This is a genomic window from Arthrobacter sp. B0316-1-20 (genome assembly GCF_059091865.1).
The window spans coordinates 1-56,345 of record NZ_JBNHHC010000027.1 but is presented as its reverse complement, the minus strand read 5'-3'; the positions used below and the strand labels follow the sequence as shown (position 1 = coordinate 56,345).

52 protein-coding genes and 1 riboswitch (1 of these 53 running past the window's edge) are annotated in these 56,345 nt (G+C 66.1%); of the genes, 23 read left to right on the top strand and 29 right to left on the bottom strand.

The annotated features are described in order from the left end of the window. From AC5RW2_RS30195 to AC5RW2_RS30170, 6 genes are all read right to left on the bottom strand, one after another. On the bottom strand, positions 1–472 hold the 5' portion of the coding sequence (locus AC5RW2_RS30195; protein WP_493963765.1) for an SDR family NAD(P)-dependent oxidoreductase. It extends 287 nt beyond the left edge of the window; the window shows 472 of its 759 coding nt (coding positions 1–472); it begins with the start codon at positions 470–472; the stop codon falls past the left edge of the window. 87 nt (positions 473–559) lie between these two features. Beyond that, positions 560–1,108, bottom strand: a complete 549-nt coding sequence (locus AC5RW2_RS30190) for a nuclear transport factor 2 family protein (RefSeq protein WP_493963764.1) — start codon at positions 1,106–1,108, stop codon at positions 560–562. After that, complete coding sequence (locus AC5RW2_RS30185) at positions 1,105–1,833, bottom strand: ABC transporter ATP-binding protein (RefSeq protein ID WP_493963763.1); 729 nt, start codon at positions 1,831–1,833, stop codon at positions 1,105–1,107. The genes AC5RW2_RS30190 and AC5RW2_RS30185 overlap by 4 nt, the downstream gene beginning before the upstream one ends. Then, positions 1,830–4,559 (bottom strand): ABC transporter permease subunit, encoded by a 2,730-nt coding sequence (locus AC5RW2_RS30180; protein ID WP_493963762.1) that lies wholly within the window; start codon positions 4,557–4,559, stop codon positions 1,830–1,832. The genes AC5RW2_RS30185 and AC5RW2_RS30180 overlap by 4 nt, the downstream gene beginning before the upstream one ends. Before the next feature lie 2 nt (positions 4,560–4,561). Next, positions 4,562–5,749: an ABC transporter substrate-binding protein gene (locus tag AC5RW2_RS30175; protein WP_493963761.1), complete on the bottom strand. Its 1,188-nt coding sequence runs from the start codon at positions 5,747–5,749 to the stop codon at positions 4,562–4,564. 250 nt (positions 5,750–5,999) lie between these two features. After that, positions 6,000–7,346, bottom strand: coding sequence for an LLM class flavin-dependent oxidoreductase (locus AC5RW2_RS30170; protein WP_493963760.1), 1,347 nt, complete (start codon positions 7,344–7,346; stop codon positions 6,000–6,002). Positions 7,347–7,708: 362 nt separating this feature from the next. Here AC5RW2_RS30170 and AC5RW2_RS30165 point away from each other — a divergent pair, with 362 nt between their 5' ends. Genes AC5RW2_RS30165 through AC5RW2_RS30155 form a run of 3 tightly spaced genes read left to right on the top strand, consistent with a single transcriptional unit; the run spans position 7,709 to position 11,984 of the window. Then, positions 7,709–8,017 (top strand): hypothetical protein, encoded by a 309-nt coding sequence (locus AC5RW2_RS30165; protein WP_493963759.1) that lies wholly within the window; start codon positions 7,709–7,711, stop codon positions 8,015–8,017. Beyond that, positions 8,017–10,065 (top strand): hydantoinase/oxoprolinase family protein, encoded by a 2,049-nt coding sequence (locus tag AC5RW2_RS30160; protein ID WP_493963758.1) that lies wholly within the window; start codon positions 8,017–8,019, stop codon positions 10,063–10,065. The genes AC5RW2_RS30165 and AC5RW2_RS30160 overlap by 1 nt, the downstream gene beginning before the upstream one ends. Continuing rightward, a complete protein-coding gene (locus tag AC5RW2_RS30155; protein ID WP_493963757.1) occupies positions 10,062–11,984 on the top strand; it encodes a hydantoinase B/oxoprolinase family protein in 1,923 nt (640 codons plus the stop codon). Before AC5RW2_RS30160 ends, AC5RW2_RS30155 begins: the two co-directional genes overlap by 4 nt. Before the next feature lie 77 nt (positions 11,985–12,061). On the opposite strand, the gene AC5RW2_RS30150 is transcribed toward AC5RW2_RS30155, so the two are convergent. From AC5RW2_RS30150 to AC5RW2_RS30110, 9 genes are all read right to left on the bottom strand, one after another. Next, complete coding sequence (locus tag AC5RW2_RS30150) at positions 12,062–12,589, bottom strand: MarR family winged helix-turn-helix transcriptional regulator (RefSeq protein WP_493963756.1); 528 nt, start codon at positions 12,587–12,589, stop codon at positions 12,062–12,064. Positions 12,590–12,782: 193 nt separating this feature from the next. Further along, on the bottom strand, positions 12,783–13,775 hold the full coding sequence (locus AC5RW2_RS30145; protein WP_493963755.1) for an aldo/keto reductase: 993 nt from the start codon (positions 13,773–13,775) through the stop codon (positions 12,783–12,785). A gap of 29 nt (positions 13,776–13,804) precedes the next feature. Beyond that, positions 13,805–15,241 (bottom strand): aldehyde dehydrogenase family protein, encoded by a 1,437-nt coding sequence (locus AC5RW2_RS30140; RefSeq protein ID WP_493963754.1) that lies wholly within the window; start codon positions 15,239–15,241, stop codon positions 13,805–13,807. 91 nt (positions 15,242–15,332) lie between these two features. Next, positions 15,333–16,271: an ABC transporter ATP-binding protein gene (locus AC5RW2_RS30135; protein ID WP_493963753.1), complete on the bottom strand. Its 939-nt coding sequence runs from the start codon at positions 16,269–16,271 to the stop codon at positions 15,333–15,335. After that, positions 16,268–17,119, bottom strand: coding sequence for an ABC transporter permease (locus AC5RW2_RS30130; RefSeq protein WP_493963752.1), 852 nt, complete (start codon positions 17,117–17,119; stop codon positions 16,268–16,270). Before AC5RW2_RS30130 ends, AC5RW2_RS30135 begins: the two co-directional genes overlap by 4 nt. A 2-nt stretch (positions 17,120–17,121) precedes the next feature. Continuing rightward, on the bottom strand, positions 17,122–17,967 hold the full coding sequence (locus AC5RW2_RS30125) for an ABC transporter permease (protein WP_493963815.1): 846 nt from the start codon (positions 17,965–17,967) through the stop codon (positions 17,122–17,124). Positions 17,968–18,008: 41 nt separating this feature from the next. After that, positions 18,009–19,016, bottom strand: coding sequence for an ABC transporter substrate-binding protein (locus tag AC5RW2_RS30120; RefSeq protein WP_494074817.1), 1,008 nt, complete (start codon positions 19,014–19,016; stop codon positions 18,009–18,011). A 79-nt stretch (positions 19,017–19,095) separates the two neighbouring features. Beyond that, positions 19,096–19,431, bottom strand: a complete 336-nt coding sequence (locus tag AC5RW2_RS30115) for a DUF4387 domain-containing protein (RefSeq protein WP_493963750.1) — start codon at positions 19,429–19,431, stop codon at positions 19,096–19,098. Positions 19,432–19,433: 2 nt separating this feature from the next. Further along, the gene (locus AC5RW2_RS30110) at positions 19,434–20,801 is read right to left on the bottom strand and encodes an acyclic terpene utilization AtuA family protein (protein ID WP_493963749.1); all 1,368 of its coding nucleotides are present in this window, start codon (positions 20,799–20,801) and stop codon (positions 19,434–19,436) included. A 193-nt stretch (positions 20,802–20,994) separates the two neighbouring features. Between AC5RW2_RS30110 and AC5RW2_RS30105 the strand changes: the two genes are divergently transcribed. Next, on the top strand, positions 20,995–22,158 hold the full coding sequence (locus AC5RW2_RS30105) for a flavin reductase (RefSeq protein WP_493963748.1): 1,164 nt from the start codon (positions 20,995–20,997) through the stop codon (positions 22,156–22,158). 137 nt (positions 22,159–22,295) lie between these two features. Here the strand turns inward: AC5RW2_RS30105 and AC5RW2_RS30100 are convergent, their stop codons facing one another. After that, entirely contained in the window at positions 22,296–23,558 is a 1,263-nt protein-coding gene (locus AC5RW2_RS30100; protein WP_493963747.1) for an MFS transporter, read from the bottom strand. A gap of 95 nt (positions 23,559–23,653) precedes the next feature. On the opposite strand from AC5RW2_RS30100, the gene AC5RW2_RS30095 reads away from it, so the two are divergent. The 3 genes from AC5RW2_RS30095 to AC5RW2_RS30085 all read left to right on the top strand — a co-directional run bounded on the left by AC5RW2_RS30095 (position 23,654) and on the right by AC5RW2_RS30085 (position 25,358). Further along, positions 23,654–24,751 carry a WD40/YVTN/BNR-like repeat-containing protein gene (locus AC5RW2_RS30095; protein WP_493963814.1) on the top strand — a complete coding sequence of 366 codons (1,098 nt, stop codon included), beginning with the start codon at positions 23,654–23,656 and terminating at the stop codon, positions 24,749–24,751. 15 nt (positions 24,752–24,766) lie between these two features. After that, positions 24,767–25,069, top strand: coding sequence for a MoaD/ThiS family protein (locus AC5RW2_RS30090; RefSeq protein WP_493963746.1), 303 nt, complete (start codon positions 24,767–24,769; stop codon positions 25,067–25,069). 67 nt (positions 25,070–25,136) lie between these two features. Further along, positions 25,137–25,358, top strand: coding sequence for a hypothetical protein (locus tag AC5RW2_RS30085; protein ID WP_493963745.1), 222 nt, complete (start codon positions 25,137–25,139; stop codon positions 25,356–25,358). Positions 25,359–25,405: 47 nt separating this feature from the next. Here AC5RW2_RS30085 and AC5RW2_RS30080 read toward each other — a convergent pair whose 3' ends face one another. After that, a complete protein-coding gene (locus AC5RW2_RS30080) occupies positions 25,406–26,074 on the bottom strand; it encodes a TetR/AcrR family transcriptional regulator C-terminal domain-containing protein (protein ID WP_493963744.1) in 669 nt (222 codons plus the stop codon). A gap of 133 nt (positions 26,075–26,207) precedes the next feature. Here AC5RW2_RS30080 and AC5RW2_RS30075 point away from each other — a divergent pair, with 133 nt between their 5' ends. Both AC5RW2_RS30075 and AC5RW2_RS30070 read left to right on the top strand, forming a co-directional pair. After that, entirely contained in the window at positions 26,208–26,975 is a 768-nt protein-coding gene (locus AC5RW2_RS30075; protein WP_493963743.1) for an ABC transporter ATP-binding protein, read from the top strand. Positions 26,976–26,977: 2 nt separating this feature from the next. Further along, positions 26,978–29,506 (top strand): ABC transporter permease, encoded by a 2,529-nt coding sequence (locus AC5RW2_RS30070; RefSeq protein ID WP_493963742.1) that lies wholly within the window; start codon positions 26,978–26,980, stop codon positions 29,504–29,506. A gap of 56 nt (positions 29,507–29,562) precedes the next feature. Here AC5RW2_RS30070 and AC5RW2_RS30065 read toward each other — a convergent pair whose 3' ends face one another. Further along, the gene (locus tag AC5RW2_RS30065; protein ID WP_493963741.1) at positions 29,563–30,102 is read right to left on the bottom strand and encodes a DinB family protein; all 540 of its coding nucleotides are present in this window, start codon (positions 30,100–30,102) and stop codon (positions 29,563–29,565) included. Between the two features lie 36 nt (positions 30,103–30,138). On the opposite strand from AC5RW2_RS30065, the gene AC5RW2_RS30060 reads away from it, so the two are divergent. Beyond that, positions 30,139–30,723: an LOG family protein gene (locus tag AC5RW2_RS30060; protein WP_493963740.1), complete on the top strand. Its 585-nt coding sequence runs from the start codon at positions 30,139–30,141 to the stop codon at positions 30,721–30,723. Between the two features lie 182 nt (positions 30,724–30,905). On the opposite strand, the gene AC5RW2_RS30055 is transcribed toward AC5RW2_RS30060, so the two are convergent. Continuing rightward, on the bottom strand, positions 30,906–31,892 hold the full coding sequence (locus AC5RW2_RS30055; protein ID WP_493963739.1) for an ABC transporter substrate-binding protein: 987 nt from the start codon (positions 31,890–31,892) through the stop codon (positions 30,906–30,908). Between the two features lie 259 nt (positions 31,893–32,151). Further along, on the bottom strand, positions 32,152–32,868 hold the full coding sequence (locus tag AC5RW2_RS30050) for a transglycosylase family protein (protein ID WP_493963738.1): 717 nt from the start codon (positions 32,866–32,868) through the stop codon (positions 32,152–32,154). A 547-nt stretch (positions 32,869–33,415) separates the two neighbouring features. On the opposite strand from AC5RW2_RS30050, the gene AC5RW2_RS30045 reads away from it, so the two are divergent. After that, positions 33,416–33,832, top strand: coding sequence for an OsmC family protein (locus tag AC5RW2_RS30045; protein ID WP_493963737.1), 417 nt, complete (start codon positions 33,416–33,418; stop codon positions 33,830–33,832). A gap of 93 nt (positions 33,833–33,925) precedes the next feature. Next, the gene (locus AC5RW2_RS30040; RefSeq protein ID WP_493963736.1) at positions 33,926–34,120 is read left to right on the top strand and encodes a DUF2795 domain-containing protein; all 195 of its coding nucleotides are present in this window, start codon (positions 33,926–33,928) and stop codon (positions 34,118–34,120) included. Here the strand turns inward: AC5RW2_RS30040 and AC5RW2_RS30035 are convergent. Next, complete coding sequence (locus tag AC5RW2_RS30035) at positions 34,117–34,629, bottom strand: metallophosphoesterase family protein (RefSeq protein ID WP_493963735.1); 513 nt, start codon at positions 34,627–34,629, stop codon at positions 34,117–34,119. The two genes, AC5RW2_RS30040 and AC5RW2_RS30035, sit on opposite strands and share 4 nt — an antisense overlap. Positions 34,630–34,651: 22 nt before the next feature. Further along, positions 34,652–35,272, bottom strand: a complete 621-nt coding sequence (locus AC5RW2_RS30030; RefSeq protein WP_493963734.1) for a LysE/ArgO family amino acid transporter — start codon at positions 35,270–35,272, stop codon at positions 34,652–34,654. 70 nt (positions 35,273–35,342) lie between these two features. Between AC5RW2_RS30030 and AC5RW2_RS30025 the strand changes: the two genes are divergently transcribed. The 7 genes from AC5RW2_RS30025 (at position 35,343) to AC5RW2_RS29995 (ending at position 43,281) form a co-directional block, all read left to right on the top strand. Continuing rightward, positions 35,343–36,242 carry a LysR family transcriptional regulator ArgP gene (locus tag AC5RW2_RS30025; RefSeq protein ID WP_493963733.1) on the top strand — a complete coding sequence of 300 codons (900 nt, stop codon included), beginning with the start codon at positions 35,343–35,345 and terminating at the stop codon, positions 36,240–36,242. 108 nt (positions 36,243–36,350) lie between these two features. Beyond that, positions 36,351–37,862 carry a succinyl-CoA:acetate CoA-transferase ScpC gene (gene scpC / locus AC5RW2_RS30020; RefSeq protein WP_493963813.1) on the top strand — a complete coding sequence of 504 codons (1,512 nt, stop codon included), beginning with the start codon at positions 36,351–36,353 and terminating at the stop codon, positions 37,860–37,862. Between the two features lie 111 nt (positions 37,863–37,973). Next, a riboswitch (TPP riboswitch) is annotated at positions 37,974–38,083 on the top strand. Positions 38,084–38,113: 30 nt separating this feature from the next. Continuing rightward, a complete protein-coding gene (locus AC5RW2_RS30015) occupies positions 38,114–38,785 on the top strand; it encodes a YkoF family thiamine/hydroxymethylpyrimidine-binding protein (protein WP_493963732.1) in 672 nt (223 codons plus the stop codon). Positions 38,786–38,807: 22 nt separating this feature from the next. Then, on the top strand, positions 38,808–39,425 hold the full coding sequence (locus AC5RW2_RS30010) for an ECF transporter S component (protein WP_493963731.1): 618 nt from the start codon (positions 38,808–38,810) through the stop codon (positions 39,423–39,425). Beyond that, positions 39,415–41,136, top strand: a complete 1,722-nt coding sequence (locus tag AC5RW2_RS30005) for an ABC transporter ATP-binding protein (protein ID WP_493963730.1) — start codon at positions 39,415–39,417, stop codon at positions 41,134–41,136. Before AC5RW2_RS30010 ends, AC5RW2_RS30005 begins: the two co-directional genes overlap by 11 nt. Then, a complete protein-coding gene (locus AC5RW2_RS30000; protein WP_493963729.1) occupies positions 41,133–41,948 on the top strand; it encodes an energy-coupling factor transporter transmembrane component T family protein in 816 nt (271 codons plus the stop codon). The genes AC5RW2_RS30005 and AC5RW2_RS30000 overlap by 4 nt, the downstream gene beginning before the upstream one ends. Then, complete coding sequence (locus AC5RW2_RS29995; RefSeq protein ID WP_493963728.1) at positions 41,932–43,281, top strand: NtaA/DmoA family FMN-dependent monooxygenase; 1,350 nt, start codon at positions 41,932–41,934, stop codon at positions 43,279–43,281. The genes AC5RW2_RS30000 and AC5RW2_RS29995 overlap by 17 nt, the downstream gene beginning before the upstream one ends. Positions 43,282–43,396: 115 nt before the next feature. Here AC5RW2_RS29995 and AC5RW2_RS29990 read toward each other — a convergent pair whose 3' ends face one another. Both AC5RW2_RS29990 and AC5RW2_RS29985 read right to left on the bottom strand, forming a co-directional pair. Continuing rightward, a complete protein-coding gene (locus AC5RW2_RS29990) occupies positions 43,397–44,224 on the bottom strand; it encodes an oxidoreductase (protein ID WP_493963727.1) in 828 nt (275 codons plus the stop codon). Between the two features lie 7 nt (positions 44,225–44,231). Beyond that, positions 44,232–45,335, bottom strand: coding sequence for a hypothetical protein (locus tag AC5RW2_RS29985; RefSeq protein WP_493963726.1), 1,104 nt, complete (start codon positions 45,333–45,335; stop codon positions 44,232–44,234). A gap of 358 nt (positions 45,336–45,693) precedes the next feature. Here AC5RW2_RS29985 and AC5RW2_RS29980 point away from each other — a divergent pair, with 358 nt between their 5' ends. Further along, on the top strand, positions 45,694–47,532 hold the full coding sequence (locus AC5RW2_RS29980) for an FAD-dependent oxidoreductase (protein WP_493963725.1): 1,839 nt from the start codon (positions 45,694–45,696) through the stop codon (positions 47,530–47,532). 118 nt (positions 47,533–47,650) lie between these two features. Here the strand turns inward: AC5RW2_RS29980 and AC5RW2_RS29975 are convergent, their stop codons facing one another. Beyond that, complete coding sequence (locus AC5RW2_RS29975) at positions 47,651–50,113, bottom strand: hypothetical protein (RefSeq protein WP_493963724.1); 2,463 nt, start codon at positions 50,111–50,113, stop codon at positions 47,651–47,653. A 7-nt stretch (positions 50,114–50,120) separates the two neighbouring features. After that, positions 50,121–50,870, bottom strand: coding sequence for a peptidoglycan-binding protein (locus AC5RW2_RS29970; RefSeq protein WP_493963723.1), 750 nt, complete (start codon positions 50,868–50,870; stop codon positions 50,121–50,123). Positions 50,871–51,004: 134 nt separating this feature from the next. Between AC5RW2_RS29970 and AC5RW2_RS29965 the strand changes: the two genes are divergently transcribed. Then, the gene (locus tag AC5RW2_RS29965) at positions 51,005–51,733 is read left to right on the top strand and encodes a hypothetical protein (protein ID WP_494074816.1); all 729 of its coding nucleotides are present in this window, start codon (positions 51,005–51,007) and stop codon (positions 51,731–51,733) included. Positions 51,734–51,743: 10 nt separating this feature from the next. On the opposite strand, the gene dnaB is transcribed toward AC5RW2_RS29965, so the two are convergent. Then, a complete protein-coding gene (gene dnaB, locus AC5RW2_RS29960) occupies positions 51,744–53,111 on the bottom strand; it encodes a replicative DNA helicase (protein ID WP_493963721.1) in 1,368 nt (455 codons plus the stop codon). Between the two features lie 490 nt (positions 53,112–53,601). Between dnaB and AC5RW2_RS29955 the strand changes: the two genes are divergently transcribed. Then, complete coding sequence (locus AC5RW2_RS29955) at positions 53,602–54,309, top strand: hypothetical protein (RefSeq protein ID WP_493963720.1); 708 nt, start codon at positions 53,602–53,604, stop codon at positions 54,307–54,309. Positions 54,310–54,431: 122 nt separating this feature from the next. Continuing rightward, positions 54,432–54,863, top strand: coding sequence for a DUF1801 domain-containing protein (locus tag AC5RW2_RS29950; RefSeq protein ID WP_493963719.1), 432 nt, complete (start codon positions 54,432–54,434; stop codon positions 54,861–54,863). A gap of 72 nt (positions 54,864–54,935) precedes the next feature. Here the strand turns inward: AC5RW2_RS29950 and AC5RW2_RS29945 are convergent, their stop codons facing one another. Both AC5RW2_RS29945 and rplI read right to left on the bottom strand, forming a co-directional pair. Then, entirely contained in the window at positions 54,936–55,775 is an 840-nt protein-coding gene (locus AC5RW2_RS29945) for a PhzF family phenazine biosynthesis protein (protein ID WP_493963718.1), read from the bottom strand. Between the two features lie 76 nt (positions 55,776–55,851). Further along, positions 55,852–56,301: a 50S ribosomal protein L9 gene (rplI, locus tag AC5RW2_RS29940; protein ID WP_493951687.1), complete on the bottom strand. Its 450-nt coding sequence runs from the start codon at positions 56,299–56,301 to the stop codon at positions 55,852–55,854. Positions 56,302–56,345 lie beyond the last annotated feature (44 nt).

The window sequence follows — 56,345 nt, the reverse complement described above, 5'->3', positions numbered from 1 at the left end:
TCGGGCTGATCGCCGCCAGCGAGGTCACGTTCAGCACCGCGCCGCCGCGCTGCGCCTCCATCCGCGGGATCACGAGTTTCATGGCGTGGAAGTAGGAGCGGGCGTCGAGGTCGACGAAGGCGTCGAAGTCCTCCAGTGTCGTCGCCTCCAGCGGCTCGGCGATCATCGTCCCGGCGGTGTTGACCAGGATGTCGATCCGCCCGTAAGCCGCGACCGCCTGATCGACCAGCGACACGACGTCGTCGTCCACTGTGACGTCGGCGGGCACGAACACCGCGTCTCCGCCGGCGGCCTGAATCCGGTCGACGACGGACTTGCCGCGCTCCAGATTCCGCCCGGTCACCACGACCTGCGCGCCCTCCCGGGCGAACAGCCGGGCGATCGCCGCTCCGATGCCGGAGGTGCTGCCGGTCACCAGCGCGACCTTGCCGCGCAACCGGCCGCGGCTCTCGAGCTCTTCGATCTCTGCCATTGAATCGTTTCCTTCCCTCCGTGTTTCCCAGGTGCTTCTCAGGTGCTTCTGAGGTGATTTCAGCGGTGCCGACGCGGGCGGCAGCCTTCAGGAGTACGACGGCGGCTCCGCGGTCATCCCACTCGACCGCCCCGCCGCGGCGGGGCCCGCTGAGGCCTTGGAGGCTGCTGCCAGCATGCCCGGGATTCCGGCGTACTCGCGGAAACTGCCGGCGGCCCAGAAGTCCTGCCAGATCCGCTCGGTGATCCGCCACCCGTCGGCGGTTCTGGCGAGCCGGTCGGTGTAGCAGCCGTGGACTTGGAACAGCATCGCGTCGCCGTCGGGGGTGGTGAGCCCGGTGGGGTGGATGGTCTTGGATTTCACCGTCGCGGCCTCGCCGTCGTCGTCGAAATCAATGCGCAAGTTGGTGCACACGTGGAACACGTACTGGAACAGCTTCCCGGTGAGAAATTCGCCGTGCTTGGCCGCCTGCCAGTGCGTGCGCTCGCCGCCGGAAGCGGTCCAATCGAACACCGTCTCCGGCAGGAAGATCCGCTCCAGCGGTTCGAAGTCCCGGTCGTCGACCGCATGCACGTAGCGGGCGTACAGGTCCTGGATCTCCAGCCGAGCGGAGATTTCGCCCAAACTAAGGGTCATGAGGCTACTCCTGCTTCGGCTTCGGCGGATGGTCCGCTGAGGTATAGGTCGCTGACGCGCTCCGGGTTCTCGCGCAGTTCCGCGGCGGGGGCCTCAAGCGCGATGCGGCCACGGACCAGCACAGACGCCCGGTCCGCGTGGGCGAGGGCCAGCGGGACGTGCTGCTCCACCAACAGCACCGCGGCGCCGTCGTCGGCCGCCGCCCGCAGCGCCACCAACAGGCGCTTGACCACCAGCGGCGCCAGGCCCAAGGACAGCTCATCGGCCAGGATCACCTTCGGCTTCGCGGCCAGGATGCGTCCCAGCGAGAGCATCTGCTGCTGACCACCTGAGAGCAAGCCGGTGACCCGGTCCAGATGCTCCTCCAGTTCGGGGAAAATCTTGATGGCGTCCCCGACCGTGCCCTGCCCCAGTCGGAGGTTGTCGCGAGCGGTCAGCGCGGGGAACACCGCGCGGTCGTCAGTCAGCAGGGCCAGCCCTTGCCGGGCCGCCTTGAACAGCGACTTCGGATGCGGGCCGCCCAGCAGCGACACCGAGCCGCCCAGCGGGGGGATCTCGCCGGCCAAGGTGAGCAGCGTGGTCGTCTTTCCTGCCCCATTGGCGCCGAAGAGCCCGAGCATCTCGCCGGCATGCACGGCCAGATCGATGTCGTTAATGATGGGGTTGCCGTGGTAGCCGGCGGACAGACCGACAGCCTCGATCAGCGGTTCGCCTGCGCGCATCATGCCCGCACCTCTTCCCTGTTGTCCCGGACGTCGCCGTTCTGCGAATCGTCGGTGTCGCCGGTGCCCAGATAGGCGGCTACGACGTCGGCGTCATGCCGGATCTCCTCTGGGCTGCCGTGGGCGATGGTGCGGCCGAAGTCCAGCGCCAGCACGCTGTCAGAGACACCCAGCACCAGCTCGACGTCGTGCTCGATAATCAGCACGCCGATGTTCCATTTCTCCGCGATGTCGCGGATCAGCCGGCCCAGTTCGCGGCGCTCCGCGGCGCCCAGCCCAGCGGCCGGCTCGTCCAGCAGGAGGATCTTGGGCCGGCTGGCCAGCGAGCGGGCGATGGCCAGCAGCCGCCGCTCACCGTAGGACAGGTCAGCCGGCATCGCGTTGATCCGGTCGTGCAGCCCCAGCGTTCGGGCAGCGGCGCTGGCCGCGTCGGTCAACTCGGCCCGGCCGGGCTTCACCCCGGCGAACAGCGAGCTGTGCCAGGGAGCGCCGGCATCGGCCGCCACCACCAGATTGTCGAACACGCTGAGGTCCTCGAACAGCTCCAGCGACTGGAACGAACGGCCCAGCCCGGCCAAGGACCGCGCCCCCGGGCCCAACCGGGTGAGGTCCCGGCCGTCCAGGGCGATGGAACCACTGGGCTGGTTGAACCCCGTGATCGCGTCCACCAGCGTGGTCTTCCCGGCGCCGTTGGGACCGATCACGCCGAGCACGGTGCCGCCGACTACATCCAGGTTTACACGGTCGAGCACCGTGTTTCCGCTGAAGGAGATGCTCAGGTCGCGCACCTCGAGCCGGCCCGTCTGCACCGGCTGCACCGCCCGCTCGTCGGCGGCAAACAGGTAGGGCTTCGGATCCTTGACCAGCTTCAGCACCCGCACCAGCCTGGCCAGCGGTACGCGAATCTGCGCCGCGACGCCGGACGGGGCCGCAATCACAGTGATCAGCAGCAGCAGCCCGCCGATCAGGTTGAACCAGGCGCCGCTGGTGATGGACCTCAGCAGGGTGTCGACGACGGCGCCGGGCACAGTGACGGTGCCGATGATGGTGCCGGAGACGAACCCCAGGCCGCCCACGGCGCTCTGCGCGATGGCGTTGAGCGAGTAGGTGGCGTCGAACTGTCCACCCGGGTTGGCCAGCGTCACGACGCTGTTGGTGAAGGCCAGCAGCACACCGCCAACGCCGGCAATCAGCGCCGAGACGATGAAGGCGTAGAGCTTGGTCCGCGGCACGCTGATGCCCAGTGAGGCGGCGGCGCGCTCGTTGCCGCGGACGGCGATCATCCGCCGTCCGGCGCCCGAGCGGCGCAGGTTCAGCACCATGATTGCCAGCGCGACAAATACGATCAGGACCATGATCGCGTACCGGCGCGGTTCGAACACATTGCTGATGTTCAGCCCGAACAGCTCGGGCTGGCCGACTTTGAGCCCGTCGATGCCGTTGCTGATTGCCGGGTTGTTCAGGATCAGCGCTTGGAAGGACACGGCCAAGCCCAGCGTCACGATGGCCAAGTTTGTGCCTCTGGTGCGCACCGCCGGAAGCCCGAAGAGGAAGCCGACCGGCACGGTCGCCACCACCCCGGCCAGCCCGGCGGCCAGGAACGGCCAGCCTGCGTTGGCCACCAGGTGGGCAGCGACCAGCGCCGCGACTCCGGCCAACGCGTAGGACGCCAGCGATAGCTGTCCGGCGTAGCCGGTGACCACCACCAAGGAGAGCAGGATGATCGCCGCGATGAGCCCGACGGCGACCGCTTGGACCCAGCGCACGGGCAGCCCCCACTGCAGCAGGAACAGCAGCACCACGCCCAAGATCACCACCGGCAGGACCGGAATCCGTCCGGTGCCGATGACCGGCAGCCGCTCCGCGTCTTCGCCGCGCTGCGGCAGCCCACGGCCGCGCGCAGCCAGCAGCACCACGATAATCAGGAACGGCACCGTTTCCTGCAACCCGGGCAGGCTGGTGAACACGCCCAGCTCCGCCTGGATGACGCCGATCGCGACGCCGCCGAGGAACGTGAGCCAGAACGAGGAGAAGTTCCCCAGCAGCGCGGCCGAGAGGATCGGCACGATCAGGCTCAGCGCAAGCACGGGCGTGAGCGAGGTCATCGGCGCCAGCATTACCCCGGCGAATGCTGCAATCCCGCCGGCGATCAGCCAGTTGACCAGGCTAACCGTCCTCGGCGAGATCGTGCCCAGCGCGGCGAGCGAGCGTTCGCTGTTGGAGGCAGCCGTCGTCGCTATCCCGAAGCGGCTTTTGGAATAGAACCAGTACATAGCGCCGGTGAGCACCAGCGCTATGCCGAAGGCAAGGATCCGGTCCAGTCCCACCGGGATGGTGCCCAGCATCAGCACGTCGGTGGGCAGCCATGAGGGGACGACGACGGCGTTATACCCGTATCGGATCATCAGCACGGCCTGCAGCACCAGCAGCACGCCGATGGTGGAGATCGTCTTCGTCAAGAAGCTGGCGTTCCGCAGCGGGCGGACCACGCACACTTCCATCAGCAGGCCCACGGCCATGCCCACGCCGATGGCCATGAGCAGCGCCAGCGGCCAGGGGGCGTGCCCGATGAAGTCCTTGTAGAAGTACGCCGCGGTGATGGCGATCGCCGCGTGGGAGAAGTTGACGACCCGCGTGGTCCGGTAGACCACGTTGACCCCCAGTCCCAGCAGGGCGATCAGCGCTCCCGACGCCGCACCGATGATCGCGAAACGGATGACGTCAATCATGGTCAGTCGAGATTCCCGGCGAGATCGAATTCCTTACCGGTGGGCTGCCAGTCGCCGCCCTTGACCTCGTATTCGATGAACTTGGTGCCGACCACGCGCGGGTTGTTCGGGATCTGTTCGGTGTCGGTGGAGAAGTTGAACGGTGCAGTGAAGCCGTTGTCGATGGTCAGGTCCGAATTCAACGCGTCGGTAACTGCCTGCCCCGTGATGTCGCCGTCGATGGTCTTGGCGGCCTCGGCGAAAGTGATCACCGAGGAGTACGCGTTCATAGTCATTTCGTCGATCACGGTGTCTGACTTGATGGCCTGGATCTCCTCGACGGCCGTGCTGACCGCTGCCTTACCGGTGGATTCGAAGAAGAGCGGCGAGTAGACCAGCGTGCCGTCGGCGGTGTCGCCGAGTTCGTCAATCGTGGAGTTCGGGAACGCGATCGTGCTCAGCGCCACGTTGGTGGTCTTGGTCCCGGTCTGCTTCAGTGCGGTGAGCGTCGCCACAGATTCGGCCGAGCCGCCGCCGAGGAGGACGCAATCGGACTTATCCACCAACTGGGCCGCGACCGAGGTGAAGTCGGTCGTGTTGGCCGGGTAGAGGACGGCCTTTGCTTCGACGCCGACCGTTTTGGCGACGGGTTCGACCAGGCCGAACGCATACTCGCTGGTGGCACTCTGCGGCGCCGCGACCACGAAGTCGGTGCAGCCACGTTCCTTAAGGCCGAGCAGCGCGGCAAAGTTCGGTGCGACGGCGGCGAGCACGGGGAAGGAATTCTCCTGGCTCAGCTCTCCCTGGTTCATCGCCTCGGACTGGATCAGCGGGATCCCCTCCGTAGTGATCTGCTCCAGCACATTGTCGGAGAACAGGCTGAAGGTGCCGACGACGGCAGCGACTCCTTCGTCCACTGCCTGCCGGCCGCAGGCGGTGGCAGCGTTGGCATTCATCTGGTCGTCGCAGCTGATCAGTTCGATCTTGGTGCCGTTGATGCCGCCGGCCTTGTTGACGTGTTCAACGGCGGCCTGGGCCCCGGTTTCGATCTGCGGCAACACGAACGGGGCCTGGCTCATGGAGCCGAAGACCATGATCTTGACGCTGTCGCCGCCTTCGGGCCCGGCCGAGGCATTTCCGCCACATGCGGTCAGCGCCAGGGTGCCGACGCACAACGCGGCCATAGCGGTGGAACGGAGTGTTGCTTTCACGAAAATCTCCTTGGATTGAACGGGTTAAAGGGCTGCGAAGAGCCCGGCATGTCGGTACGGGATTTGCTTGGCTCAAGTGATTCCTCAAGCTATCCGAGGGGCTGGCCGGCGGGCTTGTCATGGAGGGAAGTCGCTTTGACCGCCAGCGAAGTCCGGGTGTCGGTCGTCACTCCACGCACGAGATGCGTCCGCACCGCCCGGTTTAGGTGCGGAGCCGCCGCCCCGATCAGGTGCGGCGGCCCCACCCCGGTCAGGCGTGCGAGGCCAGCGACGCGGCCGTGTCCCAGGCGCCCGGGCGGTCGAGGCCGAGGTGTTCGCGCAGCGTGGTGCCCTCGTACTCCTCCCGGAAGTAGCCGCGCTCCTGGAGTTCGGGGATGAGCAGGTCGCAGATGTCGTCCAGGCCGCCGGGGATGTACGGCGAGTTCAACGAGAAGCCGTCGCAGGCTCGGGATTCAAACCATTCCACCATCCGGTCGGCAGCTTGCGACGCCGAGCCCACGATCCAGCCGTGACCGTGCCCGCGAGCGTTCTCCACAATCAACTGCCGCAGGCTGTAGCCCTGCTCGACGCTGAGCCGCCGGAAGATTTCGGTTCGCTGGCGACTGGCCCGCGAGGACTCCAGGTTGAACCGCTCTGCGGGGATGGGCTCGTCCAGATCGATGTCGTCGAGGCTCGTGTCCAGCCGCTGCTCCATCGTGCGCCGCCCGGTGTCCATGTTCACCAGCGATCCGAGCTCCGCGGCCAGTTCCTGGCCCTCCTTCTCTGTCCTGCCGATGATCGGCACGATGCCGGGCAGGATCTTGACCTGCTCCGGGTCCCTGCCGTTGTCCTTGACCTTGTCTTTGAACTCGGCGTAAAACTGCTGCGCCTTGCTCTGGTCCGGCTGCGCCGTGTAGATCGCGTCGCCTACCGCCGCCCCGAGCCGCATGCCGTCCACAGAGGATCCGGCTTGGACCATCACCGGGCGGCCTTGGGGGGAGCGGCGCATATTGATCGGGCCGGCGACCGAGTAGTGCTCGCCTTCATGGTTGATGGCCCGGATTCGCTCGGGATCGCCCCACCAGCCGCGCTCGCGGTCTACGCTGACTGCGTCATCCGCCCAGGAGTCCCAGAGTTTGGTGACCACGTCCACGAACTCCGTGGCCATCTGGTAGCGCTGCTCCGGCGAGGGCATCTCGGCCATGCCGTAGTTCTCGTTGCCCATGGACGAGGTGACGATGTTCCATCCGGCTCGCCCACCGGAGAGCGAGTCCAGGCCGGAGAACTGGCGGGCCACGTTGTAGGGGGCGTTGAAGGTCGTGGAAGCAGTGCCGATCAAGCCGATCCGCTTCGTCACGGCGGCCAGTGCCGACAGCGTGGTCAGCGGCTCATAATGGCCGGCGACCGTGGGGTCCATGCCCGGGTACTTTCCGGCGGTCACGGTGTCGCCGAAAAAGATCCCATCCAGCTTGGCCGCCTCGGCCTTCTGTGCCATATCGACGACGAGGTCGAGGTAGCCGAGTTCTTCCGCCCGGCTGCCCTTCCGACGCCAGCTGTCGTAGTGGTAGCCGCCGGTGATCATGAAGACGGTCAATGCCATGTGCTTGCGAGGTGCCATATCGGTTCTTTCTGTTCACGGACTGAGGCAGTTGCCGCTGGCTGCTCGTCCGTCCGCAGCCCAGCGGAAGAATCGGCCAGTGTGTCCCACATCCCCCGCGCTCTTCAGCAAAAGGGCTGAGGCCTCTCCCCTTTCCCCGCCGATGCTCTGTCAGGGGACGGTTCAGCCGGTGCGGCCCGACCACTGATTTCTTACTAACAGTTGTTACATTAGGTGACCGGGACCACGCTTGTCACTAACTTTCTTTACCAATCTGAGCCGACCCCAAGTCCTAAAAATTACTCGTTGCGTGATGAGGATCACTCCCCTAGGGTTAGTAACACTTGTTACTCAGAGCCACCGTGAACGCCTAGGAGTCCAGCGTGACCGCATTCAACGCCCCGTGGGACAACGTTGCTTTCCCCGAACCGCTGGCCGACGGCCTTCCCGTCCATCCGCGACCGGCGCAGCACCTGCTTGAAACCGAGAAGGTCGAGACGAAGCACGACTGCGCACAGTGTCCCGGCAGCGAGGTACGCCAGTACCGGGTGCTGAGCGAAGGCGGCTGGTGGAACGTGGCCAAGTGCCAAACCTGCCTGCGGTCCATCGCGCGGACCCCGGCCCCGCTCTTCGGCTCGTACAAGCCACTAGGGCTTGTCCCGGCCATCCGCTTCGGAAAGGAAACCATCTGATGTTCGGTGTTGATGTCGGCGGCACGTTCACGGACGTCGTCGCGGTCAAAGACGGCAAAGTGCACGTCACCAAGGTGCCTAGCAATCCGCAGGACCCGCAGTCCGCGGTGCTCGAGGGCGCCCGCCGGCTTGGCGTGGCCGACTCCGCCGTGTTCAACCATGCCAGCACCAAGGGGCTGAACGCGATCCTGACCCGTTCGCTGCCCAAGATCGGGTTCCTCACCACCCAGGGCCACCGGGACATGCTCGACGCCGGCCGCGGGTGGCGACCTTTCGAGGGCCAGCTGAACCCGCACTGGCGGCGCTCCTTCGGCGACGCTAAGGGCCGGCCACTGGTCCCGCGCTATCTGCGCCGCGGCGTCGCCGAACGGATGCTCGCAGATGGTTCGGTCCACCAGCCGCTCGATCTTCACGACGCCCGCCGCCATCTGGAGGTGCTTAAGCGCTGCGAGGTGGAAGCCGTCGCCATCTGCCTGATCAACTCCTACGTGAATCCCGCGCACGAACAGCAGCTGCGCGACCTGGCCCGGGAGGTCCTCGGCGAAATCCCGATCTCGATCTCCTCCGAGACTTCCCCGCGCTCCCGCGAGTACACCCGCGCGTCCACCACCGTCATCGACATCATGATGAAGCTGATGTACGAGGATTACGCCCACGACATCAGCAGCGGGCTGCAGGAGCAGGGCTTTACCGGGAAGCTAAACTTCGCCGACTGCACCGCTTCGCTGGTGCCGTGGCAGGAGGCCCTGCGGCACCCGTACCGGATCCTGTTCGCCGGCCCCGCCGCCGGGGCGGCATCGTGCGTGCAGCTGGGCAAGGCCCTTCAGGAACCGAACCTGATTTGCGCCGACGTCGGCGGCACCTCCACCGACGTCGCGCTCATCGAGGCCGGAGAGACGTTCACCAATGACTCGTTCGAGGTCGAATTCGATATGGTGATCAGCGCTCTGTCCACTGACATCTCCAGCGTGGGGGCAGGCGGCGGCAGCATCATCTCCATCTCTTCCACCGGCGACATCCAAGTCGGTCCGGAGAGCGCCGGGGCAAACCCGGGGCCGGCGTGCTACGGGCGCGGCGGCACCCTGCCGACCGTGACCGACGCGTGCGCGCTGATGGGGTTCCTAAACCCGAAAGATTTCGCCGAGGGCCAGATCCAGCTGGACCTCGCCGCAGCCCGGAAGGCCTTTGAGGACCTGGACACACCGCTGTCCTTCGAGCAGCGGGTCAGCTACGCGTACCGCATCGCGGTGCACAACATCGCCGAGGAAGTCACCAACGCCGCAATCCGCAAGGGCACCGATCCGCGCGAATTCTCGCTGGTGGCCTACGGCTCGGCCGGACCGATGCTGCTGCCGGCCCTGCTGGACATCCTGCAGCTGAAGAGCATCGTCATCCCGCCGAACCCAGGCCTGTTCTCCGCGCTGGGTCTGCTCAGCACGGACACCGTGTTCTCCGACAGCCGCACCAAGTACGTGGCGCTGACCCCGGGCAACGCGGCCGAGATCCAACAGATTTTCGAATCCATGGAGCAGGATTTGATCGAACGCACCGGCGCCGATCCGAACAGGGTCTTCATCAAGCGCAGCTTCGATGGCCGGCTCTTCGGCCAGTCCTGGGAGACCCCGTTCGTGGAGGTCCCGGCCGGGCCGATCACCGCGGAAAGCCTGCCGCGACTAATCGAGTCCTTCCACCAGGAGTACAAGCGGCGCAACAGCCTGAACTTCCCGGCCATCCCGGTCCAGGCAGTGACCTTCCGCGTCCAGCTGGTGGTGGAGGCGGAGCGGTTCGAATACACCGCCTCCGACGCGTTCGACGACGACGGCGGGCCCGAGCCGGCCGGGCACCGGGCGATCTCCTACTTCCGCGGCCACACCGTCAACGCCCCGGTGTACGACCGGGGCTCGCTTCGACCGGGCCAGTCCGTGCTCGGCCCAGCCATCATCGAGGAAGAACTGTGCACCACTGTGGTGCTGCGGGGCCAGCAGGCCACCGCCGGCCGCTATGGCGAACTCCGCCTCACCTCCGCGTCTGACCAGGAGCTTTCATGAACACCGCCTCTGCACCGACCCAAACCATCGAGCGGCTGCGCGATCTCGACGACGCCGCCTTCGCCGCCCGCTACGATTGCGACCGCTACACCGCCACGGTGCTCAGCAACCGGCTCGAGTACCTGCTGGACCACGTCTGCACGCAGCTGCTGCAGTGCGCCTTCTCGCCGATGCTGCGCGACCTGTATGACTTCGGCGCCACGGTCACCGGACCGCGGAGCCTGAACTACCCGACCCCCGTCGTCGGCAAGGGGCTGGCCTGCTTCACCGGAACCATGACCGAGTCCGTGAAGAACACAATCGAAGAATACGGCCATGAGAATCTCAAGCCCGGAGACGTCATCATCGCCAACGACCCCTACCGCACGGGCACTCATGTCAACGACGTGCTGTTCATCAGGCCCATCTTTTTCGACGGCGAAGTGATCAACTTCGTCACGATCAAGGCACACCAGCTGGACATCGGCGGATCCGTCCCGGGCGGCTTCTCCGCCACCAAGACCAGCATCTATGAAAACGGACTGGTGATCTCCCCGCGCACGCTGGTCCGCGAAGGCGTGCTCGACGTGCAGACCTGGTCGCTGATCATGGACAATGCCCGTTTCGGCAGCACCATCGGGGACGATATCAAGACCATCGTCTCCTGCCTGGACCTGGGCCACGAGCTGATGCTCAAGACCGTCGCCCACTACGGGGTCCCGGCGCTACAGGGCACCACCCGGTACATGGTCGACGCCGACGCCGAGCGGATGGCGGAGGCGCTGGCGGAGCTTCCCGACGGCGAATGGGTCAGCGAGGGGTTGATCGATGCCGATGGCCTGGACGCCTCCGAGCAATACCCGATCAAGGTCACGCTGCGCAAACAAGGCGACCGGCTGGAAGTTGACCTGGGCGGCAGCGCCCGGCAGACCCGGACGTCGGTTAACAGCACGTATCTGGACACCAAGACCGCCGTCGGGGTGGCACTGAAGTACCTGATGGACCCGGCGAAGGCGTTCACCTCCGGCCTCTACCGCAACGTGGACATCATCATTCCTGACGGCAGCATCGCCAACGCCCTCCCGCCGAATGGCGTCGTCTTCATGTACGGGGACGCCACAAACGTCATCATCTCCTGCATCATGAAGGCCTTCAGCCAGGTGCTGGGCGAGAGCGCCATGGGCGGTGACTACGGCTCCCCGAACATCCATACAGCCACTGGCCTGACCCCCGACGGCAACCTCTGGGTTTCCAGCGGTGTAGGCGGTGGCGAGCGCGGCCCTTGGGGCGCCACCAAAACCGGCGACGCCGACAGCTACCAGTTGTTCTTCCAGGCCAACGGGCTTGACCTGTCAGTGGAGATCAGCGAGGTGGACGCTCCGGTAGCTGTGTTGAGCCGCGAATACCAGCGTGACTCGGCCGGATCCGGGTACCACCGTGGCGGCGCAGCAGTTCTCAAAGACACCCAGTGGCTGGCCCCGGCGCAGCACAACATCACTCCGGACCGCGTCCGCGAGGTCACCGGGTTTGGCGCCCACGGCGGCACAGCCGGCGCCTCGGGCGGAGTCTGGCTCTGGGAGGAGGCAGCCCGACGTGGTGATCTAGCCGCCGCGACCAAGGTCGCCGGCGTCTTCAACCCGGAAACCGGTGAGGTGGATCTTGACGGCGAGTACGCCTACTTCGGAGCCAGCAAATCATGGCCGACGGCGGCCGGCGCCGTATTCCGCTATCTCACCAACGGCGGCGGAGGCTGGGGCGACCCGCTGCAGCGCGAGCCGGAGCGGGTGCTTCGCGATGTCCGCGACGGCTACACCTCCATCGATGCAGCTTTGGAGAAGTACGCGGTGGTGATTACCGGCGACCCCGAGTGGGACCCTGAGGGCCTACAGCTGGATCTGGCGGCGACGGCCGCGGTACGGCGGGAACGCGCCCGTAACTAAGTTCACCGCCGGCTGGAAGTGGCTTACGGCGAGGTCGCGCGCCGCCTCAATCGATATGTTCGAGGCGGCGCTCGGCTTTACTGTTCTGAGGGGACCACCGGCTGGCCGGAGCCGGACTCGTCCTCGGCCAAAATTGCCTCGGACTTGGCCAACAGTCGGTCCAGGAACTCACCGAACACGGCCTGCTCCTCGGTTGATAGCACAGAGAAGAGGCGCTCGGCCTGCTGTTCCGCGCTCGGGTAGAGCGCCTCGAAAAGCTCGGTGCCCGCCTCCGTCAGCGTCAACATCTGCCTGCGGTGGTTTTCGGCGTCGGGTTCAGAGGTCAGTCGACCGGCCTCGCGCAAAGCGTTGACGGCGCGACTGACGTTCATCGGGTGAATACCCGTGTACTGGCTGACGTCTTGGCCGGCGATTCCGGGCCTGGCGTGCAGCAAGACGATCACCCTCCACTCGTTCAGCGTCAGCGAATAATCATGCGCATAGGTCTGGAAGAAGGGACGGCTCAGCTGTCCGCCGAGCCGGGTAAGCTTCATGACGCTTTGGAATATCGGCGGGAGGGCTTCTGCGATCGATTGCTCGATGACCGCGGCCGACTCGTTTGGCATGTCTGACCTTTCGGGAATTCTGCGGGGCCACTCCGGGAACGTTGCCGTTCCAGTTTTACGTCTATCCGGAGATACAGCCATTCCGGAGGACAATACTTAGGCCAAATTCTACGTGGCAAGACCTCCGGCGCCCCCGGAACGGCCGGGAGGGAGCCTTCGACTGTGATCAGGCTCCCTCCTGAGAATGAACTGGCTATTTCTTGATCTGCGTCGGCAGCCTGGACTCGTGCTCATCCCAGCTGTCATACAGTTCGGCAATGCGTTGGAGGGTATCGACGTCGTAGTGGCCCATTTCGGCGACGCGCACGTTCTCCGCGACCTGCTCCGGGGTTTGCATGCCGACCAGGACGGTTGAGATATCCTCATTGGACAAGGCGAACCGCAGCGCGGCCTCGGCGCGGGTCTTGACCTCGCCGTCGACGAGGAACTCGAACTGACGGGCCTGGTCGAGGCGGCGCAGGTAGTCGTCCCGGTCCCACCAGCGCCGGGTGTCGTTCTCGGCGAAGACGGTGTTTTCGTCGTAAGCGCCAGTGAGCAGGCCCATGGCCAGCGGACCGCGTGCGATCACGCCTACGCCTTGGCGCCGGCAGTACGGGAACGCGACGCGCGCCGGGTTCTGAGACAAGAGGTGGTAAGCGGCCATTACTGATCCCGCCTGCGGGTGCTTGGCTGCGGCGATAGCGTCAGGGGTGCCGAAGTCGCCGGGGCCAACGGTGACGCCGACAGCGCGGACCTTGCCCTCTTGAACCAAGGTGTCCATTTCCTCCCACCACTCGGCCGAAGAGAGCACCTCCGGCGGGCAGTTGTGGGCCTGATAGAGGTCGACGTAGTCCGTGCCGAGCCGGCGCAAGCTGGCTTCCAGCGCGTCGCGCACGAATTGGCCGGAGTAGATTCGCGGCTGTGCCCCGGCGGCCTCGCCGTATTTCTCCCACTGGTAGCCGAACTTCGTGGCGATGTAGACCTCGTCTCGCCGGCCAGCCACGGCCTTGCCCACCATCTCCTCGGCGTGTCCGAACCCGTAAAGGTCCGCGGTGTCAAAGAAATTAATCCCGGCGTCGAGCGCGGCTTGTAGGGTGGCCACCGAATCGGCGTCCTCCTGGTCGCCCCAGTCGCCGCCGAACTGCATGGTGCCCATCATGAGCGTGGACACCTTCCACCCGGTGCGACCGAATTCGCGGTATTCCATGGTTTCTCCTGTTGATCAGAACTGGTTGGTCAGAACTTGAAGGTGATGTTCTTCGTGTTGGTGAAGGAGTACAGCTCGTCCAAGTGGCCTTCGCGGCCCACTCCGCTGTTCTTGATGCCGCCATACGGCGTGCCCGGCAGCAGTCGCGACACTGTATTAACCCAGACGTATCCGGCCTCCACGTCGCGGGCGAATCGGTGCGCGGTGGTGAAGTCCTGGCTAAAGACGCTGGCGGTCAGACCGTACTCGATCCCATTTGCGATGCTGACGGCGTCGTCGTAATCCTTGAATTTAATCGCCACCAGCACCGGGCCAAAGATCTCTTCCTGTGCGATCCGGGCACCTGGGGCGATCCCGTCGAACATGGTGGGCTTCACAAACAGGCCGTCCTCCATGGACTCCACCGTGGCGCGTCCGCCGCCGGCCACCAGACGTCCTTCCTGCTTGCCGAGTTCGATGTACTGGAGCACTTTCTCAAACTGCGGTCGGCTGGCGATGGCACCGGTGTCGACAGTTTCATCGAGGGGATTTCCGGGCCGGAGCGCGTCGATCTTCGCCGCCACACGGGCCACAAACTCGTCGTGCACCGCCTCGTGCACCATCAGCCGGGAGGTTGAGGCGCAGGACTCACCCTGCCAGCCGAAGTTCATTCCAGTTACCGCCGCCTCCGCGGCCGCATTCAGATCGGCGTCAGGGAACACCACCAAGGGATTCTTGCCGCCCAGTTCCAGGGTGACGTTCTTAACCCCCGCCCGGGCGGCCCGCTCCTGGATGGCCCGGCCGCCAGCAGCCCCGCCGATGAACGCGATGCGGCGAACCTCCGGGTGGTCGATGATCGCATTGCCGGCCTCGTTGGCGTAGCCGGTAATCACGCTGACGACGCCGGACGGGAAGATCTCATTGAAATCCTTTGCCAGCTCCAGCGCCGAGAGCGAGGTGTGCTCGGACGGCTTGAGCAGCACGGTGTTTCCGGTGACCAGCGCCGGCACGATTTTGACGGTCGCGTTCATCAACGGGTGGTTGAACGGGACGATCCGGGCGGTGACGCCGTAGGGCTCATGCACCGAAATATTCAGATGGTCGAACTCGTCCGGGACGGTCTCACCATGCACCTCTGTGGCAAGGTTTGACTGGTACCGCATGTAGCTGGCGGCCATCGTTACAATCCGTCGCATCACCCAGATCGGCGTGCCGTTGTCCTGGGCATCCAATGCGGCCAGCTCTTCACCGCGCTCTTCAAGCCGGTCGGCCAGCTGATGCACCATCGCCACCCGCTCCTGGACCCTGGTTCGCCGCCAGGGCATGGCCGCCTTCGCCGATTCCTCCACGGCTAAGTCGACGTCTTCCTTGCCCAGCCGCGGGATCCGGCCCAACAGTTCACCGGTGGCCGGGCTGAACGAATCTATGGTCTCGCCGCTGCGTGCCTCGACAAACTTGCCGCCGATGAGGGTGGGCGTTACTTCCATGGTGACTCCTCGTTGTTAATGCATAGCTGAATTACCACTGCAGATGACGACGGACTGCTGCACCGTCAGTTTATTTCTCGCCTTCGCGCTGCTAGCCCGGGTGTCCGTCGCCGTGCTCGCCGTCGTGTTGGTGCGTTGTGGCTGCCGCGGGACGCCGTATCAGCCGGTACAGCTGCGAGCGCAACTCGGCAAACTCTGGGCGCTCTTTGGTGGCTACCTGGTCCCGGTCCGAGCCGAGTGGGACGTCGACGACGGCGGCCAGCACCGCGGGTTTGCCGGACAGCGCTAGCACCCGGTCGGAGAGATACACGGCCTCGTCGATGTCGTGGGTGACCAGCACGACGGTGATGCCCAGATGCTGCTTCACCCGTAGCGTCAGGTCCTCCAAATCTGCTCGGGTCTGGGCGTCCACCGAGGCGAACGGTTCGTCCATGATCACCACCGATGGCTGATACGCCAGCGCGCGGGCGATTGCTACCCGCTGCTGCATTCCGCCGGAGAGCTCCCACGGGTACAGTCCGGCCGAGCCCTCCAACCCGACCTCGGCGAGCGCGTCCAGCGCCCGCCGGTCGCGTTCGCTCTTGGGCACACCGGCACTCTTGAGCGGCAGCGCGATGTTCTCCTGGGCGCTCAGCCATGGCATCAGCGAACGGGAGTAGTCCTGGAAGACGACGGCGAGTTCGGCCGGCGGCTCCGTCACGGTCTGGCCCTTGAACAGGATTCGGCCCTGAGTGGGCTGGCGCAGCCCGGCCAGGCACTGCAGCAGGGTGGACTTCCCTGCGCCGGACGGGCCGACAATGCAGACGAACTCGCCGGCGCCGACGGAGAAGTCGATGTCCTTCAGGATCGGCTTGTCCCCGTAAGCGAAGGAGAATCCTTCCACCGCCAAGATGCGCTCAGCGGTGTGCGCCGCGCCGCGATGCTCCTGAGTGTCGGCGTGCGCAACCCGATTCGCTGCTGTCCCCGGGGCCTCCTGGGCGCCGTGGCCTTTAGGCACAGTATCGTTCGGTGCGCCGTTATGGGTGCTCATGCTGCTCCTTGGAGGTGCTTGACCATGCGCTGGTGCCAGCCCAGCACGCGGTTCTCAATGATGCGGAAGGCGATGTTCAGCAGGTAACCGAAAATGCCGAGGATCACCAGACCGGTCCACATGTCCGTGATCCTAAACGTCTGCTGGGCATTGCGGATGAAGTACCCGATCCCGCCCGGCGTCCCGTACATCTCGACTGCCACCATCACCGCGACGGCGATCGCGAGCGAAATGCGCGCGCCGGAGAAGATCTGCGGCATGGCGGCCGGCAGGTAGACGTACCGGAATCGCTCCTGCGGGCGCAGCTTGAACGCGTCCATCACGTTTTTCAGGGCGGGGTCCACGGAGCGGACGCCGTCGATCGTGGTCAGGACGATCGGCCACATCGATATAAAAACGATCATGACCAGTTTCATGCTCTCGCCGGTGCCGAAGAACATCATTGCCACCGGCAGCAGGGCCACGCCGGGGATCGCGCGCAGCGTTTCGGTCAGCGGTCTCACCGCGAGTTCACCGGACCGGGACAACCCCAGAATCACTCCCAGCCCGATGCCCAGCACCAGAGCCAGGCCGAACCCGATCATGACCCGGATCAGGCTGGGCACCAGCTCGCTGACCAGTCCGTTGGGGAACCAGATCTGCCATGTCTTGCTCAGAACCGCCTCACCGGAGGGGAAGTAGAACGACGTGCTCTGTGCGCTGAGGAAGTAGATCAGCACCAGCAGGAGCAACGGGAGCCAAGCCTGCAGCAGCACCGACGTCAGCACCGCCTTCGCGCGCTCCGGCGTCGTGCGCCCCGCTGTGGTGCGCGCCGCCGTCGTCGTCGATGTAGCGTTAGTTTCGCTCATGGCTACTTCGCCTTCCGCATCGAAGCATGCCACCACAGCAGCTTGCGCTGCAGCAGCATCAGGGCCGCGTTGACCGCGAGGCCTATGCCCGCCGCGGCCAGCACGTAGGCGAACATGGTCACTTGTTCGTTGAACAGCAGCGAGTTCTGGATCGCTGACCCAATGCCTGGTGCCCCGCCTATCAGCTCGGCGCCAACTGCCACCAGCAGCGAGGCAGTGACCGCCATCCGCAGGCCCGGCCAAAAGAAGGCCAGGAACTGCGGCGCCAGGATGTACCGGATCCGATCCCTGCGGGTCAGCCGGTAGGACCGGCCGACCACGCCCAGCGACGGGTCCGCGTTCTCGGCGGCATAGATGGACTGGATCAGCACCGGCCACACTGCGGTGAAGGCCGCAACCATCACCACCATCGCGTAGTTCGGACCCAGCAGCAGCAGGGCCAGCGGGATGATGGCCAGCGACGGGATGGTCCGCAGGAAGTCAATGACGAATTTGGAGCTTTGCCCGGCGACGCGGTTCCGGCCCAGTACCATCCCCAGCGGCACCCCGATGATCAGGCTCAACAGCAGCGCGGAGAACCAACTGAGCAGGGTGGACACGATGGTCGTCCAGAACTCGGCGGCCGGCAGCAACTGCAGGAACCGCAACGCGGTCTCCAGCGGTGCCGGCATATTGGCCTTGTCCGCCATCTCGCTCATCGAGAAGACGTGCCACAGCAGCACCGCTGCGGCGACCACGAGCAGCTGGGAAAAGCGCCCCCGCGCCCCGTCCCGCAGCCGCGTCCTGTGCACGCCAGCGGGGCTCGCCGTCACCCGCTGTTTCGCCGGTGCCGGGCGGCTCAGTTCCATCACGGCCTTCCCCTCCCTTTTCGGACCATTCCGGATCGGATCTACTTCACCGGGTACAACGCGTCGAGATCCGGGGTGACATCGTCGGCGAGAATCCCGTTGTCCTTGAGCCGGTCCACCACCTGCTGGGAGTCGGCGGGCTTGAACGCGGCCTCGGCGAAGTTCGGCAGCACGGTCTGGGCCAGCAGCTCGGGCGGGATCTTCATGAACGTGGCCAGCGACGCGTTGACCTTCTCCCGGTCGGTATTGGCCAGGGTGTTGGCCTTGACCACAGCCGCTTGGAAGCGCTCGGCCTGCTCAGTGTTGCCCCCGATGTAGGACTGCTGCGCTGCTAGCACGAACATCGGCGCCCCCGGCATAGCAGCATCGGCGGAGCCGATCATCCGAACCCCGCCCTCGGCCATCGCCAACGTGCCGCCTGGCTCGGCGATAGTGATCGCGTCGTACTGACCCTGCTTCAAACCGGCGACGGCCTGCTGGGTAGGCACGGCGATCCACTCGATCCCGGAGGTGTCCACTCCCTTGGACTGGAGATAGGTGGTGTTGTCCAGCTGCGCCTGGCCGTCGATCGAATTAGTTCCGATCTTCTTGCCCTCCAGGTCCTTGAGCTCCTTGATCGAGGAATCCTCGGCCACCATCAGGTTGGCGAAGCCCTTCTCCGGCTCCTCCTGCGCGTTGACTGCCACCGGCGCGCCGACGACGATCGGCATGCCCTCGGTCTGCGCCAAGATCGTGTTGTGCAGGTCGGCAAAGATGTATTGGGTCTGGCCATTCATCAGCAGCGGCATCATCTCCGCCATCGAGGTGCCCGGCTTCAGCGTTACCTCGAAGCCTGCGTCCTCAAAGATCCCCTCGGAAACGCCCAGATACATCGGCGCGGCGAAGGACGACGGCGGGATGCTGACGGTGACGGCGGTGAGCCCGCCGTCGGCTGCCGCGCCGGTATCCGCGCTGGTCGCGGTCTGGCCCCCGCCGCCACAGGCAGCGGTGAGAAATACGGCTCCGAGGGCGGCCGCGGCGATCGTGGCACGGCGCATTGTTCTGAGCATGTCTGCCTTTCAAACGAAATAGAGTGCTGCGTCGGTCATGTCGGGTGTTGCGGGTCTTTGTGGTGCTGTTTCGGTCGTGCTACGCCGTGGCGGACGCTGTCGGCAGCGCGGGGACCTCCAGATCCACGAGCGGGGCGAACTGCTGACCGCCAAAGATGTCGCGGTCCTGCGGGTGCCCATTCGGGTACTCGCGGGGGAAACTGACTTTGATGGCGTTGGCGGGGCTGTAGTGGAAGATCTCCACCTCTCCGGCGGTCACACCGAACACCTTCCCCATTGACTCCTGATTGATCACGTCGCTGTCCACCACGTGGCGGTAGGTCTCGATGTCCGGGAACATCACGTCCACGGTCAGATTCCACGGGCCGGCGTTCTTACTGCGGATCAGCTGCGCCAGGGATCCCAGAGTCGGCATGGCTAAAGCTCCTTGTATTCGATGGTGTAGGCCTCATGCGGGTCGTCAAGCTCCATCGCGTGATTGAGCACAAAGGAGTAGGCCGGGCCGAGGTCGATTTCGTGCGGGGCAATCGGGAAGGCCAGATTGGAGACCAGCCCCTGCCAGGCCGGCACAGCGAAGTGCAGGATGGTGTGGCTGATGGTGGCGATCACGCTGGCCGCCAGCTCCTGAGTGGGTGCCACCGCGTCCATGAAGATGCCCAGCTCATGCGGCGGGCCGGAATCGCGCGTCTCACGCTCGCCCAGAACAGCGTTCTGCCCGTAGATGCGGAAGCTGACCGTGCACTGGTCCACCAATTCGTCCCCCAGAGCCCGACGGACGGTGTAGTCCGCGCCCTTCTTGGCCTGCTCGAACCAGTTGTCAAAGTCCCGCAGAATCATCGGATCGGTGACCCCGCCCAGGACCGCGGATCGGTAGCCCTGCAGGGCGGCCCCTTCGAGCTTAACGGTGTAGGGCGCAGGTACGAATCGGCTGCCGGAGACCCGGACAGACCTTTCACTGGCTGCCTCATAGGTGACATCGTCCAGCTGCATCGTGCCGCCGGGCTCCCGCATGGCGACGGGATTGGAGGTTTCATACAGCGCATGAGAAGCGATACTCAGCGGAGTGCACGTTTGCTCCGGGCTGACCGGTTCCAACACAAAGGAATCCTCGTCGAACCGGCAGAGCATGCCTTCGGGCTTGATCATCTGGGTGACGGCTGCGCCTCCGCACTCCATGATTTTCGCAGCGTGCCAGGCCAGGCCGGGGTCAACCCCCTTCATGAGCGGGACGGCGGCCATCAGGCCGGCATCGCTGGCCCGGCCGGCGAGGACGACGTCGGCCCCCTCGCCCACGGCGCGCTGGATCGGTTCCGGACCCATCATGGCCACGATGCGGTGGGTCCGGCGCAGTGTCTCCTCATCGATCTCCGGGGCGGGGTCCAGCGGGATGATCTTGCCCTCGCGGTACTTGCGGACCAGCAGATCGCGATCCGGTTCGGCCGGGATAAGTGCCACCTTGAAGCTCAGCTGCTCCTCGGCGGCGATCTCTTGGACAATCCCCCACATCCAGTTCAGGTTCCAGTTGCCCCCGCTGCCGCCGCACGAGCCCACCAGCAGCGGAATGTCCTTCTTCCGGGTTTCCCGAATCAGCAGCGTCAGGTCCCGTTTCACGGCGGCGCGGGAAAAAAAGAACCGGTCCTCGCCCAGGTTATTGGCACCGCCGTCGGTGGATCCCGAGTCCACGGCAACGAAGTCCAGATCCCTCTCGGCCATGGCCGTCTCGAAGAAATCAGGCGTGAATCCGCCGCCCAACATCCCTACCGGCGAAAGATAACTGACCGTCATCTGCGCAACCACCTCATGTCGATCGGATGGCGTCCATGCGGACACCGAAAGTCTCACTAACAGGTGTTACATTACTGACGAGATGTGATCCGCACAACACTTTTCATTAACAAATGTTTCTGAGACTATGGCTGGCAGCAAGCCCTCCAATGTTGGCGGCGAATCCGACCAAATCCCGAGCCCAGGAGCAAAAATGGACCTGCCGACGACCCAAAGGCGTACTCAGTCCACTGACAACGACGTGGTGGACCAGGAAACATTCCGCCAAGTCGCTGGCCAATTCACTACTGGTGTCACCGTAATCACCACGCTCGATGGGAGCCGCCCGGTCGGCACCACGGCGTCTGCCGTAGCCTCGCTCTCAATGGACCCGCCGATGATGCTGGTCTGCCTGAACCGCAGCAGTGCGACCCACGACGCCATCCAAGCCGCGGGAGTTTTCGGAGTCAGCATCATGGCTCGGGACCAAAGCAACACGGCTCTGCGGTTTGCGCGGAAAGGTCTGGACAAGTTCGACGGCATTGCATGGTCCCCGGCGGACAACGGCGCACCACTGATCGCTGGCTCGCTTGCGACCATCGCCTGCCGCACCGTGGAGACCGCGACCGGCGGGACCCACACTGTTTTCCTCGCCGAGGTCGTTGAGGCGCACTCGTCCCCGGGCGAGCCCCTCACTTACTACCGCGGTGTGTTCGGACGCTTCGACGAGGACGACGACGATAAGGCGTACGCCGCGCTCCGACGATGGGTCCTCAGCCGCAGAACTCCCATCAACGAAGATCTCGACCCGCAGGAATTGGCCACAGCCACGGGCTTTCGCCCGGGCAACATCAACAAGGCTCTGGTCCGCTTGGGAGCCCAAAAGCTCGTCGAGTTGTCATCGGCCGGCGCGGCCACGGTCTCACCGATCAGCGCAGAACTTGCTGCTGGCTTCTTTGCCGCACAAGCTGCCATCGAAGTCGGTGTCATCTACACGTCCCTGCAGGGCGCCGACGACGACCATCTGGGCCCCCTGATCGATGCCGGACGCCACATCACGGTCCTCCACGAGAGCGGTTCGACCACATTGGCGACTCAACTGGACGCCGTGAAGGCCTTCCACCGCCTGCTAATCGGGCTCTCCAGCTCCAAACCCTTGCTGGCAGCCTATGAAGAGATGGCGACGACGGAGATCTGGCTGCATGCCCTGGACGAACAGCAATGGTCTCAGTTCCTGGACGTCTCCGCGTTTGCGGGCTTGACCGATGCCCTCGCCGCCCGCGACACCGCGGCGGCCCGCTCTGCGGTCCTGCGACATTCCCAGCGGGTAGCCGACATAGTCCGCGACGTAATCACCGCCCGGGGCGGGAGCATCTAAAGCGGGGCTAGAGCAGGACGGCGGTCGCAGCCGCGTGCGATTCTGGGCGGCGGGTCTCCCGGGTCTCCACGCGTTCGCTGGCGCTCACTCGGTCGACCACCGGTTGGGCTGCGCTCGCTTGGTCGACCGCCGGCGGGTTAGGCGTCCGGTTCTCGGTGCACGGTCAGTCTGGCGGTGGCTGCGGCGCCCAGCACCGCGCAGGAGAACCAGATGGCGCCGCCGGGCCCCAGCGGGGCGGCGACCAGGCCGGCGGCGAGCGGCAGAACCACCTGCCCCACCCGGTTGCCCAGCAGCCTCAGGGCCAGCGCGGAGCCGCGGGACTCCGGCCGGACCGCATGGCTGATCAGCGTCATGGTCAGCGGCTGGCCCAGCCCCAGCAGGAAGCCGCCCACGAACAGCGCCACGGCCGCCGGCCAGAATGGTTCCAGCACAAACGGCGTCATCGCGATCGCGATGCCGGATCCCAGCAGGCTGGCCACCAGCAGCTGGATCCGGCTCCAGCGGTGTACCAGCCAGGGCAGCAGAACCCGCGAGATGATCGACGCGCTGGCGCGGACGGCCAGCAGCACGCCCACCCAGAACGGCGCCACCCCCAGTTCCTCGCCGACCAGCGGCAGAAATGCCACCAGAATGTCAATCACGGACAGCAGCGCCATCGACGCCAGCATGTTCCACGCCACCCCCGGCCGCCGCAGGATCTGCAGCACGGGCTCTTTCACCACCGGCGGCCGGACGGCACCGCCGCCCGCACCGCCGCCGTCGTGCTTGCGGGAGCCGAACCGCCGCCTGGCCGCACCCGGATGCGCACCGATCAGCATCACCGGGGCCCCGGCCAAAGCAATACCGGCGGACAGCAGCAGGGCCAGGTTGATGGCGCCCAGCCAGTCCGGGCCCACGCCCTCCGTGCCGGTGCCCAGCAGCAGCCCGGCCAGCAGCGGACCGAGCAGCTGACCCAGCGAAAAGGCCGCAGTGAACCAGCCAAAGCCGCTGTCCATCTGGTTCAGCGGGGCGTAGCGCCCGATCGCCGACTGACCGGCGATGGTGAAGACCAAGTGCCCCATGCCTAGCAAGGCCATGGCGATCACAATCAGCAGGAACCCCTGCGCCAGCGCCAGCCCGACGGCGGCGACCGCCAGCATCACCGCGCCGAGCGCCACCATGCCCCTGAGCGAGGCAATACGGTCGCTCACCCGCCCGAGCCACAGCGCCGCCACCACCGGCAGCACCGCATAAACCGCGGTCACCACGCCGATCACCGCCGCGTCGCCACCCAGGGCCAGCAACTTGTAGGACACCACCGGCCGCGCCACGTTCAGCGACGTCTGGGTCAACACGGCGGCCGCCATCAGGACCCAGAGCCACAGGCGGGAGCCAGGCTGGCTTGGCGGCTGCGTGCTCATGTCCTCTTTCTTTGCGTGACGTCGGCTCCCCTATTCTGCCCCGTTTGAAGGCTTTCATCGCAAAACCGTTGCGCCGTCCGTACCGCAGTGGTCGAATGGGTGGCATGGCTACTGGGGAAACCATTCTGGCGATCGGAACGAAGAAGGGGCTGTGGCTGGCCACCAGCCAGGACCGGACCAACTGGTCCCTGTCCGGCCCGCACTTTTTGATGAACGAGATCCCCAGCATCGGGATCGACCAGCGCAACGGGTCCACCCGGCTGCTGGTCGGGGCGCGCTCCGAGCACTGGGGCCCGACCGTCTTCCACTCGGATGATCTGGGCGAATCCTGGACCGAGCCGGAGAACGGCGCCATCCGCTTTAACGACGGCGACGGCGCCGCGCTGGAGCGGGTCTGGCAAATCCAGCCGGACGCGGCGGATCGTCCGGGCGTGGTCTGGGCGGGTTGCGAACCGATTTCGGTCTGGAAATCCACCGACGGCGGCGAACACTTCGAACTCAACCGCGCCCTCTGGAACCACCCGGACAAGGAGCAGTGGGGTGCCGGCTACGGCGGGGCGGCCGCCCATTCGATCCTGCCCAGCCCGCAGGATCCGGACACCGTGCATGTTGCCATGAGCACCGGCGGTGTCTACCGCAGCACCGACGGCGGCGAGAGCTGGCAGGCCCGCAACCACGGCATTAGCGCCTACTTCATGCCTGATCCGAATCCCGAGGTGGGCCAGTGCGTCCACAAGATCGCCCGGGATGCGGTGGAACCCTCCACGCTCTTCGCGCAGAACCACCACGGCGTCTACCGGTCGGATGACTCCGGCGACACCTGGCAATCCATTGCCGACGGCCTGCCCAGTGACTTCGGTTTCGTCATGCTCACGCATCCGCGGAAGTCGCGGACCGCGTGGGTGGTCCCGATCAAGGCCGACGGCGAGCGGATCCCGCCGGACGGGCACCTGGCGGTGCATCGGACCGACGACGGCGGTGCCACCTGGGCGCGGTTCGGCACCGGCCTGCCGGAGCTGGACTACAACGTGGTGCTGCGCGATGCGGCTGCCGTGGACACCGGCGATCCGGCCGGATTCTACTTCGGCACCCGCGGCGGTTCCGTGTACGCCAGCGCAGACGAAGGCGAAGCCTTCGTTGAGGTTGCCTCAGGCCTGCCGGACGTCCTCTGCGTCCGGGCCGCCAGTCTGTAAGAGGAGGGACTCGCCATGGTGGGTGTAGCCGAGAAGACGGTCACCGTCGTCGTGCCCAGCCTGCTGGCCAAGGTAACCGGCGAGCGGCGGGAGCTTAGCGTGCCGGCGTCCGCTCCGCGGTCCGTGGCGGAGATTCTAGACGACTTGGCCGGCGACTACCCGGTGTTCAACCGCCGCGTGCGCAATGAAACCGGGGCGATCCGCCGCTACGTCAACCTCTACCTGGACGGCGAAGACATCCGCACGCTGCAGGGGCCGGCCACGCTGGTTGCCCCGGGGCAGGAACTGCTTATCATCCAGTCAGTCGCCGGAGGCTAGTCCGCGCACTACCGACGCATCCACACATCCATCACCTTCAACCGCAGCAGAGACCAGGAGCGCCGCAATGACCAGCACTGGCAACCACGATGCAGAAGTCCCGGAAGCAGACGAGGCCGACCGCGCCTGGCAGGACCGCCCGGTCGACGAGGACGCGCCGGAACAGCCGGCGTCGACAGTGCCGCCGGTCGGCTGGGAAGCCAACGAGGCGGACCTGCAGGAGCAACTGGAGGAGCTTAATGCGGACGCGGACGAGGAGTATCCCCGCGAAGCCGAAGAGCCCGAATAGCCGGGCAGCTTTCCTTCCGGGCCCGCGGACTTAGACGGGCAACCGCTCTAGGCCGGGTCGGCCCGCGTACCGCCATGCTCGCGGTTTCGGGTCAAGACGCTATCCAGTGCCATCTCCAGCCCGTACCGGAATTCGGCAGCATCGTCGATCTCCATCAGGTACGGCTGGGCGTCCATGACGTGCGGCAAGTGGCGGGCCATCGCACGCGCGGAGGGCCGTTCGGCCGTGGGTTCGTTCGCTGCATGCTTGGCCAGTTGGCGGCCGGCCTCCGTCAGGGACGCGCCTAAGGAGTAGGCGACCAGCGCCCGGTATGCCCGGGCGGTATCCGGCGCATCGACCCCCGCACGGCGCAGGGCGCGATAGCTGGCTTCTACGAAAGCCAGGGCGTCCAGTGTGCGGGGCGGGTGGCTGGCGATCAACGAAATGGCGTTGGGGTGGCGCAGCAACACGTCGCGCACGGACAGCATGATCCGCGCCAAAGTATCCCGGGGTGCCGCCTCGCTTCCGGAGGGGGCTTCGATCTCGCCGTACATCACCTGGGCCACCCCGTCGAGCAACGCCTCGCGATCGCGGAAGTATGTGTAGATGGTCATCGGCGCGACCCCGAGAGCGGTCGCCAGTTTCCGCATGCTCAGGCCGTTGACACCGATTCGGTCAATCATTTCCAAGGCGCATGCGGCCACTGATTCACCAGTGAGGCTGATTCGCTGCGGCATGGCACTCCTCTTGGCAAAGCATCGACTCAGCAACTATACAGCATGCTTACTTTTGTGTACGTTGTACGATCTTTTTGTACAGCGTACAAATGCTCTTCTCACCTGCACCTCTCAGCCCTTGGAAGGATTCCCAGTGACCAGTACATCCGTTGAAGCACCGCCGGACGGCACCCGTGCCGCGGTGGCGGCGAGAGTCGAGGAAGCGACCAAAACTTACGGCAGCGGCGATGCGGCTGTAACCGCTCTCGACGCGGTGACAGTCGAGTTCGCCACCGGTGCGTTCACCGCGATCATGGGGCCCTCGGGTTCAGGCAAATCCACCCTGCTGCACTGCATGGCGGGGCTGGATACCTTGTCTTCCGGACGGGCATTCATCGGCGGCACGGACATCGCAGGCCTCTCCGACAAGCAGCTGACCTTCCTGCGGCGGGATCGGCTCGGCTTCATTTTTCAGGCTTTCAATCTCCTTCCCGTGCTGACCGCGCGGGAAAACATTGTCCTGCCGCTGGACCTGGCCGGCCGCAAAGTCGACGCCGACTGGTTTGACCAGGTGGTCGCGAGTCTGGGGCTCACGGAGCGGCTAAATCACCGCCCCTCCCAGCTCTCCGGCGGGCAGCAGCAGCGCGTGGCCGTGGCCCGGGCACTGGTTACCCGCCCGGAGGTGGTTTTCGGCGACGAGCCCACCGGCGCCCTCGATTCACGCACCGGCGCCGAACTGCTCGGCTTCCTGCGTACCGCCGTAGACGAATTGCGGCAGACCGTCGTCATGGTCACCCACGATCCCGTGGCGGCAGCCTATGCAGACCGCGTCATTTTCCTTGCTGACGGCCGCGTTGTCGATGAGCTGGAAAGCCCCACCCGCGACAGCGTGTTGGAAATGATGAAGCGGCTGGGTGGCTGACGGTGTTGCGCTATTCGCTGCGCTCCCTGCTGGCGCACAAGATCCGGCTCTTGCTGACGGTCGCCGCCGTCACGGTGGGAGTGGCCTTCGTGTCCGGGTCCTTCGTCCTGGCGGACACCATGGGCAAGGCCTTCGACGAACTATTCGCCGGCCTGGCCAAAGGCACCGACGTCACGGTGCGCGCGCAATCCAACGACCCCAATGCCACAGCCCGAGGCCAGGTTAAGCCGCTGGACGAAGACATCGTCGCGACAATCCGCAGCGTGTCCTCGGTGCAGAGCGCCGAAGGCTCCGTGACAGGGTTCGCGCTCATCCTGGACAAAGACGGCCAGCCGATCCAGCCGGGCGGGGCGCCCACGTTGGGCGGAAGCATCCACAAAGACAGCGCACTCGCCGGCAACTTCTCCTTCCGTTCCGGCAGCGCGCCGGAACAGCCGGACGAAATGGCGCTGGACGCCGCGTCTGCAGCGAAGGCCGGGTACGCCGTTGGAGACCGGGCCAAAGTCGTGTTCGAAGACGGCACCGAAACCTTCACCATCACCGGCATCGTGGGCTTCGGCGATACCGACAGCATGGCCGGCGCCACGCTGGCGTCCTTTGAAACGTCCGCCGCGCAGAAACTGCTGGGCAAGCACGGGAAATTCGACCAGGTTGACATCCGCGCAGCAGAAGGCGTCTCCGCGGTTGACCTGCGCGAGGAGCTCGCGGACGTGCTCCCTGCCGGCACCGAGGCCCTGACCGCGGACCAGATCTCGGGCGAATCGTCGCAAGCCATCCGCGACAGTCTAGGCATTTTCACTAACGTTTTGCTGACCTTCGCCGCCGTTTCCCTGCTGGTGGGCTCCTTCGTTATCTGGAACACCTTCAACGTTCTGGTCGCCCAGCGCCGCCGCGAGGTGGCACTTCTGCGCGCCGTCGGCGGAACCGGCGGCCAGGTGCTTGGCGGCATCATTCTTGAGGCCGCCTTGATCGGCCTGGTCTCGGCAGGACTGGGACTGGGAGCGGGCGTCGCCCTGGCCGGAGGGATCCGCTCCCTGCTGGCTGCAGTCGGCATCGAGATCCCCACCACCGCCGCGGTGATCGAGCCTCGCACGATCGTTGCCGCGCTGCTTGTCGGGGTGGTAATCACCGTGCTGGCCGCCGTCATTCCGGCGGTTTCCGCCACCCGGGTAGCACCGATGGAGGCGCTGCGGCCGGTCACGACCGGGGACGGCACGCTGGGCAAGCTGCGCTCCACCGCAGGGATGGTGCTTCTGCTGGCGGCCGCGGCCGGGCTGGCAACTGCCGCCGCGCTCCAGGACCAAATGTTGCTGACCGGCGTCAGTGCCTTGGCCGGTTTCGCCGGCTTGGTGGCCGCCGGGCCGCTGCTGGCCCGCGGAATGGCGGCGCTGGCCAACCGCGGCCGGCCGGGAGGCGGCTGGAGCTTGGCTTCCCGCAACATCTCCCGCGCCCCGCAGCGGGCAGCAGCCACCGCTATGGCCCTGACCATCGGGCTGGCAGTGGTCTGTTCGGTCTCGGTGGTAGCTTCCTCCACCAAGGCTTCCGTCAGCGACTTGCTCGACGGCGGCAACAAGGCAGACCTGATCCTGAAGTCCGCCTCACCCACGGGAGGAGTCAGCCCGGCGGTAGCCGACCTGCTCGACGAGCAGCCCGGCGTGGACGCGGTAGCGGAAATGCGGTTCTCGCAGGCCAAGGCTGAGGGTACCCCGGTCAGCGTCGTCGGCGTTTCCCCGGACAGCCTGGACACGGTGATGGACCTGGGCGTCACAGACGGTTCGCTGGCCGGCTTCGGCCCCGGCAAGCTGTTGCTCTCCACCAAGCAGGCAGAGCAGCTCGACACAGGCATCGGAGGTACAGTTACCCTCACGTTCCCTGAAACCGGTGCGCGCAGTTTTGAGGTCGCTGCAATTTTCGAGCGTGACGCCCTTATCGGCGCGGGCCACCTATTGGCGCTTAGCGATTATGCCGACAACGTCACCTCCCGGATGGACGCAGCAGTCATGGTCAAGGCTTCACCGCAGACCGATCCGGAGACGCTCCACCAGGAGGTCGAGGAGGCGCTGGCCGACTATCCCAACGTGCAGATCAGCGATCCCACGGAGTTTGCTAAATCCCAGCAGGCTTCGGTGGACCAGATGCTTGGGCTCGTTACCGCCCTGCTGGCTTTGGCCGTCATCGTTGCGATCCTGGGCATCATCAACACCTTGGTGTTGTCGGTGGTCGAACGGACCCGCGAGCTGGGCCTGATGCGCGCCGTCGGGGCAACCCGCAGCCAGGTACGCACCGTAATCCGTCGTGAGTCCCTGCTCATGTCGCTCTTCGGGGCGATGGCAGGCGTGCTGCTGGGCACCGGCGCCGGCATCGCCCTCACCCGGTCGATGAGCGGGGAAGGGATTTCAAAGCTGGACATCCCGTTCGGCTCACTCCTGCTGTACGTGGTGGTGGCAGCCGTGATAGGCGTCCTAGCGGCCATCGGCCCGGCCCGCCGGGCCAGCCGGGTGGACGTACTCAACGCCATCAGCGTCGCCTGACACCCGACTGCGGCGGCCGGCCCGACAACCGGTCGCCGCAGATCAGCGCAAGGCCGCTACTCCCCTACCAATCCGTCCACTGCCTCGCGCAGCAGGTCGGCGTGCCCGTTATGCCGGGAGTACTCCTCGATCATGTGGACCAGGATCCAGCGCAGGTTCGGAACGTTACCCGTCCGGCCCGGCCTGACCGCCATTCGGTCCAGCCCGCCGGCTGCCACCGCTTCCGCGGCCAGGACGCGGGAACGCGCCACGCTCCCGCTCCACAGGGCCCGCAGCTGTTCGGGAGTATCGCCGCCTGCGGACTCCCAGTCCCAGTCCGGCTCCGCCGTCCAATCCACGCTCTCCCACGGCGGCTGCGGCTCCCGGCCGTGCAGCCGGTGCGAGAACCAGTAGTCCTCCACAAACGCCAAGTGCTTCAGCATGCCGCCCAAGGTCATGCTGGACGGCGGCAGTTTGGCCGCCAGTCCGTCTACGCCCAGACCGGCACACTTCCAGTCAAAGGTGGCCCGCTGGAACTCCAGGAAACCCACCAGGGTCTCCAGTTCGTTGCCGGCCAGTGGCGGTTCCGGGCGGCCTTGCTCGTCGAGGTCGGTCATGACCCGAGAGTCTAGCGGCACTGGAATAATGGCGGCATGCGACTTGCAGTCTTCACCGGTTCGGCCAGCGGATCAGACAGTCTTTACGCTCGGGAGGCGGCGTCCTTTGCCGCCGAGCTGGCCTCCCGCGGTATCGGCATCGTGTACGGCGGCGGGCAGGTGGGGCTGATGGGCACCGTGGCGGACAGCGCGGTGGCCGCCGGCGGCGAGGTGGTGGGCGTGATTCCCTCCTCGCTGGACCGGACCGAGGTGGGTCACACCGGCTTGAGCACCCTGCACGTGGTGGACTCCATGCACGAACGCAAGCAGATGATGGCCGACCTGGCCGATGGTTTTGTGGCACTGCCCGGCGGGGTGGGGACGTTGGAGGAGATTTTCGAAGCGTGGACCTGGCTGCAGCTGGGCATCCACGAGAAACCCGTGGCGTTCCTGAACATCAACAGCTTTTGGGACCCGCTACTGGCCGCGATCGATTCCCTAGTCAGTGCGGGCTTCCTGAAGCAGGCCTACCGCGATGCCGTTATTGTGGCCGGCTCCGCCGGGGAACTGTTGGACGCGATCGACGGCTGGGCGCCGCCGGCCCGCAAGTGGCAGGACCCCGGCGAGCGCACCCGGATCTGACCGACCGGTGCCGCCCCGCTGGACCCGCCGGCGCCGTAGCCCCGCTGGACCCGCCGGCCTGCTGGACCAGCCGGTCCCGCCGGCAGAATACAGAACAGCGCCCCTCCCCTGCGGAAGAGACGCTGTCCGGCGCATCGGACGGAAGGGGGACCCCGCCGTCGTACTGCTTTAAAGCACGGCGTTTACGGGAAGAACTTGTCCAGTTCCGCAGCCTTGTTCAGGGTGCCGTACTTCAAGGCCGCGTCGGCGAGCTTCTGTGCCGCCTCCATGTTGAAGTCCTTGCGGAAGGACGGCAGGGCCATCTCGGCGCGGGCGGCCTCGTCGATCTTGGTGTAGGTGCCCACGATGTCGCGGACCTCGTCCGGGTTCTCCTGCGCGTATTCCAGCGAGCGGTTCATCGCGGCCTGGAACTTCTTGACCAGTTCCGGATCGTTGGCCACGGTGTCGCCGGTGGCGAAGTAGCCGGAGATGTCCAGGTTCTTGTCGAAGTCGGCGAAGTTGTAGGTAACCACGCGGCCGCCGTCATCCACGGACTGGGACAGGAACGGGTCCAGGATCCAGGCTGCGTCAACCTGGCCGTTGGCCAGGGCTGCCGGCGCGTCCGGGAAGCCTACCTCCACGAACTTCACGCTGTCCGGGTCGCCGCCGTCGGCTTCGATCACGCTGCGGATGGTGGTGTCGCCGATGTTGGACAGGGTGTTGACGGAGACGGTCTTGCCGGCCAGGTCCTTGGGCGACTTGATGTCCGAATCTCCCTTGACCACCACGCCGCCGAAGTCGTGCGAGGTATCGCCCGAGGTGGAGTTGCCGTTGGCCACCAGCTTGATGTCCAGGCCCTTGTCATTGGCGACCATGACCGATACCAGGTTGCCGAAAGCGAAGTCGAAGCCACCGCTGACCACGGCCGGGATGGCGGCTGCGCCGCCGGCGACGTTTTGGATGTCCAGATCCAGGCCCTCTTCTTCGAAGAAGCCCTTCGAATCGCCGAGCCAGAGCGGCGCAGTGTCGACGATCGGGATCACGCCGACGGTCACCGGGGTGAGTCCGCCCGAGGCTGCCGGTTCGTTGCCGCCGCCCTCGTTGCCTCCGCCGCTGGGTGATCCGGATCCGCAGGCCGCCAGGCCCAGCGCGGAGACTCCGGCCAGCAGCGTCAGGAATGTTCGCTTCATGTCACTTCCTCATATCGAAAAACTACGTGGCAGCGCCCACGGTCTCCCCCAACGGAAGCGCGGTTCAGCACGCGGCCACAGCCCACCACTATGTCACGGCTCACAACTGATCCTTGCGGCCGCGCAGAAATGTGACGCGTCACCCAATTAATCGGCAGCAACCAGCAAGGCCCCACCCTCCTCGCGGAGAACGGGGCCTTGCGGGTGTTGCCGATAACCGGTGTTGCCTGTGACTACTGCAACCGGTGTTGCCTTGTAACTACTGGGCGGGAACCTGCAGCACCTGGTCCACAAAGATCAGGTTCGGATCCGACACGGTGTCCGTGTTGGCTGCATACAGATCCTCCCAGCCGCCCTGGAGTCCCATCGAATCAGCGATCGTGGCCAGGGTGTCGCCGGGCTGGACTGAGTAGGTTTCGCCACTCACGGCCGGGGCCTGCTCGGCAGGTGCGGCAGCGGGGGCCGGAGCCTGTTGGACCGGCGCCTGCTGCTGAACCGGCGCCTCGGCCACGGGGGCCTGCTGGACCGGAGCCTGCTGGATCTCAGCAGACTGGCTGCTCACCTGCGACCCTCCGCCGCCACCGGACAGTCCCAGCTTGGCTGAGCAAGCCGGCCATGCGCCCCAGCCCTGGTTGTCCAGGACGTTCTCTGCCACTGCGATTTGCTCGGCGCGGCTGGCATTCTCTGCGGAACCGGTGCCGCCGTGGGCTGCCCACGTGCTCGGGGTGAACTGAAGGCCACCCGAGAAGCCGTTACCGGTGCTGGTGCTCCAGCTGCCGCCCGACTCGCACTCGGCCAGAGCGTCCCAGGTGGCACCGTCGGCGGCGTTTGCTGCCGTTCCGGCCATGGCCACGCTGGCTCCGGTCAGTGCCAGGGCGGCCAGGCCGCCACGCAGGGCACGGCTGAAGTTCTTGTTTTTATTTGAGTTCACAATGCTCCGCTGAGGCCGCCTTACGCTCAGTCCGTCCCCGGACATCCCTGCGCCGCCGTCAGCCACTCGTATAGATCGAGGTCATGTGGACGTCTGCCATTCTGACGGCGAAAGGCGTGGGCAGCGTCCGGGCATATTTACTTGGGTAGATCGTGCCGAATGTTCCGGCACCCCCTGGCGAGGCGTCTGGCCTGCGCACTCCGAGGACGCTACCGGAAAGTAACTAACGTTGCAAAATTGTGATTGGCTTACCGTGTGTCGATCCACCCTGCCGAGGGGATCAGGGCTATGTGTGCCTCGTTGCTCCAGCGGCAACTCGTGTTGCGCCAACTCCCCTCCGCTCCGACCTCTTGGGCGCGCCTTACAACGTAAGCAGCGGCAAGCAGGCGAACAACCAGTTTGGGCGCGTAACCGCGCGGTTTTTGCGGTCTGCAACCCGCCTATACGCCGGCCGCCAACGGGGGCATGATGGTTCCGTGGTTACCACGAATCTGCGGGCCGCCCAGGCACCGCTGAAGGCCAAATATCGGCAGCAGCCCGAGGCCGCGATGATCACCCTTTACGCTGAGGGCGAACTTGGTGAAGGAACCAGTTGTTCCGTTGCTACGGGCCGGGCCTGGTGGCAGCCGGACTGCACCCGGCGACCGGTGGCGACGGGAGGCTGGCTTGTTCCGGGGACATGCTGCTGCAGGCGCTGGCGGCGTGTGCCGGAGTGACCTTGCAGGCCGTCGCGGCCTCGCTGGGACTAGAGGTGGCCGGCCGGGTCCATGCCGAGGGCGACCTGGACTTCCGCGGAACGTTGGCGGTGGACAAGGACACCCCGGTGGGCTTCCAACGCATCCGCGTCCGGTTCGAACTGATCAGCGTCGCGGACGACGCGGACCTGGAGACGTTGCTCCGGCTGACCGAACGCTACTGCGTGGTCTGCCAAACGCTGGCGGTCGCTCCGGCGCTTTCCGTGCACCGCGTCCAGCCAAACAACGACGACGGCGCGCCGCCCCTCCCATAGCGCCGCCGCGGCGGCTGCCGGGGGTTGGGGCCTTCCCAGCGCACGGCCCAGCGCGTAGCGTGGTGTTCTTCAGCCGACCGGAAGGAAACCTCCATGGCAGAGAACACCAGTCCGATTGACATCCAGAAGGCGCTGGGCGGCGTTGACTACCCCGCTTCCGCCGCCGATCTGGTCAAGAACGCGGAAAAGTCCGGGGCCGGCGAAGACGTCCTGTCGGCGCTCAGGAATCTTCCCGACCGGCAGTACGAGAGTCCGGCAGAAGTCAGCAAAGCCGTTTCCGGCAACTAGCCCGCCGGCTTATCCACCGGCACCAGTTTCACGTCGATCAGCCTGCCGCCGTCGGCCGTCGCCGTCATGTAGGTACAGGCCGGTTGTCGGCGGCGGTCGGTGGGCGATCCCGGATTGAGCAGCCGGAGGCCTCCGGGCGAGGTGGTGTCCCACGGGATGTGGCTGTGCCCGAACACCAGCACGTCCGCGTCCGGAAAGCGCGCCTCACATCGTTGTTCGCGGCCCTTCGCCGCTCCGGTCTCGTGGATCATGGCGAAGCGGACGCCCTCAACGGTTGCTGCGGCGGTTTCCGGCAGGCGCGCGCGCAGGTCGTCGCCGTCGTTGTTTCCGTACACGGCGATCAGCCGTCGGCTGCGCTGCTCCAGCTGGTCCAGCAGGTCCGCGGTGACCCAGTCACCGGCGTGGAAGACCACGGCGGCCGCGGCTACCGCATCCCACATCTGCTCGGGGAGCCGGCGCGCACGCCGTGGCACGTGGGTGTCCGCGAGGAACAGAATCTTGCTGGCCATACCGGCATCCTTGCATACCCGCTCAGAAACCGAAGGCCATCCGCAGCCCCAGCGCCAGCATGACCACCGCGATCAGTCCGTCCAGGATCCGCCAGGAGCCGGGCCGGGCGAAGAAGGGGCGGAGCAGCCGGGCGCCGAATCCGAGCGCACTGAACCAGGCGATGCTGCCCAGCACGGCGCCGAGGCCGAAATACCAGCGCAGCTCCGGGCCCTGGGTGTTGGCGATGGAACCGAGCAGCAGAACCGTGTCCAGGTAGACGTGCGGGTTCAGCCAAGTCAGCGCCAAGGCCGTGGCGGCCACGGAGGCCAGTCCGCCGCCGCGCTGATTCTCCGAGGCGGTGAGCGCGCCCGGTTTGATCGCCCGTTTGGCGGCGAAGACGGCATATGCCAGCAGGAAGGCCGCCCCGCCCAGCCGGATGATGTCCACCACCGCGGGCGCGGCCTGGATCAGCGCGCCGATTCCGGCGATTCCGGCAGCAATCAGCACCGCGTCGGAGACCGCGCAGATCAGGACGACGACGCCGATGTGCTCGCCCCGGATCCCTTGGCGCAGCACGAAGGCATTCTGCGCCCCGATCGCGATGATGAGGGCCAGCCCGGTCCCGAGGCCCAGCAAAACGGTGGGGGCAATAGCGGTAGTCACAGCAGTCGACGCTATCCGAGCAACAGACACCAGTACAGCTAAAGAATTTTCAGTTACGTAAGCTGAGCTTATGCAGCCGTTTCACTTCGAGCATCTGGCGACCTTCGCCGTCGTCGTCGAGGAAGGCAGCTTTGATGAGGCCTCCCGGACACTGCACGTGACTCCCTCTGCCGTTTCGCAGCGGATCAAGGCCATGGAGCAGGCTGCCGGGCAGGTCCTGCTGCAACGCACGACGCCGGTGCAGCCGACCGCCGCCGGCGATGTGGTCCTCCGGCTGGCGCGGCAGGTTCGGGTCCTGCAGGCCGATGCCCAGCGCGAACTCGGCGGCAGCGTGACCGGGCTGGCCCTGCCGCTGGTGGTCAACGCGGATTCGCTCGCCACGTGGTTCTTGGGTGCGCTGGCCCGGATGCCGCGCGACCGGGGCGTGTTCTTTGAGGTGCACCGTGAAGACGAGCAGCATTCGACCTCGCTGCTACGATCGGGTCGCGTCACCGCGGCGGTGACCGCCACGCCGGAACCGGTCCAGGGCTGTTCCGTGGAAGCCCTCGGCTCGCTCCGCTACCGGGCGGTGGCCAGCACCGACTATCTGGAACACTGGCGGCCCAGCGGGACGCCTGATGACGACCTGGCCTGGCTGGGTGCGGCGCCGGTGCTGGACTTCGACCGCAAGGACGACCTGCAGGAGCGCTTCTACCGGACGGTGACCGGCGCTGGCCTGTCCGCACCCCGCCACTACATGCCGGCATCCGGGGAGTTTGCGGCCGCCGTCCGGCTGGGCATCGGCTGGGCCCTGCTGCCGGAACAGCAGTGCCTGACAGACCTCCGCCGCGGCACGCTGCGCGAGCTGGCCCCGGACCTGCCGGTGGACGTGCCGCTGTACTGGCAGCGCTGGAAAATCAGCTCATCGATCCTCGATGCACTCTCCGCCTACGTGCGGCAGACCGCGGAGGAACAACTGCGCCAGCCGTAGCAGCACCGGACGCAGGACCGCTCCGCGCGGCGCTTCCGCCCGTCACCAAGGCCCGGACATCAGTGTCCGACGCCTAAGGTGGAGGGAAGAATCTGACGAAGGGGCATGATGCAAGACCGCATTCGCAATGCCCGCATGCTCGAGCGCGTAATGTCCGCCGAGCAGGCGGCCGAACTGATCAAACCCGGCATGACGGTGGCTATGAGCGGCTTCACCGGGGCCGGCTACCCCAAAGCCGTGCCGCAGGCGCTGGCCGAGCGGATGGAATCCGCTCATGCGGCCGGCGAGCAGTTTAAGATCCGCGTGCTGACCGGCGCATCAACCGCCCCTGAGCTCGACGGCGCCCTGGCCAAGGTGGACGGGATGGAATTGCGCCTGCCCTACCAGTCCGACCCGGCGCTGCGCGAGCGCATCAACGCCGGCGAACTGGACTACATCGACATCCACCTCAGCCACGTCGCCCAGCACACCTGGTTCGGGTTCTTCGGCGACGTGGACCTCGCCGTCGTCGAAGTGGTCGGCATGCTCGAGGACGGCCGGCTGATCCCGTCGTCCTCGGTCGGCAACAACAAGACCTGGCTGGAGCAGGCAGACAAGGTCATTGTGGAGGTCAACAGCGCGCAGCCCGCCGAACTGGAGGGCATGCACGACGTCTACTACGGCACCGCGCTGCCGCCGAACCGGAAACCAATCCAGCTGCTGCGCCCGGATGACCGGATCGGCGAACCGTATCTTCAGGTGGACCCGGACAAGATCGTGGCGATCGTGCACACGGACGCCCCCGACCGCAACTCCCCGTTCAACCCGCCGGACGAGACCTCGCAGCAAATCGCCGGCCATCTGCTGGACTTCCTGGACCAGGAGGTCCAGCGCGGCCGCCTGACGGACAAGCTGCTGCCGCTGCAGTCCGGCGTCGGCAATATCCCCAACGCGGTGCTGGAAGGCCTGGCCGCCGGCGGTTACCGCGGCCTGACCGCTTACACCGAGGTCATCCAGGACGGCATGCTGAAGCTGATCAAGGACGGCGTGCTGCGGATGGCGTCGGCCACCTCCTTCTCACTCAGCCAGGCCGGGGTGGAGGAGTTCAACGCCAACGTGGACTACTACCGCGAGCGCATCATCCTGCGCACCCAGGAGATCTCCAACCATCCGGAACTGATCCGCCGGCTGGGCTGCATTGCGCTCAACGGCATGATCGAGGCGGACATCTACGGCAACGTGAACTCCACCCACATTGCCGGCACCAAGGTAATGAACGGCATCGGCGGCTCCGGCGACTTCGCCCGGAACGGCTACCTGTCCGTGTTCATGTCGCCGAGCACGGCCAAGGGCGGAAAAATCTCCAGTATCGTGCCGATGGCCAGCCATGTGGACCACACCGAGCACGACACCATGATTGTGGTGACCGAACACGGCCTGGCCGACCTGCGCGGCCTGGCCCCGAAGCAGCGCGCGCGTAAAATCATCGACACCTGCGCGCATCCGGACTACCGGCCGATGCTGCAGGACTATTTCGACCGCGCCTGCCGGGACAGCTTTGCCAAGCACACCCCGCACCTGCTCGGCGAGGCCTTGTCCTGGCACCAGCGCTTTGTGGAGACCGGAAGCATGCGCCCCTAACTCCGGCGCCGCCGGCCCGGCAGTAGCCGGGCCCTGCCGCGACCGCCCGCCGGAGTGTGACGTCGTCGTACTGCGCCCTTTCGCCACCTGGCGAACCTGCCGGTAGGCTGCTGGCTTGTACACGGGAGTCCGGTGAGCCGGGCTGAGAGGAAACTTCTCAAGTTTCGACCGTTGAACCTGATCTGGATCATGCCAGCGCAGGGAGCAACCCTCACACCCGTGCCCTGTCCACACCACAGAAGGGCGCGACCATGCGAACACCTGACGCTGCCGCCACGGCAGCAAACCATCCCTCCCCCGTCAACGCCGGAACAGCTTTCACGGCCACGCCACGCGAATTCGGCGTGGGGGCCAGACTGACCTTGGCGGTGATGGCCGATGACTACGTCGACGTCATCCTGGCGGCGCTGCGGCAGGCCGACGCCACCGGGCTCGAGGTACAGACCGGGAAAGTCAGCACCTACGTCTCCGGCGCCGAACAGGACGTGCTGCGCTATCTGAGCCAGGTGATTGCCGCGGCCGGCCGCAGCGGAGCTCACGTGACGGCCGCGGTCCACCTCTCCCGGGGCTGCCCGGGCGGCGTCAGCTGCGAGATACCCGAGGGCGGCGCGGCGCTGTACTCGGAGATCCCGCAACTGGAAGCCACCGGCATCCAGGCGGCGGCAGACTGGGCGATCTACCCGCTCGCCGACGGCGGAACCGGCACTGCCGGAGCGGATCACATGCGCGACATCTACACCGCCATCGACTACGCCAAGTCCACCGGCGTGACCGTCACCGAAGACCACTACGTCACCCGGCTGGACGGAGACGTCGCCCAGGTCCTGCAGACCATCGCCGCGGGGTGGATCCTGATCGGGCGGTACGTCCAGCACGTGGTCACGCACGCCACCCTGTCCATCAACAGCCCCAGTGCGTCCTGACGCCGGCTCGGAAGGAACCCCCATGTCAACATCATCTGGTCCTGCCCGCACGCGGTCTTCCTGGAGCATGAAGGACCTGGTCCTGCTGGTCGTCCTCGGCGTCGTCTTCGGCTTCCTCTACTGGGTCTTCGTCCAGGCTTGGACTGCCCTCTCGCTCCTGATGGGGCCCGCCGGAGACCTCTCGCAGCACTTTCTGGCCGGCAGCTGGCTGCTGGTCGCGCCGATCGCCATTGCCATCGTCCAGCGCCCCTTTGCCGGCGTCATCGCCGAGGTCCTCGCCTCGGTGATCGAGGTCGTGTTCCTGGGCTCGGCGGTGGGCCCGATGCTGTTCATCGCGGCGGCCATCCAAGGCATCGGCAGCGAAATCCCGTTCGCGGCCACCCGCTACCGGTCCTACGGCTGGGCCACGTATGCCTTGTCCGGCCTGCTCGGTGCCGGCCTGGTCTTCTTCTATTCGGCGTTCCGCTCCGGCTGGTACGGCCAGGACCTGTTTTTCACCCGCCTGGTCATCCACCTGATTTCCGGGGTGGTTCTCGGCGGCCTGCTGGCAAAGCTGATCGTCGACGCCTTGACGAGGACGGGCGTCGTGGACAACTTCGCGATCGGGCGCACGCGTCTGGGCAAGGCCAATGCCCGCTGAACCTGCCCTGCTGCTCGACGACGTCTGCGTTGAGTTTCCCCGGCGGGAGTCCGCTGTGCTGCGCGGCGTCAGGCTGCGGCTGGAGCCTGGCGAGCACCTGATCGTGTTCGGGGCCTCGGGGTCCGGAAAGTCCACGCTGCTGCAGGCGATCACGGGGGTGGTTCCGCATACGGTGCTGTCCACGCTCACGGGCAGCGTGTCCGTGAGCGGGACGGCCACCACCGATGCATCCGTAGTCGAACTCTCGCGCCGTGTCGGCGTCCTCGCCCAGGACCCCTCCTCCAGCGTCTGCCTGCCGGACGTGGAACAGGAACTGGCCCTTCCGCTGGAGAACCGCGCCGTGCCCCCGGGACAGATATCGGCACGCATCGACCGCGCCCTCGCGGCGGTCGGTGCGGCCGGTCTGCGGCAGCGGCAGACGGGCCGGCTTTCCGGCGGAGAGAGCCAGCGCGTGGCGCTGGCAGCCAGCCTGATCGCCGAACCGGCGATCCTGCTGCTCGATGAGCCGACCTCCATGCTCGACCCGGCCGGCCTCACCGCCGTACGCCAGGCTATTGACGCTGCCGCAGCCTCCTATGGTCCGGCTGTGGTGCTGGTCGAACACCGGCTCGACGACTACGCCGGCCGGGCGGGAATTGCCGGGCTGCCGGGCCGGGCCCTCGTGCTCGGCGACGAAGGCCAGGTCCTGGCCGACGGCGCCACCGCGGCGGTGCTGGCCGGCAGCGCCGGCCGGCTCAATGCCCGCGGATGCTGGTTGCCGCTGGAAACGGAACTGCTGGCAGTCACCGGGCAGCCCGGCGGCTTGGATTCGCCCGACGTCTGCTCCGCGCTCCGCGCTCTGGCGCTACCCGACGACGACGGCGGCGCACCGGACGCGCCCGGTGCCGGCGACACGGTCCTCACCGCGGAGAATGTCTCCGTCTCACGCGGCGCCGGACGGAAGAAGCGCCGGCCCCGGCGCGCGGCCGGGGCGGAACCTGTCATCCTCAGAAACGTGGACGTCGAGCTCAGGCGCGGTGAGATCACTGCCCTGCTGGGAGCCAACGGAACGGGCAAAACGTCGTTGCTGCTCACCCTCGCAGGGCTCCTCCCGCCCGCCGAAGGAACGGTGCTCGGCGCCCGCCCCGGCATGGTGTTCCAGAACCCCGAACACCAGTTCGTGGCGCATACCGTTGCGGAGGAAGTCCGGCACGGACTACCCGATGCTCCGCCGGACTTCTTCAATCGGTTGTTGGAACAGCACCGGCTCACGCATTTGGCCGACCAGAGCCCCTTCCGGTTGTCCGGCGGCGAAAAGCGCCGCCTGAGCGTCGCCGCCATGCTGGCCCACGAACGGCCGTCCTTACTGGCGGACGAGCCGACGTTCGGCCTGGACCGAAGGGACACGATTGCCACCGCCAGCGCGTTCAAGCAGGCGGCGGCCGGCGGCAGCGCCATTCTCTTCTCCAGCCACGACCTGCGCACCGTTGCCTCGCTGGCCGACCGCGCCGTCGTTGTCGCCGAGCACACCGTGATTGCCGACGGCGCCGTCTTCGACGTCCTGCGTGATCCGGATGTCCTGGCGCGAGCCGGCCTCAGGCTACCGCCGCTGCTCGACTGGCTGCTCACCGAGTTCGATTCGGACCGCGAAATCCGCCGCGTCCTCGGCCGGCTGGATGCGGCAGTATCCGGCGGGGCTTCCGTGCAGCGCCTGGCCGGGAGCCGTGCATGACCGCCATATCCGCCGGAACACCGGGGTCCTTTGCCTCCGGCAGTGTCATGGCCCGGCGCAATCCCACGGTCAAGCTCGCGCTGTTGTTTGTCGTGTCGCTGGCGATGGTCTTCATTTTTGATCCGGTCACCCCGGCCGTGCTCTACGTCGTGGCCCTGGCCGCCGTCGTTGCTTCCACCCGCCTGCCCCTCAGAACGGTGGCACTGGGCCACGTTCCCTTCCTCGCCTTCGGTCTGGGCATCTTGATGGTCAACGCGCTCAGCCGCCCGGGTCACATCCTGTGGGAGGCCGGCCCGCTGCGGATCACCGCCGAAGGACTCTCCGTCGGCGGCTCCTTGGCCATGCGGACCCTGGTGATCGGCATTCTGGCCATCGGCTTCATCGCTTCCACCGACGGCGTGGCGCTGATGGGAAGCCTGCATCAACATGCCAGGCTCGGCTCCCGGATCACCTATGCCGTGCTGGCTGGCTACCGCATGCTGCAGGAGATGCCCCGGGAGTGGCAAACCATCCGGCAGGCCCACGCCGTCCGGGCGCAGCTCCGCCCGGACGGTTCCCTGCCCAGCGGCCTGACCGCCTACGCCCGTGCGGCCTTTGCCCTGCTCGTTGTCTCGGTGCGCAAAGGCGAACGGATGGCCCAGTCACTGGAATCCCGTGGACTCGGGCTGACGCCCCGGACCACCTGGCGGAAAATTCCCCTCACCCACACCGACTGGCTGATGGCGGCAGCCGTGCTGGCCGTGCTCGGCGGGATCCTGTACGCCAGCCACGTCCTGGGTTATTTGGAAGGATACGATGCGCTCTTCAGCTGACGGCATGCACCTGGTGGCGATGGTCAACCCGCCCACCAGCCAGTATTCGGAGAATTGGCGGCATCCACTCTCCCGGCAAGACTGGCTGAGCGCGGAGTTTTACCTCGATCTGGGACGGACGCTGGAACGAGGCTGCTTCGACATGCTGTTCCTGCCCGACGCCCTGGCCGTCCCGGAGGACAACACGGGCGACTTCGCCACGACGCTGGTCACCGGCGGCAAGGGCGCCATCTATCTCGACCCCCTGGTGACCCTGTCCCTGGTTGCCGGGGCGACCCGGCACCTGGGGTTGGCCGCGACCATCTCTACCACCTTCACTCCTGCTTACAGCATCGCCCGGAAGCTGCTCTCGCTGGATCACCTCTCCGGTGGACGGGTCGCTTGGAACATCGTCACCTCCACCACCGACGCCGAGGCCGCAAACTTCGGTCTGACCGCCATCCCGCCCAAGGTGGAGCGGTATGACCGGGCCGACGACGTCGTCCAGACCGTTGTTGACCTGTGGGAATCTTGGCAGCCCGGGGCCTTGACGCTGGACGGGCCCCGACGCCGGTTCGCGGATCCCGACCTGGTACACCGGATACCGGAACGGCCCCTTTCCGGCGGGAGCCGGCCGCTGAGCCGCGGGCCGATCACGCTGCCGCGCAGTCCACAGGGAAGGCCGGTGCTCATGCAGGCCGGATCCTCGCCGCGCGGCATGGAGTTCGCCGCCCGCTGGGCCGAGGTCGTGTTCGCCGTGGCCGACACACCAGACGCCATGCGGGCCGTGCGGAGCGAGCTCCGGGACCGGGCCTCGGCCGCCGGACGGAATCCGGATCGTCTGGCAGTACTTCCGGCGGTTCAGCCAATCACGGGTCCGACCCGGGCCGCCGCCTTTGCCACCGTGCAGGGTTTGGAAGCGGCACTGGACACGGAGGAAGTTCTGACTAAGCTGGGACGGCTCCTGCACGCGGCGTGGGAGGACCTCAACCCTGACGGCAGCGCCGAGGAATTATTGCTGGCCCACCGCGGCGCCACCGGCAGCGAGGGGTTCGAACAGATGCTGCTCGCTGCAGCCCGCCGTCAATCCATGACAGTCCGCGACCTTGCCAATGCCCAGGCCATGAACCAGCTGCATCCCCAGCCGGTCGGCGATCCGGCGGATATCGCTGACTACCTGTGCGAACTTTACGACTCGGAAGCGGCCGACGGTTTCGTGATCATGTCCGCGCTCTACCCGTCCTCCCTCGAAGAATTCGTCAATGGCGTGGTCCCGGAACTGCAGGCACGAGGCCGGTTCCGGTCCTCGTATTCGGGACGCACCCTGCGCGATCACTTGGGAGCCGCCCTATGAGGCAGCAAGCGCCAAACCGGCAGCGGTAACCGCACGCCCGCTGCGCCCCCGGAGGTCCGGCCTGTTGGCAGGTACCGGGCCACCAAGTGCTCGTCCCGTGGGTCCCAGGGCCCGCTCAGCGCTGGTACACCCGGGCGAGCACGGCGTCGAAGACCCGGTCCGGCAGCAGACGGCGAGCGCTCATGATGGTCCGCGCGCCCCGGCCCACGGGATACCGGCTGCGCGTGTGGCGCGCGGCCACTATGCGGGCAATCCGCTGGCCAACCACCTCCGGTCGCGTTCCCGTCCGTTCCGAATAGGCCGCAGAAACCGTCCGGGCCACGCTCTCAGCCTGCCGCTCGTAAGCTGTCCCCTCCGAGCTCTGCAGGAGGCTGTTCACCGCGATCGAGCTCCACTCGGTCAGGATGGGCCCGGGCTCGATGATCACCACGTCAATGCCGAAGGGTTTGAGCTCAACCCGGAGACTGTCGGACAGACCTTCCACCGCGAATTTGGCGGCGTGATACCAGCCGGCGAGCGGCTCGTAGAACACGCCGCCGATCGAGGACACGTTGATGATCCGGCCGCTCCCCTGCGCGCGCATGGCCGGGGCTGCCAATTGAATCAGCCGCCCCATCCCGAACACGTTCACTTCGAACTGCTGCCGAGCATCATCCAGCGGCACGTCCTCAACAGAGCCGTAGGACGCGTAGCCCGCATTGTTGACCAGCACGTCCAAGCGCCCCTGTTCCGACAGGATCCGCTCCACCCCGCCGACCATGGACGCGTCGTCGGTCAAATCCATGCCGACGACGCGGACCCCGTACCCTTCCAGCGGACGCATCCGCTCCAGCCGGCGCGCTGCCGCGTAGACCGTGAAGCCGCGGCCCGCCAACTCGCGGCAGGTATGTTCGCCGATTCCGGAGGATGCCCCGGTCACCAGTGCCACTTTGTCCCGCGCCATTACTCCCTCACTTCTCCAAGGCGACGACGACGGCGGCGCTCGCCTCGGCGGGCAAGGTCCGGGCGGTGCCGTCCGGCCCAAAGAGCCGCTGGCAGCCATCGATTTCTGCCGTCAGCGGTGCACCGACGTCCAGCCCGTCGGCAACCGGCCACAAGACAACGAACTCCGCCGCCTTTTCGTCGCATTTGGCGGCCGGCGTGTCAGTGGCCGCCGCCTCTAAGACGGCATTCTTGGCCGACCCGTCGAGACTGCCTCCTCCTACAAACTCTCCGGTGAATACCTCCGTGCCTGAAGACTCCAGCTCCGCGTTCGTGCCGGTGGTCGGCGCCGCGGTGGCGTCGGGGCGGTCCACGCTGTAGTGGCAGATCCTGAGCGAGTCCACCTCGCTGACCTCGGGAACCAGGCCTGCGGATCCGGAGACCGTGGCACCGGTGCCCTCCGCGTCTAGGTCCGGGGCGGGCATCGGCGCCACAGCGATTCCGGCCGCCACCGGTTCCTTCCATTCCGCCTGGCAGTTCGCGTCCAGTGCCGCCCTCGGTTGGATGAGTTCCATCTTGTGCTGTGTCGACTCGGCCACAGTCATGCCGCCAAGGACCTCGCGCACGCCTGACTTCGTCTTACCGCAGGAATTCGTCGGCCATGCCGCGCGCATGGCCTGGCCTTGGGCATTCACCAGCCAGAGATCCGGGACCAGTTCCATGTCCGCGGTGCAGGCTTGGTTCGCCCTCGGCTGGTCGCTTGGCTGGGCCAGGGCGTTCACCAGCGCGACCATGTCCCCGGCGAGTCGTTCCTCCGTGACGGCTGACCAGAGGCCGTCGTCGTCTTCGACGGTGGCCACCATGGCATCGCAGCGGATCACTTCGACGGGCACGAATGCTTCGGGCACACTTCCGGCCGCTGGTGGCGGAGACACGGAGGGACTTCCTGGCTCCACGATGTGCTGCGCTGTTGTGCAGTCGACGGCGTCGACCAGCTCGGCCTCGGGCCGTGATCCTTGTCCGGCCCCGCCGGGCAGCTGTCCGCAGGCGGCCAAGCCGACCATCGTCAGCAGCGCCGCGATGACCTGACTGGGCTCCGGTTTTCGCCGTCCGGGCCGCTGCAACTTCTCCACCCCGCCAGTCCCCTCGTCCCTGTCGATGCCGTCAGTGTAACGGCCGCCCAGACTCTTGCCTCCTACGCGGCGCGTCTTCGGCCGATTGGCTGCGGGAAAATTCCTGTGCGAGGGTGCTAGGAGGGCGGCCAATCGCCTTCAATGTTTCCCGTCCGCGGGATTGGACCGCGGTGCGCACGCGCTAAAAAGCGACGTGGCACGGCAGGGGTGATTTCCCCAGCAGCGGAATAAAGTTGATGAGTCAACTAAATCGGATAAGGTATATGCATCTGCATGTACCTGTTGCGGTGAGGGGAAACGGCCCCGGCACCGCCACGCGACAAGGCCGCCTGCGGAACCAACAGCAAGGAGGAAAATCGTGGTTGATCGTTCAACTCTTCACTCAGGCTCCATCGGGACAGTTTCCCAAAAGGGCATCCCGGACGAGGTGGACGTAGTGGTCGTCGGCTCCGGCGGAGCAGGCCTGATGGCCGCGCTCACCGCCGCCAGGGAAGGTGCACGAGTTCTCGTAGTCGAGTCCCGGGAACTTGTTGGCGGCGCCACCGGCATCTCTGCGGGTGCCGCTTGGATCCCCAACCACGGCTTCTCCACTAAGGACCTGAAGGTTAAGGACAGTTTGGATCAGGCCCGGCGCTACATCTACGGCCAGGGCCGCGACCAGGTCCTCGACCACGACTTGGTAGAGAAATTCCTGGAAGCCGGGCCCCACGTTGCACGCTTCATCGAAGAGCACACCTCCTTTGGATGGATTCCGACCATCTGGCCGGACTACCGTTCGGATATTGACGGCGCATCGGTCGGCCGGGCGCTCTTCCCTGGCCCCTACTCCCCCGAGGGCTTGGGGGAGGCGGCAAAGTACGTTCGGCCGGCCCTGACAACCGGCATGGCCAAAAACCCGCTCCCGTTCTGGCTGCTGGGCGGGATCGGCATCGATGACGTCTGGCTGGCCGGACCGGCCTTGGTCGGCGCCCTGCTCGAGGGCAGCCTACGCAACGGCGTCGACGTACGTGTCGAAGCGCCTGCAGTCCGACTGGTCACGGATGAGTCTGGCGTGCGGGGCATCGTCGTGCGAGCCGAGGGTGCCGAGCACACGGTGCGCGCGAACAAGGGCGTCCTGCTGGCCAGTGGTGGGTTTGAGAGCTCGGACGAGGTCACCGCGAAGTACCTCGAGGCGCCCTTCGGCGTGCAGGTTTCGCCCAAGGGCCACGATGGCATCGCGGTCCAGTTGGCCAATGAGGTTGGCGCTGACTTGACCGGGATGGAGGACGCCTGGTGGATGCCCGGCGTGCAGTTGCCCGGTGAGGAACTGGAGGGTCAGCCGCTCAGTCGCGTTTTCTTGGGCGAGCGTGCGCTGCCGCACAGCATCATGGTGAACAGCAAGGGCGAGCGTTTCGCTAACGAGGCTCTGGCGTACGACCAGTTCGGCCAGATCATGCGCGAGGTCGACCCGGAGACGGGCACCATGCCCAATGCCACCGCGTGGCTGATCTTCGACCAGAATTACTGGGAGAAGTTCGGGATCTTCGGCGTTACGCCGGGCGGGGAGGTGCCCGAGTACCTCCACCGCGCCGATACCCTGTCCGCACTGGCTGCCAAGATCGGCGTCGACGAGGTGGGACTGCTCCGCACCGTCGACCGGTTCAACCCCGAGGCCGCACGAGGCCGCGACCCACAGTTCAACCGCGGTGACACCATGTTCGACCGGTATTTCGGTGCCTACTACCCACGGCTGGGCAAGAACTCGCCCGACGCACGCTTCCCCGCCGCCACCGCAAAGGCCAGAGTGCTCATCGCCAAGGCTGTCGGTCCGATCGCGAGCAAGCTCGCGGGACGCGTGGCAAAGAAGAACGATCCCGAGCGTCTGCGTTCCTTCGTGGTCCGGCCCCTGGCGAAAATCATCCGCCCGGTGCTGAAGAGTCCGAAGTCGAGCGTGCTGGGACCGGTCGACACCGCACCCTTCTACGCGCTCAAGGTTGAGGCCAGCGCACTCGGCACTGTCGGCGGTCCGAAGACCGACGCAGGCGGGCGCGCCCTGAACACCGAGGGCGAAGTCATCCCTGGCCTCTACGCCGCCGGCAATGCAGGCGGCGCTCCCACCAAGGGGTTCTACGGAGGCGCCGGCGGAACGATCTCGCTCGGACTGGTGTTCGGCTACCTTGCCGGACTCGAAGCAGCCCGGCGGTCGGACGACGCGTAAGGATCATGTCGGTGGTGACCTCGACCGTCGAGACGACGGTCGAGGTCGCTCCTCACGGACTAGTGTCGCTGCGCGGTAACCGCATGACCCGTCGTGTCCGCGGCCCGCAAGTAGCCGGTTATCCGCTAGGCGCCGGTGCCGGCTGATCAGCCGGGGTGGGTGCGGGGGCGGGCTCTTGCTCGGGCGCCGGTGCCGGCTCCGGTGTGCTGGTGGTTGTCGGTGCCGGTTGCGGCTCGCCGCCGGTATCCACCGGAGGCGTTGCATCCGCTGGCGCGTTCGGGTCGGAGGTGCCCGGTTCCGGCGCCATGGTGGTCGACTCGGGCGCCGGTTGAGGCTCCCCGTCTGCTCCCTGCTCCGAGGTCGGCCGGGTATCGGCTTCCGTGTCGGAGCCTGCGTCGGTGTTGTTGTCACTGAGCGCGGCATCCTGCTCGATGATGCCGAGAATGCGCGTCTTGTAGTCGTTTAGCCGGGCTTGGATTTCGTTCAGGGGAACATCTTCGAGCGATCGTCCGTAAGCTGCTATCTCTTCCCACAGGGTTTCCAACTGGGCCATGCCGGCGTCGCTGAGCGGACCGTCGAGGGTGAGGACAAGCTGGCTGGCCAGGGCGTAGGTGAGGCATTCGACGCAGTTGTAGTTAGCTGCAGCCGAAAGATTTTGTGGGACCACGACGTCGGCCTGTCCGAGGACCAGAACAACTTGGAAGCCGACGGCGACGGCGGTGCAGCCCCGGCAGGAAGCGAAGGCGTAGGCCTCGTTGGTGGCGTCGACCGGTCCATCGTCGGCCCAGACAAGCGCGAAGGCGACATCGTAAACAACGGATCCGTCCTCGGTGTTGACGGCGAGGGCCTGGTTTCCGTCCTCCTCGGGCGCCAGCGGTCGGTCGAAGGGGAAAACCCAGGCCGGGGTCGTGTTTCCGGCGCCAGTTTCAGCAACGGTGCCGGACCCGCCGTCGTTCGCTGCATTCTTACTGGTGTCTGCGGTGGCGGTCCCGCGGGGGACGAGAACCATCGCCAGCCGCGGGTTCTCCGCTGTCGGCAGGTCAGTTCCGGACGGCCACGCCGCCACCGTTTGGCCTGAGCTGCCGTCGGCCAGTCCCACCGGGGAAACCGGGGCAAAGGACGCTGCTGCATCGAACAGGGTGCCGCGTTCGTAGGGCTGCACCGGGCGGTAGGCCCCGTCATCGGGCCACCAGGCCCAGGCCAAGCCGGCGAACACGGCGGCGGCAGCGGCGACGGCGGTGACCTGTCGAAGCGGCCGGCCGCGGGCTTTCATCCAGACCGCGGTGCCGAGCTGACGGGCCACGCGCGCCAGAATGTAGGCAATGCCGAGAATGGGAAGGGCGACGGCGGTGATGGCCAGGACACGCACAGCCATGCCGGCTATATCGCCGTCCGAACCGGCCTCTGCCAGCAGCCTCTGTTGTTCCATGATGCTGGCCCACGCCGTTCCCAGCACACGGGGAAGCGAGACCACCATCATGAAGAGGCAGAACAGGAGCAGCGGCACCGTGGCCAGAACCCACGCGGTCACGACGGCCCTGGCCCAGGGTTTGAGCATCTTGGATTCGGGGTCGGACCACCGCCAAGGCAGCAGTCCCAGCAGCGTGGGCTTGATCCGTTGGAACAGGTCGGGGACGCCGGTAGCGTCGGCGAGGATGTGGTACCCGTCGAAGCGGACCAGCGGCAGCAACTGGCGCACCATTTGCAGGATCTGGGTCACCACAACCAGCAGCAGCGCATCGAATCCCGTGAGCCACCAGACGCCCATCGTGCCCACTACGACGATGGCGTTGAAGTACAGGCCGCCAAGGTCCGTGCGGATCCGGCCGCCGCGTCCCAGCCGGTAGGAGTCAGTGACGTCTGTGTAGAAGGCGGGCCAGATTAGGTACAGGCCGACGCCCATGGCTCCCGGGGTAGCGCCGCCGCGGCGGGCCGCGGCGGCGTGGCCGAACTCGTGGAAGCCGGCCGAAAGGATGGTGATGGCAAAAACCAGAAGCAGCAGCCCCGGGTTGGCGAAGGCTTCGTGCGTAGCTGAGCCCAGGCCCTTGACCAAAAGCACCCACCAGCACGCCACCAGGAAGGCCGCGGTAACGGGCAACGCGATCAGGGGATGGAACAGTGCGGCGAACGGAGCCGTCAGCTTCCGGGTCCGCTCCGGATCCGTGACCGTGTAGCGGAAGCGCATGCCCAGCAGCGGACTGGCTATTTTGACCTCGGGTTCTGAGCCGTCCGCAAGCTGCAGCAGGCCCAGCGGCAGCAACTGTTTTTTAATCAGAGTCTGCACGTTTTCGGCAGTGATCAGCCGGCCGGACTTGTTGCCGGCATAATCCGCGATGTGGCCGAGGCTGCGGGTACCGTCCACTCCTTCCAGCACTGCATACAGCAGTGGCGTGAGCTGGAGTGTTTGCCCGTCCGCGCGCCGGACCAGCGCGGGCGGTTCGCGGTAGCCGGACCCCTGCGCCAAACCGAGGAGTTGCACGCCGTCGGCCAGCGCCGGGACTTCAATGGACGGGGGCGCCGCCGACCGGTCTCCGGGAAGCGGGCCACCCAAGGCAGGTGGCCCGCTCGGATTCATGCTCATTCAGGGATTATTGTTCTAGGTCGGACTGCTGGCCGGCATTGGCCTCGGCGGCACCGTCGATCTGCTGGGTGATGATGGCGTCCTGCTGCGCCACCGCGGTCGCTTGGCTGTCGATCGAACCGATATTTGCGGCAACCGCTGCGTCAATCGGCGCGGCAACGTTGGCGTTGGCCGCCACAGCGCCATTGATGGGCGCGGCAATATCGGCGTCCGCGTCCAAGTTGACGTTGACATTGAGCAGGTTCCCGTCCAGCATCGACCCGAGGTTATCCGTGGCCTGTCCGGCGACGGGCAGCGTGCCGTCCGGCAGCAGCGCCGGGCCAGTGCTTGCCGCACCGCTGACGCCCTCCTGCGGCAGCCCGGAAGCACCGGCGGCGGCGTCCGTCCCGGCTCCGGGGCCAGCAGTTGTCTCGGTACCGTCTACGGTGTCGTTGCTCTGGTCGATGTTGCTGTCCTGCGCGGACTCAGCCGTTGCATCGGCCGCAATGCCCTGGTCGATGATGACTCCCTGATCGGACAGGGCCTGCGCGGTGGAGCCGTCCGAGAGGACGTTGGCCGAGGCTGCGGCATCGATGGGGGCCGCGACATTGGCGTTCGCCGCGACGGCTAGGTCGATAGGCGCGGCCGCATCGATGGCGAGGTCGAGATCAGCATTCAGGTCGAGAATGGACGCGACCTCCTTATCCGGTAGCGCGGTCCCTGACTGGGCTTCAAGTTCTTCCGGCGACAGCGGTGTGGGTCCGTTTTCGTTGCTCATCTAAATCTCCGTCTCCGGCGCTTGGCGCCATCTGTTCCAACAGGTGGTCGAAAGATGTCGATTCTTGTCAATGGCCCGGCGGCACCGGGCCCTCGTCGTCAGCCCTTCCTCTGCACTCGATGAAAAGCATACTGATGAATCATTCCATCGGGAAGCCATTCAGAAGTTATTGCTTCGCAACATCGCAATCCCCTGGCGTGGCCAATTCCGCAGTTAGCGTGAAACAGACGTTGATACACGACAGGCTTGGAGAGACGATGCGCAAGGTGGCCACTCTGACAGCTGCTGTCGCCCTGATGCTGCCGCTGGCTGGTTGCGGCAACGGTCTAAAGCCGGAGGCTTCCGCACCGGAGACTCCGGCAGGAGCCGCCCGTGAAGCTGCGACGGAGTCCGGGGCGTTGCCAGCATCTACAACTGCCGTCCCGGCTTCCAGCCCCCCGCTGGAGACCCTGGTCGACGACTTGGGCTTCGTCAGCCTCAAGGACATCCCCGCGTTCTATCTGGCGGCGGTCGAGAGCTTTCCCCACGCCCTTCCCGCAGGTACGGACTGGCCTGCAACTATTCCCAAGGGCTACAACGACCCTCACGGCCTGTACGAGGCCGACTCGCTCGGCGAGACGATCGCCTCCACGTACTGGCACTGCGCCTGGAAGGGAGAGTTCTTGGACGCCCACGAAAGCAACGACCAGAGCCGGCAAGCGGCGGCCCTTGCCATGCTCGATATTTGGGTTTCCGATCCCTACTTCACGGAAAACTTTGAAGACCCCGAGCAGGGCTGGAAAAGCCATGTCCTCGATCCAGCCAGAAACGGCGATCTCCTACCGATGAAGCGCGAACACTGGAACTGCCCGACGCCGGACTGAGTACCGACGACTAGCCGTGTTCAACCGCCATGTTGGCGAAGCGGGAGTAGTGGCCCTGGAAGCCGACCACGATGGTTTTGGTCGGGCCGTTACGGTGCTTGGCCACGATGACGTCAGCTTCGCCCGCGCGCGGGGATTCCTTGTCGTAGATGTCCTCGCGGTGGAGCAGGATGACCATGTCCGCATCCTGCTCGATCGAGCCGGATTCACGCAGGTCCGAGACCATCGGCTTCTTGTCGGTACGCTGCTCGGAACCGCGGTTCAGCTGCGAGAGAGCGATGACCGGGACTTCGAGTTCCTTGGCCAGCAGCTTGAGCGCACGGGAGAACTCCGAGACTTCCTGCTGGCGGGATTCAACGCGCTTGCCGGAGGACATCAGCTGGAGGTAGTCCAGCACCACCAGCTTCAGGTCGTGCCGCTGCTTGAGCCGCCGGCACTTGGCGCGGATCTCCATCAGCGACATGTTCGGGCTGTCGTCGATAAACAGCGGGGCGTCATTCATCCGGCCCATGGTGGTGGCGATCTTGCCCCACTGCTCGTCCTTGATGGTTCCCTTGCGGAGGTCCTGCAGTCCGATGGTGGCCTCTGCGGAGAGCAGGCGCATGGCGATCTCGTTCCGGCCCATTTCCAGGGAGAAGAAGACAGTGGTCATGTTGTTCTTGATTGCTGCCGAGCGCGCAAAATCCAGTGCGAAGGTGGATTTGCCCACTGCCGGCCGGGCCGCGATGACAATCATCTGGCCACCGTGCAGACCCTGGGTGAGTTCGTCGAGTTCATAGAAGCCGGTGGGCACACCGGTCATGCCTTCGCCGCGGTGGCCGGCGGATTCGATCTCATCCACGGTGCCTTCGATGATGTCCTTCAAGGGGACATAGTCTTCGGCGGCGCGACGCTCGGCGACGGCGTAGATCTCGGCCTGGGCCTGATTGACGATGGCATCGACTTCGCCATCCTGGGAATACCCCAGTTGGACAATTTTGGTGCCGGCGTCGACCAAGCGGCGGAGCACTGCGCGTTCGCGGACGATCTCCGCATAGAAGCCCGCATTGGCGGCTGTGGGCACGGACTGGATCAGCGTGTGCAGGTAGGCGGGACCGCCGATGCGGGAAATTTCGCCCCGCTTGGTCAGCAGGTCGGAGACGGTGACCGCGTCCGCCGGTTCGCCACGGCCGTAGAGGTCGATGATGGCTTCGTAGATGCTCTCGTGGGCAGGGCGGTAGAAGTCCACGCCGCGGAGCACTTCAACGCAGTCGGCAATGGCGTCCTTGGACAGCATCATGCCGCCCAGCACTGACTGCTCGGCCACCAGGTCCTGCGGCGGAGTGCGTCCGAATTCGGAATCCCGACCTGTTGCCGAATCCGCGTGCGCTAACGACACCGCTGCCTGCTTTCTTTGTTCCTCGAACGGGTACCGCACCCCTTCTGGTCCAGAACTATCAGGCGGTTCGGACAGTTGCTCGAACCGCCGGAAGGGCGCGCAGGACTACAGCCCGGACGCGGACTGATCAGTGGGATACTCCGCAACGGTAGCCCCCTTCCCGGCTTCCACCAAGCGACTTATCCACTGCCCCTGTGGATAAAATGTGGATTCACAGGCGTGTCTTGTGCACAGGCTGTGCGTAGAGCTGTGGATATTAAACTTAACTCGCGAGTAACGTGCCTCTGACCTGCATAAACGTTGTTCAGGGTCTGTGGATGAAAAGTATTTTCCTGTGAATTATGCCCAGTTTTTGGCGGTTGACAGATCGGAAATTGCAGCGTAGCCAAAAGTTATCCACTGGTTATCCACAGTGTGAATTACATCGGTGTTATCCCCCTCGCCCGGCGAAACGGGAAGGTGCAACGCGGGCGGGACGTAGGATTCAAGTATGGAATTTGTGGTGCCGCTGCTGATCGTCGTACTGGTCATCGCGATCGGACTGGTCATCGTGCGTCATGCGGCGCGGAACAAAACCAGCCGCGCCGGACAAGTACGCAGGTCGCCGGAGCAACCGGCACCGGCAACATCCAAGGAAGCTGCCGCCGCGGCCAGCGCCCGGCTGAACCAGCAGCAACACACAGCGATCTATGCGCTAATCGCGCAAGGACAGGCCCTCTCCGCCATCCGGGAGTATCGCAATGCCACCGGAGCGGGACTCCGGGAGGCAACCGGGGCTGTCGCCCAAATGTCGGCACACCCGCAGCCCTACAAGGCCTCCCCAGAAGATCTCCCTACACTCAGGCCTGCGGATGAGGAGCCAAGGGAGACAGCACCGGAACAGCGGCAAGAGGAGTCGGAGACCCGACAGACTCCCCCCGTACCGGCCCAGGCGGAGGATGCCCCGCCGCAAGAGCCGTCTCCCGCCGCACGGACCACGCCGACGGGATACCGCTACCGGGCCATTGTGTCCAAAGGCGACACCGTCCGGGAAATCGCCAGCACGCGCCTGAACGACGACGTCTATGACCGAATCCGCACCGCGGCTCTCGGCGGCGACCGGGAAGATGCTGTTCGCCTGCTTCTGGACCATTCCGAAGCCACCGAGGCGGACGCGCGCGAGTTTGTGGATCTGATCGGACCCGAAGACGAGGCCTAGCGGCAGAGCCGGGTGGCGCGTCCGGGCCGGGCGGCGCCGTCAGAGCGGGCGGCGCGTCAGGGCCGGGCGGCGCGGTCGTCCGGCGCTGGCAACCCCTCCGGCCTTCTGCGAGACTTCATCCCATGGCCGAGAATAAGACCGCGCCCACGGACGTTTCCGTCGAGGCATTCCTGGCGTCCGTGGAACACCCAGTCCGCCGTCAGGACGCAGAGACGGTCTTGGAGCTGATGCGGAACATCACCGGGCAGGACCCCGTCATGTGGGGGCCGTCGATCATCGGATTCGGCAGCTACCACTACAAGTACGCGAGCGGACGCGAAGGTGACGCTGCCGCCGTCGGCTTCTCCCCCAGGAAGGGCAGTCTGGCCCTGTACGGACTGACCTACGCGCCGGAGTCCGCACCGTTGCTGGCACGCTTGGGCAAGCACAAGACCAGTGTCGCCTGCCTTTACGTTAACAAGCTGGCAGACATCGACCTCGACGTGTTCAAGGAACTGATTGAGCTCGGCTACCGGACCATCACGGCGGCGGACCCGGAATCCTTCCAGAGCTGACCTGACGTACGGTGGTTTGCTGTTGGCGGCTGCTGGTCTTCGCCGGCCAACTGTTCGCCGGTGCCGGCAGGCTCAGAGGTCGACGGTTCCGGTGATCAGCGTTTGCACGTCCCCGCCGATCCAGATCTCGTCACCGTCTGCATCCACATACAACCGGGCGTCGCGCCCCAGCGCCGTTCCCTGCCGGACGGTGTAGCTTGCCGGCGCTTCGTTTTCGCCGATCAGCCACTGGGCCAGGGCGGCGTTCAGACTGCCGGTCGCCGGGTCTTCGGCCGGCAGCTCCTCGAAGCCCATCAGTCCGCGGACCTCGAAGTCGGGCCCGGTGCCCCCGGCGTGGGCACCGACCAGGCCGACGCCGAACGGGGACAGCGCCGGATAGTCGGGCACCACTTCGAGAACCGCCTGGGCGTCCCGCAACTGCAGCGCCTGCCACTGCGGACCGTTGTCGGCCCACTGGTGGCGCAGCACGTCGCCGCGGGCAAGCCCCAGCGCCGCACAGATCTTGGCGACGTTCTCCTCCGGCAGCGGGCCGGTGCGCCGCCGCGGCGGGGCTGCGAAAGCCAGCCGTCCGCCGTCGTTCTTCACCTTCACCAGGCCGGCGGCACATTCCTGAATGATCACGCCATCAGCCTGTGGCTGCCCGCCGGCGGCGAGCCAGACCGCGGCGGTGCCCAGCGTGGGATGTCCGGCAAAAGGGAGCTCTCCGCTGGGCGTGAAGATCCTGACGCGGTAGTCGGCTTCCAGGCTGTCGGGCGGCAACAGGAAAGTGGTCTCGGACAGGTTGGTCCAGTTGGCGAAGCGCTGCATCTGCTCGCCGTCAAGCGTCTCGGCTCCGGAGACCACGGCCAGCGGGTTGCCGGTGCAGGGTCCGGTGGCGAAGACGTCCACTTGGCTGAACTGGTGTGTGCTCATGGGTTACAGCGTAGCGGGCGTTAAACACAGCAGGCCGGGCCCTCGACGGACCCGGCCTGCTGTGTCAGTGAGGCTGTTAGCCAGCAACGACCTTCAGGTCGATGACTGCGGAGACCTCTTCGTGCAGACGCACGGTTGCCTGGTAGTCGCCCACCGACTTGATGTGCTCGGTCAGCTCGACCTTGCGCTTGTCGATGGCGCCGAGGCCGGCGGCCTCGACAGCGGAAGCAACGTCGGACTGCTTGACCGTGCCGAACAGACGGCCGGACTCGCCGGCCTTGACGGTCAGCGTGACCGGCTTGCCGGACAGCTTGGCTGCGAGCTGCTGTGCGTCTTCCAGGGAAGCGATCTCGCGAGCGGCACGCGCGGCCTTGATGGACTGCACCTGCTTCTCGCCGCCCTTGGTCCAGGTCAGGGCGAAGCCGCGGGGCAGAAGGTAGTTACGGGCGTAACCGTTCTTTACCTCGACGACGTCGCCAGCAGTGCCGAGACCGGTCACTTCGTGGGTCAGAATGAGCTTTGCCATGTCAGTACTCTCTCCTCTTCGCTTCGCTTAGCCGCGGCCAGCGC

Coding starts and splice junctions, on each gene's coding strand:
- AC5RW2_RS30150 (WP_493963756.1), bottom strand. CDS start 12,589: ATGCCAAACGAGTCGGCCGCGGTCATCGAGCAATCGATCGCAGAAGCC.
- AC5RW2_RS30055 (WP_493963739.1), bottom strand. CDS start 31,892: ATGAAGCGAACATTCCTGACGCTGCTGGCCGGAGTCTCCGCGCTGGGC.
- AC5RW2_RS30125 (WP_493963815.1), bottom strand. CDS start 17,967: ATGGAACTGAGCCGCCCGGCACCGGCGAAACAGCGGGTGACGGCGAGC.
- AC5RW2_RS30025 (WP_493963733.1), top strand. CDS start 35,343: ATGCAGCCGTTTCACTTCGAGCATCTGGCGACCTTCGCCGTCGTCGTC.
- AC5RW2_RS30180 (WP_493963762.1), bottom strand. CDS start 4,559: ATGATTGACGTCATCCGTTTCGCGATCATCGGTGCGGCGTCGGGAGCG.
- AC5RW2_RS30090 (WP_493963746.1), top strand. CDS start 24,767: ATGGTGGGTGTAGCCGAGAAGACGGTCACCGTCGTCGTGCCCAGCCTG.
- AC5RW2_RS30155 (WP_493963757.1), top strand. CDS start 10,062: ATGAACACCGCCTCTGCACCGACCCAAACCATCGAGCGGCTGCGCGAT.
- AC5RW2_RS29950 (WP_493963719.1), top strand. CDS start 54,432: ATGGCCGAGAATAAGACCGCGCCCACGGACGTTTCCGTCGAGGCATTC.
- AC5RW2_RS29975 (WP_493963724.1), bottom strand. CDS start 50,113: ATGAGCATGAATCCGAGCGGGCCACCTGCCTTGGGTGGCCCGCTTCCC.
- AC5RW2_RS30110 (WP_493963749.1), bottom strand. CDS start 20,801: ATGACGGTCAGTTATCTTTCGCCGGTAGGGATGTTGGGCGGCGGATTC.
- AC5RW2_RS30080 (WP_493963744.1), bottom strand. CDS start 26,074: ATGCCGCAGCGAATCAGCCTCACTGGTGAATCAGTGGCCGCATGCGCC.
- AC5RW2_RS30105 (WP_493963748.1), top strand. CDS start 20,995: ATGGACCTGCCGACGACCCAAAGGCGTACTCAGTCCACTGACAACGAC.
- AC5RW2_RS30000 (WP_493963729.1), top strand. CDS start 41,133: ATGACCGCCATATCCGCCGGAACACCGGGGTCCTTTGCCTCCGGCAGT.
- AC5RW2_RS30010 (WP_493963731.1), top strand. CDS start 38,808: ATGTCAACATCATCTGGTCCTGCCCGCACGCGGTCTTCCTGGAGCATG.
- rplI (WP_493951687.1), bottom strand. CDS start 56,301: ATGGCAAAGCTCATTCTGACCCACGAAGTGACCGGTCTCGGCACTGCT.
- AC5RW2_RS30190 (WP_493963764.1), bottom strand. CDS start 1,108: ATGACCCTTAGTTTGGGCGAAATCTCCGCTCGGCTGGAGATCCAGGAC.
- AC5RW2_RS29995 (WP_493963728.1), top strand. CDS start 41,932: ATGCGCTCTTCAGCTGACGGCATGCACCTGGTGGCGATGGTCAACCCG.
- AC5RW2_RS30095 (WP_493963814.1), top strand. CDS start 23,654: ATGGGTGGCATGGCTACTGGGGAAACCATTCTGGCGATCGGAACGAAG.
- AC5RW2_RS30170 (WP_493963760.1), bottom strand. CDS start 7,346: ATGGCACCTCGCAAGCACATGGCATTGACCGTCTTCATGATCACCGGC.
- AC5RW2_RS30160 (WP_493963758.1), top strand. CDS start 8,017: ATGTTCGGTGTTGATGTCGGCGGCACGTTCACGGACGTCGTCGCGGTC.
- AC5RW2_RS30145 (WP_493963755.1), bottom strand. CDS start 13,775: ATGGAATACCGCGAATTCGGTCGCACCGGGTGGAAGGTGTCCACGCTC.
- AC5RW2_RS29965 (WP_494074816.1), top strand. CDS start 51,005: ATGAATCATTCCATCGGGAAGCCATTCAGAAGTTATTGCTTCGCAACA.
- AC5RW2_RS30185 (WP_493963763.1), bottom strand. CDS start 1,833: ATGATGCGCGCAGGCGAACCGCTGATCGAGGCTGTCGGTCTGTCCGCC.
- AC5RW2_RS30120 (WP_494074817.1), bottom strand. CDS start 19,016: ATGCTCAGAACAATGCGCCGTGCCACGATCGCCGCGGCCGCCCTCGGA.
- AC5RW2_RS29990 (WP_493963727.1), bottom strand. CDS start 44,224: ATGGCGCGGGACAAAGTGGCACTGGTGACCGGGGCATCCTCCGGAATC.
- AC5RW2_RS30085 (WP_493963745.1), top strand. CDS start 25,137: ATGACCAGCACTGGCAACCACGATGCAGAAGTCCCGGAAGCAGACGAG.
- AC5RW2_RS30040 (WP_493963736.1), top strand. CDS start 33,926: ATGGCAGAGAACACCAGTCCGATTGACATCCAGAAGGCGCTGGGCGGC.
- AC5RW2_RS30060 (WP_493963740.1), top strand. CDS start 30,139: ATGCGACTTGCAGTCTTCACCGGTTCGGCCAGCGGATCAGACAGTCTT.
- AC5RW2_RS29945 (WP_493963718.1), bottom strand. CDS start 55,775: ATGAGCACACACCAGTTCAGCCAAGTGGACGTCTTCGCCACCGGACCC.
- AC5RW2_RS30065 (WP_493963741.1), bottom strand. CDS start 30,102: ATGACCGACCTCGACGAGCAAGGCCGCCCGGAACCGCCACTGGCCGGC.
- AC5RW2_RS30005 (WP_493963730.1), top strand. CDS start 39,415: ATGCCCGCTGAACCTGCCCTGCTGCTCGACGACGTCTGCGTTGAGTTT.
- AC5RW2_RS30140 (WP_493963754.1), bottom strand. CDS start 15,241: ATGGAAGTAACGCCCACCCTCATCGGCGGCAAGTTTGTCGAGGCACGC.
- AC5RW2_RS30115 (WP_493963750.1), bottom strand. CDS start 19,431: ATGCCGACTCTGGGATCCCTGGCGCAGCTGATCCGCAGTAAGAACGCC.
- AC5RW2_RS30035 (WP_493963735.1), bottom strand. CDS start 34,629: ATGGCCAGCAAGATTCTGTTCCTCGCGGACACCCACGTGCCACGGCGT.
- scpC (WP_493963813.1), top strand. CDS start 36,351: ATGCAAGACCGCATTCGCAATGCCCGCATGCTCGAGCGCGTAATGTCC.
- AC5RW2_RS30100 (WP_493963747.1), bottom strand. CDS start 23,558: ATGAGCACGCAGCCGCCAAGCCAGCCTGGCTCCCGCCTGTGGCTCTGG.
- AC5RW2_RS30050 (WP_493963738.1), bottom strand. CDS start 32,868: ATGTCCGGGGACGGACTGAGCGTAAGGCGGCCTCAGCGGAGCATTGTG.
- AC5RW2_RS29970 (WP_493963723.1), bottom strand. CDS start 50,870: ATGAGCAACGAAAACGGACCCACACCGCTGTCGCCGGAAGAACTTGAA.
- AC5RW2_RS30130 (WP_493963752.1), bottom strand. CDS start 17,119: ATGAGCGAAACTAACGCTACATCGACGACGACGGCGGCGCGCACCACA.
- AC5RW2_RS29955 (WP_493963720.1), top strand. CDS start 53,602: ATGGAATTTGTGGTGCCGCTGCTGATCGTCGTACTGGTCATCGCGATC.
- AC5RW2_RS30135 (WP_493963753.1), bottom strand. CDS start 16,271: ATGAGCACCCATAACGGCGCACCGAACGATACTGTGCCTAAAGGCCAC.
- AC5RW2_RS30015 (WP_493963732.1), top strand. CDS start 38,114: ATGCGAACACCTGACGCTGCCGCCACGGCAGCAAACCATCCCTCCCCC.